Genomic DNA, 57,671 nt, shown 5'->3' with positions numbered 1-57,671 from the left:
ACATCAACATGGATGTCGCCGAGCAACAGGTGCAAGCCGCGATCAACGCCGCCACCAACCTGCTGCCCAAGGACCTGCCGGCACCGCCGGTGTACAACAAGGTCAACCCGGCGGACACCCCGGTGCTGACCCTGGCCATCACCTCCAAGACCATGTTGCTGCCCAAGCTCAATGACCTGGTCGACACGCGCATGGCGCAGAAAATTGCGCAGATCAGCGGCGTCGGCATGGTCAGCATCGCCGGTGGCCAGCGCCAGGCAGTACGGATCAAGGTCAACCCGGAAGCCCTGGCGGCCAACGGCCTGAACCTGTCGGACGTGCGCACACTGATCGCCGCATCCAACGTCAACCAGCCCAAGGGCAACTTCGACGGCCCAACGCGGGTGTCGATGCTCGACGCCAACGACCAGTTGGTCTCGCCCAAGGAATACGCCGAGCTGATCCTTGCCTACAACAACGGCGCGCCGTTGCGGCTCAAGGACGTGGCGCAGATTGTCGACGGCGCCGAGAACGAGCGCCTCGCGGCCTGGGCCAATGAAAACCAGGCGGTCTTGCTGAATATCCAGCGCCAGCCCGGGGCCAACGTCATCGAAGTGGTGGACCGGATCAAGGCATTGTTGCCGAGCATCACCGACAACCTGCCGGCCGGCCTCGACGTGACGGTGCTCACTGACCGGACCCAAACCATCCGTGCCTCGGTCCGTGACGTACAACACGAATTGCTGATCGCCATTGCCCTGGTGGTGATGGTGACGTTCCTGTTCCTGCGCCGTTTCAGCGCCACCATCATTCCGTCCATCGCCGTGCCACTGTCACTGGTGGGCACCTTTGGCGTGATGTACCTCGCCGGCTTCTCCATCAATAACCTGACGCTGATGGCCCTGACCATCGCCACCGGTTTTGTGGTGGACGACGCCATCGTGATGCTGGAGAACATTTCCCGCTATATCGAGGAAGGCGAGACGCCCATGGCGGCCGCGCTCAAGGGCGCCAAGCAGATCGGTTTCACCCTGATTTCCCTGACCCTGTCGCTGATCGCCGTATTGATCCCGTTGCTGTTCATGGCCGACGTGGTAGGGCGCTTGTTCCGTGAGTTCGCCATCACCTTGGCGGTGGCGATCCTGATTTCTCTGGTGGTGTCCCTGACCCTGACGCCGATGATGTGCGCGCGTTTGCTCAAGCGCGAACCCAAGGAAGAAGAGCAAGGCCGTTTCTACAAGGCAAGCGGCGCCTGGATCGACTGGCTGATCGAAGCCTACGGGCGCAAATTGCAGTGGGTGCTCAAACACCAGCCGCTGACCCTGCTGGTGGCCATCGCCACGTTGGGCCTGACTGTGGTGCTGTACCTGGTGGTGCCCAAGGGCTTCTTCCCGGTGCAGGACACCGGGGTGATCCAGGGCATCTCCGAAGCGCCCCAGTCGATCTCCTTTGCGGCCATGAGCCAGCGCCAGCAGGAACTGGCGAAGATCATCCTCGAAGACCCGTCGGTGGAGAGCCTGTCGTCCTACATCGGGGTGGACGGCGATAACGCCACCCTCAACAGCGGCCGCCTGCTGATCAACCTCAAGCCCCACGGCGAACGGGACCTCAGCGCGGCGCAGATCATCACGCGCCTGCAACCGCAACTGGACAAGCTGGTGGGTATACGCCTGTTCATGCAGCCGGTGCAGGACCTGACCATTGAAGACCGCGTCAGCCGCACCCAGTACCAGTTCAGCATGTCCTCACCGGACGCCGAGTTGCTGGCGCTGTGGAGCGAAAAGCTGGTGCACGCCCTCAGCCAGTTGCCGGAACTGTCCGACGTCGCCAGCGACCTGCAGGACAAAGGCTTGCAGGTGTACCTGGTGATCGACCGCGACGCCGCGTCGCGCCTTGGTGTGTCGGTGTCGACCATCACGGATGCGCTGTACGACGCCTTTGGCCAGCGACAGATTTCCACCATCTACACCCAGGCCAGCCAGTACCGTGTGGTGTTGCAGGCGCAATCCGGTGAAACCCTCGGCCCGGACGCCCTGAACCAGATCCACGTGAAAACCACCGACGGCGGCCAGGTGCGGCTGTCGAGCCTGGCCCATGTGGAACAGCGCCAGGCCCAGTTGGCAATTGCGCATATCGGCCAGTTCCCGGCGGTGATGATGTCGTTCAACCTGGCCCCCGGCGTTGCGCTGGGCAAGGGCGTGGAGCTGATCAACCAGGCTCAGAAAGACATTGGCATGCCCGTCGGCGTGCAGACTCAATTCCAGGGTGCAGCCCAGGCGTTCGAGGCTTCGCTGTCGAGTACCTTGCTGCTGATCCTGGCGGCGGTGGTCACCATGTACATCGTGCTGGGTGTGCTCTACGAGAGCTACATCCACCCGATCACCATTCTCTCGACCTTGCCCTCGGCAGCAGTGGGTGCCTTGCTGGCCTTGCTGCTCAGTGGCAATGACCTGGGGATGATCGCGATCATCGGCATCATCCTGTTGATCGGTATCGTGAAGAAGAACGCGATCATGATGATCGACTTTGCCCTCGACGCTGAGCGCAACCAGGGCCTGGACCCGCAAACCGCGATCTACCAGGCGGCATTGTTGCGTTTCCGGCCGATCCTTATGACCACCCTGGCGGCGCTGTTCGGTGCCGTGCCGTTGATGCTCGCCACCGGTTCCGGTGCGGAGCTGCGCCAGCCCCTGGGCCTGGTGATGGTCGGTGGGCTGCTGGTGAGCCAGGTGTTGACCCTGTTTACCACCCCGGTGATCTACCTGTATTTCGACCGCCTCGGCCGTCGCTGGCGCAAAGAACCGGTGCGCCTGGAGCCGGTTGAGCCATGAACCTGTCCGGACCTTTCATTCGCCGGCCGGTAGCGACCATGCTCCTGAGCCTGGCGATCATGCTGCTGGGCGGCGTCAGCTTCAACCTGCTGCCGGTGTCGCCATTGCCGCAGATCGACTTTCCGGTGATCGTGGTGTCGGCCAGCTTGCCGGGGGCCAGCCCCGAGGTGATGGCGTCGACGGTGGCCACGCCGCTGGAGCGCTCCTTCGGCGCGATTGCCGGCATTACCACCATGAGCAGCTCGTCGAGCCAGGGTTCGACCCGGGTGATTCTGGCGTTCGACTCCGATCGTGACATCAACGGCGCAGCGCGGGAAGTGCAGGCGGCCATCAACGCCTCGCGTAACCTGCTGCCCAGCGGCATGCGCAGCATGCCCACCTACAAGAAGATCAACCCGTCCCAGGCGCCCATCATGGTGCTGTCGCTGACGTCGGACGTGTTGCCCAAGGGCCAGTTGTATGACCTGGCCTCGACCATCCTGTCCCAGAGCCTGTCCCAGGTGCCGGGGGTGGGTGAAGTACAGATCGGCGGCAGCTCCTTGCCTGCCGTGCGGATCGAACTTGAACCCAAGGCCCTCGACCAGTACGGCGTGGCCCTGGACGATGTGCGCAATACCATCGCCAATGCCAACGTGCGCCGGCCCAAGGGTTCGCTGGAAGACAGCCAGCGCAACTGGCAGATCCAGGCCAACGACCAGTTGGAAAAGGCCAAGGACTACGAACCACTGCTGATCCGCTACCAGAACGGCGCGGCCTTGCGCCTGGGGGATGTGGCGAAGATCAGCGACGGCGTCGAGGACCGCTACAACAGCGGCTTCTTCAACAACGACTCGGCGGTGCTGCTGGTGATCAACCGCCAGTCCGGTGCCAACATCATCGAGACCGTGAAGCAGATCAAGGCGCAACTGCCGGCCTTGCAGGCGGTGTTGCCGTCCAGCGTCAAGCTGAACCTGGCCATGGACCGTTCGCCGGTGATCACCGCCACCTTGCACGAAGCCGAGATGACTTTGCTGATTGCCGTGGCCCTGGTGATCCTGGTTGTGTACCTGTTCCTCGGTAACTTCCGTGCCTCGCTGATTCCCACCCTGGCGGTGCCGGTGTCGCTGGTGGGCACGTTTGCGGTGATGTACCTGTTCGGCTTCTCCCTGAACAACCTGTCGCTGATGGCGCTGATCCTCGCCACCGGGCTGGTGGTGGACGATGCCATCGTGGTGCTGGAGAACATCTCCCGGCATATCGACGAAGGCGTGCCGCCGATGAAGGCGGCGTACCTCGGTGCGCAGGAAGTCGGGTTCACCTTGCTGTCGATGAACGTCTCGCTGGTGGCGGTGTTCCTCTCGATCCTGTTTATGGGCGGGATCGTCACCAGCCTGTTCCGCGAGTTTTCCATCACCCTGGCGGCGGCGATCATCGTCTCGCTGGTGGTGTCGCTGACCCTGACCCCGATGCTCTGCGCCCGCTGGCTCAAGCCGCATGTCAAAGGCCAGGAGACAGGTTTGCAGCGCTGGAGCCAGAAGATCAACGACCGCATGGTTGCCGGCTACGCCAGCAGCCTGGATTGGGTATTGCGCCACAAACGCCTGACGCTGCTCAGCCTGTTTGTGACCATTGGTGTCAACGTCGCGCTGTATGTGGTGGTGCCGAAAACCTTCATGCCCCAGCAGGACACCGGGCAACTGATCGGCTTTGTGCGCGGCGATGACGGGCTGTCATTCACCGTGATGCAGCCGAAGATGGAAATCTTCCGCAAGGCGGTCCTGCAGGATCCCGCCGTATTGAGCGTGGCGGGGTTTATTGGCGGCAACAGCGGCACCAACAACGCGGTGATGCTGGTGCGGCTCAAGCCTATCAGCGAACGCAAGATTTCCGCCCAGGCGGTGATTGAGCGCATGCGCAAGAATGTGCCACTGGTGCCCGGCGGGCGCCTGATGCTGATGGCTGACCAGGACCTGCAATTTGGTGGTGGTCGCGACCAGACCACCTCGCAGTATTCCTACATCCTGCAAAGCGGCGACCTCGCGGCCCTGCGTCTGTGGTACCCGAAAGTGGTCGCCGCGCTGCGTGAGCTGCCGGAACTGACCGCCATCGATGCCCGTGAAGGGCGCGGCGCGGCCCAAGTGACGTTGATTGTCGACCGCGACCAGGCCAAGCGCCTGGGCATTGATATGGACATGGTCACCGCCGTGCTCAACAACGCCTACAGCCAGCGGCAGATTTCCACCATCTACGACAGCCTCAACCAGTACCAGGTGGTGATGGAGGTCAATCCGAAGTACGCCCAGGACCCGATCACCCTGAATCAGGTGCAGGTGATCACCTCCACCGGTGCGCGCGTCCCGCTGTCGGCGATCGCTCACTATGAAAACAGCCTGGCGGATGACCGGGTCAGCCATGAAGGCCAGTTTGCCTCGGAAAATATTGCGTTCGATATGTCACCCGGAGTCACGGTGGAGCAGGGCACTGCCGCCATCGAGCGGGCGATTGCCAAGGTCGGCCTGCCCGAAGATGTGATCGCGAAGATGGCCGGTACTGCCGATGCTTTTGCCGCCACCCAGAAAGGCCAGCCGTTCATGATCCTCGGTGCGCTGGTGGCGGTGTACCTGGTACTGGGGATTCTGTACGAGAGCTACATTCACCCGCTGACGATTCTGTCGACCTTGCCGTCGGCCGGGGTGGGTGCCTTGCTCTCGATTTACCTGCTGGGGGGCGAGTTCAGCCTGATCTCGCTGCTGGGGCTGTTCCTGCTGATCGGGGTGGTGAAGAAAAACGCGATCCTGATGATCGACCTTGCGCTGCAACTGGAGCGCAAGGAGGGCATGACCCCGCTGGAATCGATCCGCGCCGCCTGCCTTGTGCGGCTGCGCCCGATCCTGATGACCACCCTGGCGGCGATTCTGGGTGCCGTGCCGTTGCTGCTCAGTAGTGCCGAAGGCGCGGAAATGCGCCAGCCCCTGGGCCTGACGATTATCGGCGGGCTGGTGTTCAGCCAGATCCTGACCCTATACACCACGCCTGTGGTTTACCTTTATCTCGACCGCCTGCGCCACCGTTTCAACGGCTGGCGCGGAGTGCGTACCGATGCTGCCCTGGACACTGCGCTATGACCGATTCAACGCGTTCCCCTGTAGGCGCGAGCTTGCTCGCGAAGGGCGTCAACGATAACGCTGGCATCCTGAATGAACCTGGTGTTCTCAGGCTTTTCGCGAGCAAGCTTGCTCCTGCAGTGGGCCTCGTGCTGATGCTCAGCGCCTGCGCCGTGGGCCCGGATTACAAACGCCCCGAATTGACCGAACCGGCTCAGTACAAGGAAGCCCAGGGCTGGCGCCAGGCCGCGCCCAGCGACTCGTTGGCCCGGGGCGCATGGTGGGAGTTGTACGGCGACAAACAACTCAATGAACTGGTAGAAAAACTCAACAACTCCAACCAGACCGTGGCCCAGGCCGAGGCGCGTTATCGCCAGGCGGCATCGCAGGTGCGCAGTGCCCGTGGGGCGTTCTTCCCCACGGTTGACCTGAGTGCCTCGAAAAGCCGGGCCAGCCAGGGTACCGGCAGCAGTAACGCCAGCCTCAGCAGCTCCAGCAGCGGTATCCGCGACACCCTGAACACCCAGTTGGGCGTGAGCTGGGAAGCCGATATCTGGGGCAAGCTGCGCCGGGGCCTGGAAGCCAATGAAGCCAGCGCCGAAGCCAGCGCAGCGGACCTTGCGGCAATGCGCCTGAGCCAGCAATCGGAGCTGGTGCAGGATTACCTGCAACTGCGGGTCATGGACGAACAGACCCGTTTGCTGCAAGCCACGGTGGACACCTACCAACGCTCCCTGCAAATGACCCAGAACCAGTACCGCGCCGGTGTCTCGGGCAAGGACGCCATCGCCCAGGCCCAGACCCAGCTGAAAAGCACCCAGGCCAGCATGATCGACCTGATCTGGCAGCGCGCGCAGCTGGAAAACGCAATTGCCGTGTTGACCGGTGTGCCGCCGGCCAACTTCAACCTGGCGGTGAGCAAGGACATTCCGGCGCTGCCGCAGATTCCGGTGAGCCTGCCGTCGCAACTGCTGGAACGCCGCCCGGATATTTCCCAGGCTGAGCGCTCGGTGATCGCGGCCAACGCGAATATCGGCGTGGCCAAGACCGCCTACTACCCGGACCTGACCCTGAGCCTGGCCGGCGGCTATTCCAGCAGCACCTACGCCGACTGGATCAGCCTGCCGAACCGCTTCTGGTCGGTGGGACCGAAACTGGCCATGACCCTGTTTGACGGCGGCCAGCGTTCGGCGGAAGTCGACCGCGCCGAAGCGTCCTACGACGAAACCGTGGCCAAGTATCGCCAGACCGTACTCGATGGTTTCCGCGAGGTTGAAAACTACATGGTCCAGCTCAAGGTCCTGGAAGACGAGGCGGTCGTCAGTAACGAGGCCCTCGAAGCTGCCCGGGAATCCCTGCGCCTGACCCAGAACCAGTACAAGGCCGGCCTGATCGCTTATCTTGATGTGGTCACCGTGCAAGCGACGGCCCTGAGCAACGAACGCACGGTGCTGACCCTGCTGCAAACCCGGCTGGTTGCCAGCGTGCAACTGATCGCCGCGCTGGGCGGTGGTTGGGATGGGCAGATGCAGCTGAGCGACAAGAAATAAACAACGATCCTGCAGGTGTACTGGCTTGTGTGTGCGGGCTTGCTCGCGAAAGCGGTGGGTCAGTCAACTGTGTATGAACTGACCCACCGCTTTCGCGAGCAAGTCCGTTCACACAAGGGTTTAGCGGTGTTTTTGAGCCAGTAGATTGGCGTCAAATTGTGAATGATGGCTATACGATAATATTTCAGGTGTACAAGATTTATTCTCGCTACAATCCCCGACTTTTCACCCGGGCATGGATGCCGTTTGGCCCATTTGGTCACGAGAAGTCCCATGCTCACCGGTAGTTATTCCCACGCCCTGGTCCTGATTTCCCTGTTCGTCGCGATCCTCGCGTCCTATACCGCGCTGGACATGACCGGGCGCATTGCCACGGCCAAAGGCCGCGCCGTCTACCTGTGGATTATCGGCGGTGCGCTGGCAATGGGCGTGGGCATCTGGTCGATGCACTTTATCGGTATGCTCGCCTTTCGCCTGCCTATCAGCCTGGGCTACGACATCGGCATCACCCTGCTGTCACTGCTGATCGCTGTCCTTTCCAGTGGCTTTGCCTTGTGGCTGGTGAGCCAGCCGCGTTTGCCAGCCTGGCAACTGGCATTTGGCGCGCTGATCATGGGCGCAGGCATCAGCGCGATGCATTACACCGGCATGGCCGCGATGCGCATGACGCCCGGCATTGACTATGACCCTACGCTGTTCACCGGCTCCTTGCTGATTGCCGTCGGAGCCTCGGCGGCCGCGTTGTGGATCGCCTTCAACCTGCGGCGCAACACGCCGTATGTGCGCCTGGCCCGGGGTGGCGCGGCGATGGTGATGGGCGTGGCCATTGTCGGCATGCACTACACCGGCATGGCCGCCGCGCGTTTCGCCGATGGCAGTTTTTGCGGCGCAGCCTTGACCGGCCTGAGCGGCAAGGGCCTGGATAACCTGGTGCTGGTGACCACCCTGGCGGTGTTGATCATCGCGCTGCTGACCTCGCTGGCCGATGCCCGCCTGGAAGCCCGTACCGCCGTGTTGGCGGACTCCCTGACCCAGGCCAACCAGGAACTCACCCACCTGGCCCTGCACGACATGCTCACCGGCTTGCCCAATCGCACCTTGCTCGCCGACCGGATTCAACAGGCGATACAGCGGGTGAACGAGGAGGGCGGTTGCTTCGCGCTGATGTTTATCGACCTCGACGGTTTCAAGCCGGTGAACGACGCCTTCGGTCACCACATGGGCGACCAGTTGTTGCAAGAGGTCGGCCTGCGCCTGCGGGAAGACTTGCGCAGCCAGGACACCTTGGCCCGCATCGGCGGTGACGAGTTTGTCTTGCTGGTGCAGTTGACCCAGCCCGACGACGCGCTGCGCCTGGCCGAGCGCCAGGTGGGCTTGATCAACCAGTCTTTCCGGGTAGCCGAGCACGAGTTGAAAATCTCCGCGAGCATCGGCATTGCGCTGTTCCCGGGCAACGGCGCCACGCCTCAGGAACTGCTGATGAACGCCGACGCGGCGATGTATCACGCCAAGGGCATGGGCAAGAACGGCTACAGCTTTTTCGATGTGTCGATGAACACCAATGCACGCAAACAACTGCAACTGCTGCAGGACTTGCGCAACGCGGTGGAGCATGAGCAGTTCCAGCTGTATTACCAGCCCAAGTTCGACGCTATCAGCGGCCGCCCGGTCGGCGCCGAAGCACTGTTGCGCTGGGAACACCCGCAACAAGGCTTGCTGCTGCCGGACAAGTTTATCGAGCTGGCGGAAAAGACCGGGCTGATCATCCCCATCGGCGAATGGGTGCTCAATGAAGCCTGCCGCCAGATGCAGGTGTGGTACGCCCAGGGCTATCACGACTGGCGCATCGCCGTGAACCTGTCGGCCTTGCAGTTCTGCCACGCCGGGCTGGTCAAGAGTGTCGCCAATGCCCTGGAGCGCCACCGGTTGCCAGCCAACAGCCTGACCCTGGAAATCACCGAGACCACTGCCATGAGCGACGCCGATGCGAGCATGACGGTGTTGCAGAAGCTCTCGGACATGGGCGTCGACCTGTCCATCGACGACTTTGGTACCGGCTATTCGAGCCTGATGTACCTCAAGCGCCTGCCGGCCAATGAGCTGAAAATCGACCGCGGGTTTGTACGCGACCTGGAGCACGACAGCGACGATGCCGCCATCGTCTCGGCCATCGTCGCCCTCGGCCAGGCCTTGGGCCTGCGGATCGTTGCCGAAGGGGTGGAGACCGATGTACAGCAGAGTTTCCTGACACGCCTGGGTTGTGATTCCCTGCAAGGTTATCTGCTGGGCCACCCGCTGCCGGCGGACAAGTTCATGATGGACATTGAAAAAGCCAGCGCCGAAGTGGTCGACACCCACGCCTTGAGTGGCGGCCAGACCTGTTAATTCTGACAGTAGCGACCGTGATACTGCGGGTATAGAGTCGATTCCAGGAAGCTGACCTGGGATCCATATGCCTGCGCTCATCACCGGTACTTTCACGCCGACAGGTTCGATGCTCGAACCCCGCTATTTCCACAACTGTGTGCGTATTGCCGACCAAGGTGTGTTGGTGATTGCGGGGGCAGGTCCCGGCGAGGCTTCAGGCTTGCGTTTCGATCAGCTGGCGCCTGGCACACCCGGTCGTTCATCTGCCACCCGCACCATGGCCAGCGTGGAGTTCTACCATCAGGCATCAGGGCAGTGGTCGACGGTTGCGCCGCTGCCCTTTTCTCGAGGTGCCAGTGGTGCGGTGGTGCTGCAGTCGGGCATCGTGCTGTTGACGGCCGGGAGCGAGGGTGGCCAGTCGATCAGCGACGCGCAGTTGTATAACGTTTCAACCAACCGCTGGACGCCAACGGGAGCCCTGCACACGCCTCGTTTCGGCCATACCGGCACGCTGCTCGCGTCAGGAAACGTCTTGGTGGTCGGCGGCAATAATCTGCAGTCAGGCGGCGGGCAGGTGCAAGACAGCGTTGAATGCTACGACCCGCTCACCGGCCATTGGCAGCGTAAAGCCTGGCTCCCTGTGGATGCCATGAATCACACCGCGACGTTGCTGTCGACGGGCGAGGTCCTGGTGGTCGGAGGCTATTCCGGCATGCAGAACGCCGCGCTGCCCCGGGCCTTTCTGTATGACCCTACCACCCACCGCTGGACTGAACGGCGGCCTTTGCCCGCGCCCCGTATGCAGCACACGGCTACTCTGTTGGCCGACGGCCGGGTGTTGATCTGCGGCGGTGCTGCCGAACCTTTTGGCCCGGCGCAAGACCTGGCCTTTATCTACGACCCGGTCCGGAACAGCTGGGACCGGACACTCATGTGTGTTCCGCGCAAAGAGCACAGCGCGACCCGTCTGGTGACCGGAGAAGTCCTGGTGGTGGGCGCCAGCAGCCTCTCCCAACCGGAACACGCGGCGACGGCTGAGCTGTACGACCCACGGTCCGCACAATGGTCGCTGACCGCGCCGCTCCAGCCCGGGCGTTTCGGGCATAGCGCATGCTGCCTTTCGACGGGGCAGGTGCTGATCGCGGGTGGTTCGAGGGCCACCCCGCATCCGGCGCCGCTGTCCAATGCCGAGCTTTTTACATTGGCGTGATCGACAGCGTCTCCCCGGGTTGACCTGAGCCCATGCAAAACCTGCCGGTCGCAGGTAGTATTGGATCCAACAGCTCACGTTGAATCAGGAGACCTTACACATGGACAAAGTCGTCATCATCACCGGTGGCAGCCGTGGGATCGGCGCCGCCACGGCGTTGCTGGCCGCTGCCCAGGGCTATCGTATCTGCATCAATTACCAGGCCGACGAAGACGCCGCCCACCGGGTACTTGAGCAAGTGCGCGCCCTCGGCGCACAGGCCATTGCGGTGCGGGCCGATGTCAGCATCGAAGACGAAGTGATCGGCCTGTTCCACCGTGTTGATACCGAGCTGGGCCGGGTGACGGCACTGGTGAACAACGCCGGTACCGTAGGGCACAAGTCGCGGGTCGATGAAATGTCCGAGTTCCGCATCCTGAAGACGCTCAAGACCAATGTGTTGGGGCCGATCCTCTGCGCCAAGCACGCGCTGCTGCGCATGTCGCCCAAACATGGCGGGCAGGGCGGCAGCATCGTCAACGTGTCGTCGGCCGCCGCGCGCCTGGGGGCGCCGGGGGAGTATGTGGATTACGCCGCGTCCAAGGGCGCATTGGACACCTTCACACTCGGGCTTTCCAAGGAGGTGGCGGGTGAGGGGATCCGGGTCAATGGCGTGCGTCCAGGTTTCATCTTCACCGAGTTCCACGCGCTGAGCGGCGACCCTGACCGAGTCAGCAAGCTGGAACCGGGGATTCCCATGGCCCGTGGCGGGCGTGCCGAAGAAGTCGCGGAAGGGATTATCTGGCTGCTGTCGGACAAGGCGTCCTATGCCACCGGAACCTTTATTGACCTGGCAGGTGGTCGATAACGTCATAGCGCCTGTGCGGGCGCCATCGCGGGCAAGCCCGGCTCCCACAGAGATACGCGATCCATTGTGGGAGCCGGGCTTGTCCGCGATGACGTCAGTTGTCTTCAAGCAGCCTGTCAAAACGAACGCACAATCTTCCCCAGCGTCTCCATGGCCTTCTCACACGACTCGTCCCACGGGCTGCCGTAATTCAAGCGAATGCAGTTCCTGAAGCGCTGTGTCGGCGAAAAGATCGGCCCCGGTGCGATGCTGATGCCCTGGGCCAGGGCCATCTGGAACAGCTTCAACGAGTCGGTCTGCTCCGGCAATTCCAGCCACAGGAAGTAACCGCCAGCGGGCTGGCTGACCCGTGTCTGCGCCGGAAAGTAACGGGCGATGGCCGCGAGCATGGCGCTCTGCTGCTCCTCCAGCGCATAGCGCAACTTGCGCAGGTGCCTATCGTAGCCGCCGTGTTGCAGGTAATCGGCAATCGCCGCCTGGGCCGGCATCGATGCACACAGCGACGTCATCAACTTCAACCGCTCGATCTTCTGCGCATAACGCCCGGCGGCCACCCAGCCTATGCGGTAACCCGGGGCCAGGCTTTTGGCGAACGAGCCGCAATGCATCACCAGGCCTTCGGTGTCGAACGCCTTGGCCGGTTTCGGCGCTTGTTGGCCGTAGTACAACTCGGCGTACACGTCGTCTTCGATCAGCGGCACCTGGTGGCTGCGCAGCAACTCCACCAGCTCCTGCTTCTTGGCCTCGGGCATGGTCGCGCCCATCGGGTTCTGGAAGCTGGTCATGCACCAGCAGGCCTTGATCGGGTAACGCTCCAGGCTTTGCGCCAGCACCTTGAGGTCAATGCCATCGCGCGGGTGCACGGGGATTTCCACCGCCTTGAGCTTCAGGCGTTCGAGGATTTGCAGGCTGGCATAAAACGCCGGGGCTTCGATGGCTACCAGGTCGCCCGGTTCGGTCACGGCTTGCAGGCACAGGTTAAGCGCCTCGAGCGCACCGTTGGTGATCAACAGTTCTTCCATTGGCAGCATCAGCCCGCCAACCATGTAGCGCAGGGCGATTTGCCGGCGCAGTTGCGGGTTGCCTGGCGACATGTCGGTGACCACCATGCGCGGGTCCATTTCCCGGCTGGCGCTGGCCAGGGAGCGGGCCAGGCGTGGCAAGGGGAACAGCGTCGGGCTGGGGAAGGCCGAGCCGAAGGGCACGGTTTGCGGGTCCTTGATGGAGTCGAGCACCGAGAACACCAGCTCGCTCACGTCCACTTCGGTGGATTCGTGCACATGAGCACTCACCACCGGCTCGGAGAACGGGCTCGGCGCATGGGTATTGACGAAGTACCCGGAGCGCGGCCGGGCGCGGATCAGCCCGCGACGTTCCAGCAGGTAGTAGGCCTGGAACACCGTGGACGGGCTGACCCCGTAGGTCTGGCTGGCATAGCGTACCGAAGGCACGCGCTGGCCGGGGCCGAGGACGCCGGAGCGAATCAGTTCTGCGATGTCGTCGGCGAATTTTTCGTAGCGTTTCATTGAGTCTCAGTGCTTTGAACAGATTTTGCTGGTTGAACACAGATCAAATGTGGGAGCTGGCAAGCCAGCTCCCACATTTGATCTCCAGTGTTGCTGAAAGCTCGGGTTCAGCGATTCAATGGCGCCACAAACCGGCTGTCCGCCGCGCTGTAGATCCACGGTTCATCCACGTCCGTGACCTTGAAGCGGATGGTCTGTGAACTGCTGGCCGGCTTGTCTGCCGTCATCGCCACCGACACCGGCACATCGGTAATTTCCCCCGGCGCCAGGCTGATGTCCGTCTTGCCCTGCAACTGGAAGCCATCGCCGTCTATCAGCTCCAGGCGGTAATCCTGGCGCTGCTGGGTCTTGTTGATGACCTTGAGGCTGTAGATGTTCTCGATCAAGCCTTCACTGTTTTCGCGAAACATCCCACGGTCTTTGGTCACGTCCAGCGACACCATCGGGCGCGCCACCAGGGCCACCACCAGCGCGCCGATCATCACCAGCAGCACGGCACTGTAGCCGATCAGCCGTGGCCTGAGCAGATGGGTCTTGCCACCTTGCAACTGATGCTCCGAGGTATAGCTGACCAGGCCGCGGGCATAGCCCATCTTGTCCATGATCGAATCACAGGCATCGATACACGCGGCGCAGCCGATGCATTCCATTTGCAGGCCGTCACGGATGTCGATGCCGGTGGGGCACACCTGCACGCACAGCTGGCAGTCAATGCAGTCGCCCAGGCCGACGTCCGCCGGTTGCACGTCACGTTTGCGTGGGCCACGGTTTTCGCCACGGGCCACGTCGTAGGAAATGGTCAGGGTGTCTTTGTCGAACATCACACTCTGGAACCGCGCATACGGGCACATGTGCATGCACACCGCTTCCCGCAGCCAGCCGGCGTTGATGTAGGTGGCGCCGGTGAAAAACAGCACCCAGAACAGGCTGACGCCGCCCATTTGCCAGGTCAGCAGTTCCACGGCCAGCGGCCGGATCGGCGTGAAATAGCCGACAAACGTCAGCCCGGTCAGCACGCTGATACCCAGCCATAGCGTGTGCTTGGCCGAGCGCCGTGCCAGCTTGTTCAAGCCCCAGGGCGCGGCTTGCAGCTTGATGCGCTGGTTTCGCTCGCCTTCAGTGACCTTTTCGCACCACATGAACAGCCAGGTAAACGAGCTTTGCGGGCAGGTATAGCCGCACCACACCCGCCCTGCGAACACGGTGATCGCAAACAGGCCGAATGCGCAGATGATCAACAGCGCCGACAGCAGGATGAAATCCTGGGGCCAGAAGGTCGCACCGAAGATGTGGAATTTACTTTCAGCCAAGTCCCACAGCACCGCTTGCCGGCCGCCCCAGTTCAGCCACACGGTGCCGAAAAACGCCAGGAACAGAAAGCCTGCGCCCACCACACGCAAGGTGCGAAACAGGCCGGTAAAACTGCGGGTATGAATCAGGTTGTCGCTGGATTTGGCCTTCATCTTCTTTGGATGTGCAGGCTCAAACACTTCTACGGTTCGGACGGGGATTCTATCGCTCATGGTCTTTCGCTCATCAGCCTCCATCAGGCAGATGAACTATGCCGGGCGCTCTGTTTGCATAACAGACTCAGCTATGGCGATAAAAAGCGGATCAGATGGCCCGGCGGTGACGCCCTGCGACAATGTGCTGCACCCTGTGGCGCGTGGGGTGCAGCGCTTTTCAGGCAGTGATGATCCAGGTCAATCAAATCACCGAATCACCGTCGGTGGCCTTCAAATGCTTACGGCCGTCGGTGGCGCCTGCTACGGTCAATGCGTCGGCTTCTGCTTCGGTGATGTAGATCCGCTCGCCGTTCAACTCAACGGCCGACATGGATTTGGCGCTGTCGGTAATCACGGTGACATCGGTGGCGGCTAGGCTTCTTTCTTCACCGCTTTCGTCGACCTTGAAGTAACAGGTCTGGTTTTCGATACGTACGGGCATGGTGCTGTCCTTTTCCTGGGGTACTCAAGGTTAGGCGTTGCCCGTGGATGAATGGTTCTGCGCAACTGACTGACGGTCGGCGCTGTCCATTTCGTATCTACCCATGAAAAGGACACGTCCATGGACGCGTGGTGGCATGAAGTCTGGCAAACCCTGCAAACGGAATTTGCCGACATCGGCGATGCCCGGCAACTGACACAAGTCACGGTGCGGTTGCTGATCGCGGCGATTCTCGGCGGCATCCTCGGTTTTGAGCGCGAACACAAAGGCAAGGCGGCCGGGGTGCGCACCCACATGTTAGTGGCCATAGGCGCCGCGCTGTTCGTGCTGGTGCCGAGCATGTCGGGCTCCCAGGCTGATGCCATGAGCCGCGTGCTGCAAGGCGTGATCGCGGGTATCGGGTTTCTGGGTGCCGGTACCATCCTCAAGGGCAAGGAAGATGAAGAAGGCCACGTCAAAGGCCTGACCACCGCGGCTGGCCTGTGGATGACCGCCGCCATTGGCGTGGCGGCGGGGATGGGGCGCGAGTCCACTGCCGTGCTCAGCACCTTGCTGGCGTTGGCGGTGTTCAATGTGATGCCAAGGATCGTGCGCCTGTTCGAGAAGGACTAGACGATGACGGGCGGCATCGTCGTCGGTGGCTCCTCCACCGGCGGTGGCTGTGTCCCTGGCGGTTCCTGCTCGGGAATCGGGTCGGGCTCTGTAGGTGGCAATGTCGGTTTATCGATGTTCGGGTCAGGCGTTTCAGCCGGGATCGGGATATTCATCGGTGTGGCCTCCTTTGTGCTTTGCTCTATCGGTGGACAATCGCCCGGTGGATTTGATTCCCCGCCCGATGGCGTTACATCCACCTGAACTTTTCAATCGCCAGCATGCTCGGAACCTATACGGCCCTGCTCAGGGAGAGCACTGCCGTTTCAGAATTTGGATCAAGCGCAAGAGCGTCCACTGGGCGTTAAGGGGAGATGCTCGATGACTGCTGAAACACTGACCCAAGACGATTCAACCTCCACATTACCGCTGTCCCAGGCACTGTTGCTGCCAAGGATTGCGATTGAAAGCACCACTCCGGTTATCGATGGCGGCGCGTTTGCGGTCAAGGCTGTAGTGGGCCAGCGGGTCCAGGTTGCCAGCAAGGTGTTCGCTGACGGCCACGACAAGCTGGCAGTGCTGATCCGCTGGCGCCCGCTGAGCGAAGAAAGCTGGCACAGCGTGGTGATGACCGATGTCGGCAACAACGGCTGGGAAGGGGCGTTCACCGTGACCGCCCAGGGGCCGCATGAGTATTGCATCGAGGCCTGGATCGACACGTTCGCCAGCTTCCGCTACGAATTAAGCAAGAAACACGAGGCCGGGGTACCGGTCAGCCTGGAGCTGCAGGAAGGCCGCAGCCAGGTCTTGCAAGCCGCCGAACGCAGTGACAACGAACTGCGCGACCGCCTGATGCTGCTGCACCACGAACTCTCCGGCCTGTTGGAAACCGAGCAAATCGCGCTGTTTCTGCACGAAGACAGTGCACATTTGATGACCCAGGCCGATCACCGCGCCTATTTGAGCATCAGCCCGGTATTCCCGATTGACGTGGAACGCGAAGCCGCGCAGTTCGCCAGCTGGTATGAGCTGTTTCCCCGCTCGATCACCGACGATCCGGCGCGCCACGGCACCTTTAACGACGTGCACTCACGTTTGTCGATGATCCATGACATGGGTTTTGACGTGCTGTACTTCCCGCCGATCCATCCCATCGGCCGCAGCCACCGCAAGGGCAAGAACAACTCCCTGACTGCCGGGCCCGATGATCCGGGTAGCCCGTATGCCATCGGCAGCGAAGAGGGTGGCCACGAGGCGATCCACTCGCAGCTCGGCACCCGTGAAGACTTCCGCAACCTGGTCAAGGCCGCCGCCGACCATGGCCTGGAAATCGCCCTGGATTTCGCGATCCAGTGTTCCCAGGACCACCCATGGCTCAAGCAGCATCCGGGCTGGTTCAACTGGCGGCCCGACGGCACGATCAAATACGCCGAGAACCCGCCGAAGAAATACCAGGACATCGTCAACGTCGACTTCTACGCGGCGGATGCGATTCCCAGCCTGTGGATCGAGTTGCGCGACATCGTGGTCGGTTGGGTGGAAGAGGGCGTGAAGACCTTTCGCGTCGACAATCCCCACACCAAGCCGCTGCCGTTCTGGCAATGGCTGATCAGCGATGTGCGCTCCAAGTACCCGGACGTGATCTTCCTGGCTGAAGCGTTCACCACCCCGGCGATGATGGCGCGGTTGGGCAAGGTCGGTTACTCCCAGAGCTACACCTACTTCACCTGGCGCAACACCAAGGCCGAGTTGAGTGAGTACCTGAGCCAATTGAACGAGTCGCCGTGGCGCGAGTGCTTCCGGCCGAACTTCTTCGTTAACACGCCGGACATCAACCCGGGCTTCCTGCATGAATCCGGCCGCGCGGGCTTCTTGATCCGCGCCGCGCTGGCCACCATGGGCTCGGGCCTGTGGGGCATGTATTCCGGTTTTGAACTGTGCGAAGCGGCCCCCGTGCCCGGCAAGGAAGAGTACCTCGACTCGGAAAAGTACGAGATCCGCCCGCGAGACTTCACAGCCCCCGGCAACATCATTGCCGAGATCGCCCAGCTCAACCGCATACGCCGGCAAAACCCGGCCTTGCAGACGCATCTGGGGCTGAAACTCTACAACGCGTGGAACGACAACATCCTGTACTTCGGCAAGCGCAGTGAGGACGGCAGCAACTTCATTCTGGTGGCCGTGAGTCTCGACCCGTTCAACGCCCAGGAGGCCAATTTCGAATTGCCGCTGTGGGAGATGGGCCTGCCGGACGACGCCCAGACCCAAGGCGAAGACTTGATGACCGGCCACCGCTGGACCTGGTACGGCAAGACCCAATGGATGCGCATCGAACCGTGGCATCAGCCGTTTGGCATCTGGCGCATTACCGTTTCCTGAAGCTGATCTCCAATCCAAAGGAGATCTAATGTGGGAGCTGGCTTGCCTGCGATAGCGGTGTGTCAGTGCAGATGATACTGGCTGTTCCACCGCTATCGCAGGCAAGCCCGCTCCCACATTGACCGAGTTCCTTCAGGCAGAATTTTTCGAATTTCCAGGAGTTTCCAATGGCGAAGAAACCCAAGGCTGCCACCTTTATCAAAGACCCGCTCTGGTACAAGGACGCGGTGATTTATCAGGTTCACGTCAAATCCTATTTCGACTCCAACAACGACGGCATCGGTGACTTTCCCGGGCTGATCGCCAAGCTTGACTACATCGCCGACCTCGGCGTGAACACCATCTGGCTGCTGCCGTTCTATCCCTCGCCACGCCGTGATGATGGCTACGACATCGCCGAGTACCGTGGCGTGCACAGCGACTACGGAACCATGGCCGACGCCAAGCGCTTTATCGCCGAAGCCCACAAACGCGGGTTGCGGGTCATCACCGAACTGGTGATCAACCACACGTCGGACCAGCACCCGTGGTTTCAGCGCGCTCGCAAGGCCAAGCCGGGTTCGGCAGCGCGGGACTTCTACGTGTGGTCCGATGACGACCAGAAATACGACGGCACCCGCATCATTTTCCTCGACACCGAAAAGTCCAACTGGACCTGGGACCCGGTCGCCGGCCAATACTTCTGGCACCGCTTCTATTCCCACCAGCCGGACCTCAACTTCGACAACCCGCAGGTCATGAAAGCCGTGCTGTCGGTGATGCGCTACTGGCTCGACATGGGCATCGACGGCCTGCGCCTGGATGCCATCCCGTACCTGATCGAACGCGACGGCACCAACAACGAAAACCTCCCGGAAACCCACGATCTGCTCAAGCAGATTCGCGCCGAGATCGACGCCAACTACCCCGACCGCATGCTCCTGGCCGAAGCCAACCAATGGCCGGAAGACACCCAGCTGTACTTCGGGGACAAAAAGGGCGATGACGGCGACGAATGCCACATGGCGTTCCACTTCCCGCTGATGCCGCGCATGTACATGGCGCTGGCCCAGGAAGACCGTTTTCCGATTACCGACATCCTGCGCCAGACCCCGGAGATCCCGGCCAATTGCCAATGGGCAATTTTCCTGCGCAACCACGATGAACTGACCCTGGAAATGGTCACCGACAAAGAGCGCGACTACCTCTGGAACTACTACGCCGCCGACCGCCGTGCGCGCATCAACCTGGGGATTCGCCGGCGCCTGGCGCCGTTGATGGAGCGTGACCGCCGCCGCATCGAGTTGCTCAACAGCCTGCTGCTGTCGATGCCTGGCACGCCGACCCTGTACTACGGCGATGAAATCGGCATGGGCGACAACATCTACCTCGGCGACCGCGACGGCGTGCGCACGCCGATGCAATGGTCCATCGACCGCAACGGCGGCTTCTCCCGCGCCGACCCGGCCAGCCTGGTATTGCCGCCGATCATGGACCCTCAATACGGCTACCAGTCGGTCAACGTCGAAACCCAGACCCAGGACCCGCACTCGTTGCTGAACTGGACCCGACGCATGCTCGCCGTGCGTAAACAGTCCAAGGCTTTCGGTCGCGGCAGCCTGAAAATGCTCTCGCCCACCAACCGCCGCATCCTGGCGTATACCCGCGAATTCGTGGGCGCCGATGGCAAGAATGAAATCATCCTCTGCGTGGCCAACGTTTCCCGCAGCGCCCAGGCCGCCGAACTCGATCTTTCAGCGTTTGCCGGCATGGTCCCGGTGGAGATGCTCGGCGGCAACGCCTTCCCGCCCATTGGCCAGCTGAATTTCCTGCTGACGCTGGCACCGTACGGCTTCTATTGGTTCGTGCTTGCGGCGGAAAACCAGATGCCGAGCTGGCATGTGGAGCCGGCGCAAAGCATCCCGGACTTCACCACCCTGGTGCTGAAGAAACGCATGGAAGAACTGCTCGAAGCACCGTGCCGCACCACCCTGGAACAAAATGCCTTGCCCGTGTGGCTGCCCAAGCGCCGCTGGTTTGCCAGCAAGGACACGGCAATCGATGCCGTGCACATCGCTTACGGCGTGCGCTTTGGCGACCCGCAGCATCCGGTGTTGCTCAGTGAAATCGAAGTCACCAGTGCCGGGCAGGTCAGCCGCTATCAGCTGCCGTTCGGCTTCCTCGGCGAAGACCAGTTCACCAGCGCCTTGCCGCAACAACTGGCGCTTGCCCGTGTGCGGCGAGTGCGTCAGGTGGGCTTGGTGACCGATGCCTTCAGCCTCGACACCTACATCCGCGGCGTGATCCAAGGCCTGCAGGCCAAAACCGTCCTCGACTCCACCGATGGCGAGATTCGCTTCGAGCCCACGGCGCAGTTGGCCAAACTGGAATTGAACGACGAGTCGGAAGTGCGCTACCTCGCCGCCGAACAGTCCAACAGCTCAGTGGTGGTGGGCGGCAGCCTGGTGCTCAAGTTGATTCGCAAAGTCAGCGCCGGGGTCCACCCGGAACTGGAAATGGGCGCCTACCTGACCGAAGCTGGCTACGAACATATCTCGCCGCTGCTGGGTTCGGTGATTCGCCATGACGCCGATGGCCAGGACAACCTGCTGATGATTGCCCAGGGTTATCTCAGCAACCAGGGCGACGCCTGGGGCTGGACCCAGAACAACCTGGAACGGGCGATTCGCGACGAACTGGCCGAAGCCATCTCCGAGCAGGAACAGCACTACAACGCCCTCGGTGAACTGGCGGATTTTGCCGGCTTGCTCGGCCAGCGCCTTGGTGAAATGCATCAAGTGCTGGCAGCACCGACCGCCAACAAGGCCTTCAAGCCCGAGGTTACGTCCCTCAAGGACAGCCAGGGCTGGGCCAAGCATGTGCGCGCACAAATTGACCGTGCGTTGCAGTTGCTTAAGCAGCATCAAACCAAGTTGAACCCTGCCGATCAGGCATTGGTCAGTGCTTTACTGGATCAGAAAAAGGCCATCGCCAGTTACGTTCAGGACCTGGCGAAAGCCACGGTGGGCGGGTTGCGCATTCGCGTGCATGGCGACCTGCACCTGGGCCAGGTACTGGTGGTGAAAGGTGATGCCTACCTGATCGACTTCGAGGGCGAACCGGCGCGGCCGCTGCATGAACGTCGCGGCAAACACAGCCCGTACAAGGATGTGAGCGGGGTGCTACGGTCGTTTGATTACGCGGCGGCCATGGCGGTGAATGTGCAGGGGGTCGATCAGTCGCCTGAGGCCAATGCGTCGCGGCAACGGGTCGCGGATCGCTACTTGCATGAAGCCAGGCAGGCATTTATCCAGGCCTATCACGCTGCCACGACTACACTGGCCCATGACTGGCAGGATGCCAAAGGCCAGGACGCAGCGCTGGCGTTGTTCAGCCTGGAGAAGGCCGCGTACGAAGTGGCCTACGAAGCAGAGAATCGCCCAAGCTGGTTACCAGTGCCGTTGCAAGGTTTGCACGGGCTGCTCAGCGGGCTGAAACCATTATCGAAAACTGCACGCGGTGGGGAGTCGTCATGAGTTTTACAAGCAAAGAACCGCTGCAGCCAAAGTTGAGTGTGATGCCAGCGTCCAAGGACATCGAGGCGTTGGTGCGCGCAGAGCACCATGACCCGTTCTCGATCCTTGGGCCCCACGATGACGAGCAGGGCGGCCAGTTCATTCGCGCCTTCCTGCCGGAAGCCTTGAGTGTCCAGGTGCTGGCCCGTGACAGCGGCGAGCACATCGGCAGCCTCGATGCGACCCAGGTGCCCGGCTTGTTTGTCGGCCATTTCGGCAGCCGCCAGGCATACCTGCTGAAAATCCAGTGGGCCGGTGGCGAGCAGGTCACCGAAGACCCTTACAGCTTCCAGCAACTGCTGTTGGGCGAAATGGACCTGTACCTGTTCGCCGAAGGCAATCACCGCGACCTGAGCAGTTGCCTCGGCGCACAAGTGACCAGCGTCGACGGCGTCGAGGGCGTGCGCTTTGCCGTATGGGCACCGAATGCCCGCCGCGTGTCGGTGGTGGGCGACTTCAACATCTGGGACGGGCGCCGCCATCCAATGCGCCTGCGCCATCCGTCCGGGGTCTGGGAAATCTTCATCCCGGGCCTGCAACCGGGCGCGGCTTACAAGTACGAAATTCTGGGTGCCCACGGGATCCTGCCGCTCAAGGCCGACCCCATGGCCCTGGCCACGCAGATGCCGCCGGATACCGCGTCCAAAGTCGCTCCGCCGCTGCAAGTCGACTGGCAGGACCATGACTGGATGCAATCGCGCGGCGAGCGGCAAAAACCCAGCGCGCCGCTGTCGATCTACGAGTTGCATGCGGGTTCCTGGCAGTGCGAACTGGACGAAGTCGGCGAAGTGTCGCGCCAGTACAGTTGGCGCGAGCTGACCGAGCGCTTGATTCCGTACGTGCAGCAGTTGGGCTTCACCCATATCGAACTGATGCCGATCATGGAGCACCCGTTTGGCGGTTCCTGGGGCTATCAGGCGCTGTCGCAATTTGCGCCCACGGCGCGTTTCGGCTCGCCGGAGGATTTCGCGTACTTCGTCAATGCCTGCCACCAGGCCGACATCGGCGTGATCCTCGATTGGGTGCCGGCGCATTTTCCCACCGACACCCATGGCCTGGCGCAATTCGACGGCACCGCGCTTTACGAATACGCCAACCCGCTGGAAGGCTTCCACCAGGATTGGGACACCCTGATCTACAACCTAGGGCGCACCGAAGTCCATGGCTTCATGCTGGCGTCGGCGCTGCACTGGCTCAAGCACTTCCATATCGACGGCCTGCGAGTGGATGCCGTGGCGTCGATGCTGTATCGCGACTATTCGCGCAAGGCCGGTGAATGGGTGCCGAACCGCCACGGAGGTCGTGAAAATCTCGAAGCCATCGACTTCCTGCGTCACCTCAACGACGTGGTCGCCCTGGAAGCCCCAGGCGCACTGGTGATCGCCGAGGAATCCACCGCATGGCCCGGCGTAAGCCAGCCGACCCAACAGGGCGGCCTGGGTTTCAACTACAAATGGAACATGGGCTGGATGCACGATTCGCTGCACTACATCCAGCAAGACCCGGTGTACCGCGCCCACCATCACAACGAGCTGAGTTTCGGCCTGGTGTATGCCTGGTCCGAGCGTTTTATCCTGCCGATTTCCCACGATGAAGTGGTGCACGGCAAACACTCGCTGATCGACAAGATGCCCGGGGACCGCTGGCAGAAGTTTGCCAACCTGCGGGCTTATCTGAGCTTCATGTGGATGCATCCGGGCAAGAAGCTGCTGTTCATGGGCTGCGAGTTCGGCCAATGGCGCGAGTGGAACCACGATCAGCAACTGGACTGGTACCTGCTGCAATACCCTGAACACCGGGGCGTGCAGAAACTGGTGGGTGACCTCAACCGCCTGTACCGCGAAGAACCCGCACTGCACGACCAGGACGACGCGCCACAGGGCTTCCAGTGGCTGATCGGCGACGACGCGATCAACAGCGTCTACGCCTGGCTGCGCTGGAGCAAGGACGGCAGGCCGGTGCTGGTGGTGGCCAACTTCACGCCGGTGCCACGCGAGGCCTACAAGGTCGGCGTGCCATTTGCCGGGCGCTGGAGCGAAGTGATCAACAGCGATGCCGACACTTATGCCGGTTCCAACTTTGGCAACGGTGGCGGGGCGTTTACGGAGGACGAGCCCAAGCATGGGCAGCCGTTGTCGCTGTCGCTGAACCTGCCGCCATTGGGCGTGCTGATCCTGCGACCGGAAGCCTGACACGCCTCTTGTAGGAGCGAGCTTGCTCGCGAAGACCGTTAACGATAACGCGGCTAATCTGGATGAGCGCGGTGTCTTGATGTTTTTCGCGAGCAAGCTCGCTCCTACAGTTTAGAAGTCGACCCTTATGCCAATCGTACCCTTGCGCCCATTCAGCTGATTGCTGTCCAGATTGCTGTTGTACCCCACCTCGCCATACACACTGACCGTGCTCGATACCTGCAGCGTCGTCCCGGTGCTGATGTCCAGCGTGGTGGACTTTTGTTCGGTGTTGATGTCCGTGCTGTCATTGAACGTGACGGTGTTATTCCCCGCGCTGGCGTGCCACACGTTGGTACGCACATAAGGCAGCAGGGGCATGCCGCTCACGCTGTAGCTGCCCTTGAGGCGAATACCAAGGCGGGTGACGATGTTAGTGTCGGCGCTGAATGAGACATCTGAAATCCCGTCATTCTGGCTGTCCAGATAGCTACGATCGACAATCACCTGGGCCTGCGGCTCAACCTCCCAGTGTTCAGACACCGCAAACGGCATTCCCACCTCCACGGACCCCAGTACGTTGTGGCCCTTGGTCGGCAGTTTGAGGCCCCGGTCGGATTCACTGTGGCCATCGAACCGTGTACCCATCAGCACGAAATCGATATAGGCGCGGTTGGCGCCGATGAGCGTCCAATACGCGCCCAAGCTGTCACCGCGCAGGGTGGTGTTGCCGGCGTCCTTGCCTTGAAAACCGCTATTGAATCCCGCCACATTGCCCGTCAGGCGGCTGTGGCCGACAAAGAATCCGAAGCGTTGGGTCAGGCCAGCGTCGTCGGTCCAGGCATACAGGTCAGTGCCAACCTGGAAACCGGATATCGAGCTGTCCAGTGATGGGCTGACGGTACCGGCGAATGATTGCCGCGTGCTGCTGCCATACACCCGGCCCCAACCTGCCGCTAAAGCGCCAGGTTGCCGTTGCAGGCTTTGGTCACCCATGCGTTCGTGGTAGGTGCCCAGCATGCCTTGGACCATCTGTTGTACGGCGGGAAACAGCACGGCGTACACCGGGACTTCCGGGCGATAGATCGGTATCGGTTCTTCGCCTGGGAAAATCCCCGGAAGGTCCGGCGTGCCATCGGCCGGGACGGGTGGGAGGATGCCCACTGGGTCGTCAGGATCCTCAGGGTCAACAGGGTTGGGCAGCGGCGGCGCCACCACTGCGGATCGCAGGAACCAGTTTTGCCCGGTGCCCGGCGTCACGCCACCTTTGAACAGGTAGTACTCGTAGGCGCCTGCGGAAACGGCACCACCGCGCAGGGTAAACGCCAGGTCGCTGCTCGTGGCACCGTTAAGCGCCTCAACCACCTGGATGCCGTTTTGCCGGGTCATGGCGCCGGGGCCGGCAAGGTTGGTGACCGTGACGGTGGTGCCGCCTTGCAGCGTGCCCTGGCTCACCACCAGCTTGTCACTGGCCGAACCGTCGGCGCCGAGCACCGATTGCAGCGCCAGTTCGCCGCCATTGCCGGTGTAGTTGCCGTTGACGGTCAGGCTATCGGTCGCGCTGGAGCTGCCGGTGGTCATGTCGATCAGGCCACCGTTGTTCAGGTTGGCTTGCTGCCCGGCCGTGAAGGGGCTGATGCTGCCCTGTGTTACCTGCAGGGCGGCGCTGCCAAAAATGTTCATCGTTCCGGTGGCCGTAGCGCTGTCACCGAGCTTGAAGTCGCCACCCAGGGTCAGGCGCGAATTGTTGTCCAGGTTGACCGTTTCCCAGTTGATATAGCGGGTTGGCGTGGCGGATTGGGTGTTGTCGAAGGTCAGGGTGTCATTACCCAAACCACCGTCCAGCTGCGGTGTAGAGGCCAGGGTGGTTTCTGTCAGGTTGTGCAGGAAACCCTTGTCAGCGCCTTCGCCCATGAGGATTTCCTTATGGATCAGGCCACCGCCTTCCCAACTGAACTCATCGTCGCCAAAACTGGCGAGGATCTGCCCATCTATCTCACCGCCGCTGACTTTGATGATGTCGTTGCCGCCGCTGACGCTGATATTGCCACCGACGGTTCCTCCGGAAACCAGGATGGTATCGTTTCCGAAGCCGGTGACCAGATTGCCAAAGATTTCTCCCCCCCTCAGGTCGAACAGGTTGTTGTCGAGCTTCATGTCGACCCGTCCGATGCTGCCACCGGTCATCAGCGCAATATCGCCGTCTTCAAACGCACCGATGATCTTTCCGCTGCTCATGGTGAACTCGTCATGACCGTCGCCCTGAGCCAATGAGGTGACGTTACCACCGCTCTGGAAGTACTGATCGACCCCATCACCCTGGGAGATTGCACCGGAACTGCCCCCGCTGATTTGCGCGATATCACGGCCTGAGCCTTGAGTCACTGTGCCGGAGATATTGCCATTGAACAGCTGGAAGATATTTCTTCCGTCGCCTTGGTTGATCGCGCCATTGATCGCGCCGGAATCCATCGTGACCCGATCATCACCCGCGCCATAGGTCACGTTACCGACGATGATGCCGGTGCCACCGACGGGGAACTCCAGGACGTTGCTTCCTTGTAAATCCGTCAGCGTGCCGGCACTGCCATCGCGGCAAAGGGTGTTGTCGTCGCCAGCGGTTATGACCAGCGTACAGGCAGCCTGCGCGGGGAGGGGCCAATTGAGCAACAGCGTCGTCACGCTGCAGACGCCCAGATACGTCACTGATGAAAACCGTGTGCTCATGATTCGCCCTCCCTGCAAGCCGGTATTCCAAGCTAGCCACACAGAGAGAGCGTTCGCTACTGTCAGAAGTTACAGGTATAGACGAGTGGGTGCGCCTACAAAAATACAATCTCATACGGCTCGCGCATGCGCTCCAGCAGCACTTGAGCCAGATTCGGCGCCAGGCCAATTTCCGGGTCGCCCGCCAATTGGCTGGCATAGGCGTGGGCAGCATGCAGCTTGCGGGCGACGCTCCAGGTGTCGAGCCGGACTTTGCGTGCGCGCTGCCAGGGGATTGCCGAGGTCTCTCGCGCGGGCCAATGCCAGGCCCAGATCGGCAGTTCATTCAGGTGCACGCCTTTGAGCGCACAGGCTTTGGCAGCGGCGCGGCCGACGGCGTCATGGTCGTCATTGCCGTCGTTGCGCCAGGTCGTGAACACCACGTCGCCGGGTTGCAGGTAGCGGGCGATGAACTGGCTCATCTGCTGTTCCCGCACCGCCAGGGCGTTGTCGGCAAAGCCGCCGCGAATCCATTTCAGGCTGTGCAGGGGCACCCCCAGGCGGCGCAGGGCTTCCACACTTTCCTGGGGCCGCACCACGCTCAAGCGTTTCGCCGGCCACACGCTGGACCCCGGGTGGCTGGCGCTGCCGTCGGTAATCGAGATTAGTTGCAGAGGATATTCAAGGGTGCTGAGCAATTGCAGCAGACCGCCACAGGCGATCACTTCGTCGCCGGGATGCGGAGCGATGACCACCACGCGAGCGCCGGCAGGTACCAGGGTTGCGGGATTGATGGCAGGGATTTGCGCGAGTTGCGGGGCGCTGTTCCAGATTTGCGCGGGGCCCCGGCGGTTGTCACTTAACAGTGCAGGCTTCATGAGTGTCACGTCCTTGTTCATCGGTGGTGCAGGCCGTACCCCGTTGACGGGACGGCTCTTGTGGGACGCGAGCGTCATCCAATGCACGCTCGCGGCGCTACGGCGTTCCAACCCTGGATTGCCGTGCAAGGAATAGTGATGATAGTTATGAATCGCCGCTTTAACACCGCCGAGTGTCGCAATTTTTTCAGGAGGCTTGCATCAGGCTCTTCAGGTAGTCACCGAAGCCGCCCTGTGCGCGGCAATCCAGGCGGGCGCTGGTAATCACCTGGGGCGAGTGACTCCAGGCAATGGAAGCCCCGCAGCGCTCCAGTTGGCGTACCAGCTCCACGTCTTCATGGCAGGGCAACGGCTCAAAACCGCCGGCCCGCACGTACGCACCCGCGCTGATCCCCAGGTTGGCACCGTGAATATGCCGATGCCCGTCCCGGGCCTCATAGGCCTGGTGATAGCGAATTTGCGCCGCCGGGTCGAAGTCTTCGCTCCAGGCATCCACCGTCACCGTGCCACACACCGCATCCACACCCAGGGCCAGTTGCGCCACCAGCCAATCGGGGGCGACGCGGCTGTCGGCGTCAGTGCAGGAAATCCAGCGCGCGCCATTGTTGAGCAAGTGCCGCGCACCCACGCCACGCACGTGGCCCACGTTACGCGCCTGCACTTCCAGGGTTTGTACCTGGTATTCGCGGGCGATCATCGCGCTGCGATCGCTGCAACTGTCGAGCACCGTAAGAATCTGCACCTCTTCACCCAGCAGACCTGGATGACTGGCCGCGACCATTGCGGCTTTCAGGCATTCAGGCAGCAGTTTTTCCTCGTTATGCACGGGTATCAGGATGCCGATCATCGCAGTCCCTCCAGGGTGGCGGCCGTAGTGCCGTCCCGGCTCCACAGGTCCAGTAGAAAATCGCTTTCGTGATGCTGCACCAGGTGTGGCATGTCGAGTCGCTGGGCAAGGCGCGCGTGTACCTGTTCGGCTGTCTGCGGGCAACCGTCGATGGGCGGGCGCCAATGGCAGGCGAGGATTTGTCCGTCAGGCGTCAGGCAGGCCAGGGCGCGATCGATCAGCCCGTCAAAGTCCTTCGGGTCCAGGTAGTAACACAGCTCGCTGAGCACGATCAGCTCGAAGGTCTCGCTGGGCCATTGCTCGGGCAGGCGGCTCTGCTGCACGGTGGCGTGGCTGAAGCCGCGCAGCCGCGCCTGTGCCAGGCTGACCGCCGCTTGCGCCGTGTCACAGCACAGCAGGCGGTCACAGCGCGGGGCCAGCTCGAAGCTCAGCTCCCCGTTGGCGCAGCCAGGCTCGAAAATCGAGGCGTAGCGGGGCCGGGTCAGCAGGGCCAGGGTCAGGGCCCGCTTGCGCCGCTCGTACCAGCGTTGGCGAAAGGCCCAAGGGTCGTCGTTGCCGGCAAACAGCTCATCGAAGTAGGGGGTGGCGACGCTCATACAAACACCACTTCAAAGGGCTGCAACAGGCGCTCCAGCACATAAGGTGCGAGCACCGGCGGCAGGCCGATCTGCGGGTCGCCCTCCAACTGGCTGGCGAACGCATGGATTGCATGCCGTTTACGGGCCACGGCTTCAGGTGTCAGGAGGATTTTGCGAGCGCGATCCCAAGGCACCTGGCTGTCTTCCGGGGTTGCCCAATGCCAGGTCCATACGGGCAGCTCCAGCAAGGTTGCGCCCACGGCCCGGGTCGCCTTGGCACTGGCGCGGCCCACGGCCTCGTGGTCGCAATGGCCGTCTTCGCGCCAGGTGGTGAAGACCACGTCGCCGGGCTTGAGGTAGCGTTCGATGAAGCGGCCCAGGTCTTCTTCGCCCGCGGCGACCTGGCTGTCGCTGAACCCGGCCCGCAACCATTTGAGGCTGTGCAATGGCAACCCCAGTCGGTGCAGGGCCTGCGCCGACTCTTGCGGGCGCACCACGCTCAGGCGTTCCACCGGCCAGCGGCGTGACCCGGGATGACTGGCGCTGCCGTCGGTGACGGAGATCAGCAGGATGGGCCGGTCCAGCGCGGCAAGGCCTTGCAACAGGCCGCCGCAGCCAAGGACTTCGTCGTCCGGATGCGGGGCGATGATCACGGCGCGGCTGCCCTCAGGCACCAGTTCGGCAATGTCCACGCAAGGCAGCTCGGCCAGTCGCGACGAGCTTTGCCACAGGTGCAAGGGAGTGCCCTGGCCGACGATTGGATTGATCTTCATAGTTCCCATCTCCCTGGGCGCTCTTCGGCGACCTGTTGACCAAGGGCGGCCAGGTCGCGCTCGGCGTGACTTTGCCGCAGGTACACCGGCAAGTCGGCCATCAACTGAGCAAAATGCGGGTCTTTGCAATACGGCCCGGCTCCCAGTGCTCGGCCGACATGGTGAATCACCTGGTCGACGGTTTCTTCAATGCAGGCCCGTGCCTGTTGTGCCAATAGCCGGGCATCGGCCTTGGGCTGCCGGTCGATGTGGTTGGCGCTGTCGCGCAGCACACAGGCCGCACTGTGCAAGGCGCTGTCGACGCTGCCAAGGTGAGCCAGGGCGTGGGGCTCCGGGCGTTTTGCGCACTGCTCGCGCAAAGCCTCAGCCAAGCGTTGTGCCGCGCCGTACCAGCAGGCGGCGATCCCGATGCCGCCTTGCCAGAAGCCCGGGCGGGCCAAGTAGTCTCCGGGCTTGCCGATCGCCAGGCCAACGGCGTCGCTGAACAGCACTTCAACACTGCCGGTCTCCGCCATGCCCACGGCGGCCCAGCCGTCATCGGTGACCGTCACGCCCGGCTGGTGCATTTCCACCGCAACCAGTTGCTGGCGATCCTCTTCGTCCCACGCCGTCAGTAACCCGTGGCTGACCACCGCGGCGCCCGAGCACCAAGCCTTGCGGCCCTCCAGCCGCACACGCTGGCCGTCACGCCGGATCCGCACCTTCGCGGTTGGCGGCTCGGCGGCCCACATGCCCCACGTACTGCCAACAGGCGGCATGGGGCTGTCGAGTTCAGCGATGATCGCCAGGGCGTCAGTGTGGCCTTCAAACAATTTGCACAGCCGCAGGTCATGGCCGGCGACTTGCGCCAGCCGGCTGAAGCGTTCCAGGGTTTGCCCGCTGCCCGGCAAGGGCAGTTGGTCCAGGCCTTCCTCCACCAAAGCCCTCAGCGCAGCGCCAAGGGCCTGGGTGTCCGGGTAATCCCGGTAGCCGCGAAGAAATTCATGCAAGGCCATGTCACACCTCGTCCTCATGCTGCAATTCAAACAGCAGCAGCGAACGCCCGGTGACGGCGTATTCGTGATCGAAATCGAAGCGCTCCTGGCCCCGCACCGCCGGCTCGTTGGTGTCAAGCATGCACGTCCAGAAGCCGCCATCCGGCACCGGTGGCAGGCGGAAATTGACCATGTCGTGGTGGGCGTTGACCACCAGCAACAAGGTGGCATCGGCCCCCGGGCGGCGAATCCCGGTTTCCTGGGCGCGGCCATCCATCAGCATGCCGAGGCAGCGGCCGTGGCTGTCTTGCCATTGCTCGATGGTCATTTCATCACCGCTCGGCGCGAGCCAAGTGACGTCCTTGACGCCGATGTCTTCGTTGTAGTCGCCCACCAGGAAGCGTCCGCGACGCAGGATCGGGTACGCCAGGCGCAGCTTGATCAGGCGCTTGACGAACTTGAGCAGGGCCTTGCCGTCTTCATCCAGTTCCCAGTTGATCCAGCCGATCTCGCTGTCCTGGCAGTAGGCGTTGTTATTGCCGTGCTGGGTGCGGGCGAACTCGTCACCGGCCACCAGCATTGGCGTGCCCTGGGCCAGCAGCAGGGTGGCGAAGAAATTGCGCATCTGGCGCAGGCGCAGTGCGTTGATTTCCGGGTCGTCGGTGGGGCCTTCGACACCGTGGTTCCACGACAGGTTGTTGTTGCTGCCGTCCTGGTTGTTCTCGTCGTTGGCTTCGTTGTGCTTGTCGTTGTAGGACACCAGGTCGTGCAGGGTGAAACCGTCGTGAGCGGTGATGAAGTTCACCGAGCTGTATGGCCGCCGACCCCGCTGGTTGAACATCTCGCCCGAGGCCGTCATGCGCCCGGCGAAGTCCGCCAGTTGGCCGTCGTCGCCTTTCCAGAACGAGCGCACGGTATCGCGGAAGCGGTCGTTCCATTCCACCCAGCCCGGCGGGAAGCCACCGACCTGATAACCACCTGGGCCGCAGTCCCACGGCTCGGCAATCATTTTCACCTGGCGCAGCACCGGGTCCTGGCGGCAGGCCACGAGGAAACTGTGGCGCTCGTCGAAACCGTCGCGGTAGCGGCCAAGGATGGTTGCCAGGTCGAAGCGGAAACCGTCGACGTGCATCTCGGTGGCCCAGTAGCGCAACGAGTCCGTGACCATCTGCAGCACACACGGGTGGCTCAGGTCGAGGGTGTTGCCGGTGCCGGAATCGTTGATGTAGAAGCGCTTGTCATCGGGCATCAGGCGGTAGTACGAGGCGTTGTCGATGCCGCGCATGGACAGGGTCGGGCCTTGCTCGTTGCCTTCGGCGGTGTGGTTGTAGACCACGTCCAGGATCACTTCCAGCTTGGCTTCATGCAGGTGCGCAACCATCTCCTTGAATTCGGCGATCTTGCCGCTGGCCAGGTAGCGCGGGTCTGGGGCAAAGAACGCAATGCTGTTGTAGCCCCAGTAGTTGGTCATGCCTTTTTGCAGCAGGTGCTGGTCGTTGACGAAGGCGTGCACCGGTAGCAGTTCCACCGACGACACACCCAACTGGCGAATGTGCTTGAGCACATCGTCAACCATCAGCCCGGCGCAGGTACCGCGCACTTCTTCAGGCACCGAAGGGTGGCGCATGGTGATGCCGCGCAAATGGGTTTCATAAATGATCGTGCGGTCCCACGGCGTGCGTACCGGCTGGTCATTGCCCCAGGTGTGGGCCGGGTCGATGACTTTGCACTTGGGCACGAAGGGCGCGCTGTCGCGTTCGTCGAAACTGAGGTCGGCGTCGGGGTGGCCGATGGTGTAGCCAAACAGTGCTTCCGACCATTTGAGTTCGCCCACCAACTGCTTGGCATAGGGGTCGATCAGCAGTTTGTTGTGGTTGAAGCGATGACCGTTGGCCGGGTCATACGGACCATACACGCGATAGCCGTAGATCAGCCCGGGATGGGCGTCGGGCAGGTAGCCGTGGAAGGTCTCGTCGGTGTATTCGGGGAGTTCGATACGCTCTAGCTCGACTTCGCCGCTGTCATCGAAAATGCACAGTTCGACTTTGGTGGCGTTGGCCGAGAACAGCGCAAAGTTAACCCCAAGACCGTCCCAGGTCGCGCCGAGGGGGAAGGGCAAACCTTCACGAATCCGCGACGGCTCGTTTTCCGGCGTCGATTTGGGCTTGTTGGGTTTGCTCATGGAAGTGCTCCTGCAAGTAGTTTTTCCAGGCCGAACGGGGCCTTTCTGGCGTGAAGCCAGTTAAATATCGTGGGTTGGATGGCCTCCTGCGGTGCGGGCGCACGCGCAGGAGGATCTTCGGGTCAGGGCGCCTTGGGCTTCTTCGCAGCAGGCTTCTTCGCCGCCGGCACTGCGCTTGGCTTGGCTGCCGGTTTGGGCGCTGCCGCTGCCGGCTTGGCTTTAGGCTTGGCCTTGGCGGCCGCCTTGGGCGCTTTGGATGGCGTCAACGCTTCGGCTTCCGCCAGCTTGCGCGCCATCTCCCAGTGTCGCGCGTCCTCGCCGTGGGGTTTGCCTTCCGACTCCCAGATCTGATGCGCCAGTTCGCGTATGCGTTTGTCTTCAGTACTCATCGCAATGCTCCTCACAGAAAATTTTCAGCTTTCTTGATCATCAGGATTGATAAAGACATTGACCGGGAAATCCCCCAGGGCAGCGCTGATCATGAGCTCCTTGTTTGGTGTGACTGCGCCTGTTCGGAAAAGTCCCTTCCAATTTTGGGTTGGTGCGGCGAACGGTAAACGGACCCGGGTATCGCCCCAAATCTGCGCGTTGATCAGCGGATGCACACCGTTTTCAAGCAGCCGATGAGGCCAGCGCGGCACCACCACCAGCAGCTGTTTACCCTGGTATTCGCGGTAGAAAGCGACCACCCGTTCGGCGTGCTCGCCCACCACTTCCAGAGGTTCGTAAGTGCCCTGGCGAAACAGCTGCGGGTACGTCTTGCGCAGCGCCAGGACCTGGCCGATCAATGCCTGTTTTATACGCCCGTCATGCCAGTTGAACATCAGCTCGCCGATGTCCGGCGGCGTGTGCAACCCCTTTTCTCGCGCGTGAAAATCCACCGGCCGGCGGTTATCAGGGTCTACCAGAGTGAAGTCCCAGAACTCATCGCCCTGATACAGATCCGGCACGCCCGGCACGGTGAGGCGAAGCAAGGATTGCGCCAGCCCGTTGACCGCGCCTGCCGGGGCGATGGCCTGGGCGGCTGCGCCGATGGCGTCGCGCAGGGCCTTGCCGGAGTCTTCCAGCAGCAGCCGTGACAGGAACGCTTCGACACCTTGTTCATACAGCTCGTTAGGCGCGCTCCAGCTGCTTTGCAGCTTGGCCTCGCGCAGGGCTTTTTGTTGCCACTGCCAGAGGCGCTGATGATAGTCCGCCAGGCCCTCGGCATCATCGCGATGCAGGTCCAGCGGCCAACTGCCGAGCAGCACCTGATAGAGGATCAACTCATCACCGGCTGATGGAGTGTTGGCATCGCTGCGCAAACGGGCGGCGTGGGTGCGCCATTGCTCCACCTGCTCGGCATACCACTCGGCGCATTCGCTGAGCACCGCCAGGCGTGCACGGGTGTCTTCGCCGCGCTTGTGATCGTGGGTCGCGGTGGCCAGCAGGTTGTCGGGGAAGGTGCGCAGGCGCTGCTGGTTGACGGCGTGGAAATCCGCCAGCGGTGCGCTGAATTGTTCGGTGCTGAAGCCCACGTCATTGCGCGACAGCAACACGCCCGAGCGATAGAACGCGGTGTCTTCCACGGCCTTGGCGGCCGCCGGTGAGGTCAGTTGCTGGAAGCGCACGCAGGCATGCTTGAGCATCTTGCGTTCGCGGCCCAATGGGCGGTCGCGCCAGGGTTGGCCGCCGAGCCATTTTTCCAGGTAGTCGAGCACCGGCCAGTCGCCTTCGCTCAAGGTGCTGCGGGCACCTGCCAGGGCTTGCAGGAAAAATACGTCGTCCAGTTCGCTGCGGCCCCGGGCGCTGATGTAGGTGCGGTACACCGGGAAGTGCACGATCAGTTCCTGCAATGCCCGGCGAATTGCACCCAGGGTCAGGTCGCGGCTCATCACATCGTCCCGGGCCACTTGCAGCAGGGCCTGGGCCACGCTTTCAAAGTCGCCGGCCAGGGAGCCGTTGAGGATCTGCTGGCGGGCCAGCCAGGCTTCTTCGATAAACGAAGAGGGGCGTTCGGTGTGGCGCGTCCACAACTCGGCCAGGGGCTCGAAGCCATCCGGGTCGTGTTGCAGCAACGACAGCTGGTTCATGAATTCGTAGCCGGTGGTGCCGTCCACTTGCCAGTCTTCGCGCAGGGTTTCGCCTTCGCCGAGGATCTTCTCGACGAAGATCGGCAAGTGCCGCCCACCTGCCAGGGAATCCACCCGGCGGCGCAGTTTGCGGCAATAACCGCGAGGGTCTGCGAGGCCGTCGATATGGTCGATACGCAGGCCATCGATCAGGCCTTCGCTGATCAGCTGGAAGATCTTGCCATGGGTGGCCTCGAACACCGCGCTGCGTTCAACCCGCAGGCCGCCCAGCTCGTTGACGTCAAAGAAGCGCCGCCAGTTGATATCGTCCGCCGCCGTGCGCCAACTGGCCAGGCGATAGCTTTGTTGTTCCAGCAGGTTGTGCAGGCGGGCAAAGCCTTCAGGCTGGCGCGCGTCGTAGAGGCTGAGGTTGCCTTCGATTGCCTTCAGGGTTTGCGGATCGCGGGCAGCTTCGACCAACTCCTGTTTCAGCGCGGCGGCCTGGGGGTAGGCGTCTGGCTGGTAGGCCAGGCCGCTGAAGCGGTCGGCCAGCGTCTTGATCGGCAGCAGTTCGCCGTAATCTCGTGGGCAAATCGGGAAGCGATGTTCGTAGTGCTCGACGTAGAAGCTGCCGTGCTGCGGGTCGAAACGCAGGGGCAGGGCGCCGGTTTGCAGGGCTTCGCCGTAGTCGCTGCCAAGGAACGGCATCAGCAGTTGACCCTTGAGCAGCAGGTCTGGCGAGTGCCATTGAATGTCGAAGAACTCGCTGTAGGGACTAAGGCGGCCCCATTCCAGCAGGTCAAGCCACCAGCGGTTATCGGCACCGCCGACGGCCATGTGGTTGGAGACGATGTCGAGGATCAGCCCCATCTCGTGCTCGCGCAGCGCTGCTACCAGCCGGCGCAGCGCCGGTTCGCCGCCCAGTTCGGGATTGACGGTGGTGGGATCGACCACGTCATAGCCGTGCATGGAGCCGGCACGGGCGCTCAACAGCGGTGAAGCATAGAGGTGGCTGATGCCCAGTTCGGCAAAGTACGGCACCAACGGCACCGCGTCGTCGAGGGTGAAGCCCTTATGAAATTGCAGGCGCTGGGTGGCCCGTAGCGTCAATGGCTTCATCGGTCACGCTCGTGGGCCTGGATGCGCGCTACGGCCAGCAGCTCAAGGCGGCGGGCGGCGTTTTCATCGTCGAGTAGGGTGGTTGCATCGCCCGCCAGGCGGCGCCGCCAATTCGGATGGGTGTCGGTGGTGCCGGGCAGGTTGGCTTGCTCCTCAACCCCCAGGGCATCCTCCAGCGGCAGCAATACCAACGGTGCCCGGGTGTGGCCCAGGTAGCGCACGCTGGCGTCGATGACATGATCGGTTTCGTTGCGCACTTCATCGGTGAAGTTCTGCGGGTCCTGGCTCAAGGCCTGGCGCAGCGCCTGGCGTTCCCGCAGGCGGTGGTCGCTCCATTGTTCGACGGTGGGAGCATCGATCAGCCCCAACTGGATATTCCAGTCGATATCGCGGCTGTGCCACCAGCCGTTGAGGGTCGGTAAATCGTGGGTGCTGGTGGTGGCCAGCGCGTTGTCCGGCCAATCCAGAATCGGCTTGAACTGGCCGTCGTGGTCTTGCTCGAACAACAGCACGCGCATGCCAAGGATCGAGCGGGCGATCAGTTTTTCCCGCAGGCCGTCGGGTACGGTGCCGAGGTCTTCACCGAGGACGATCGCCTGATGGCGGCTCGACTCCAGCGCCAATAAGCGCAGCATGTCGTCCACCGGGTAATACAGGTACGCACCTTCACGCGGTGAGGCATCCATCGGGATCACCCACAAGCGTTGCAGGCCCATCACATGGTCGATGCGCAAGCCGCCGGCATGGGCGAAGTTTGCCCGCAGCATTTCGATAAAGGCGCGAAAGCCATTGCGTTTGAGGCCTTCGGGAGAGAACGCAGAAATGCCCCAACCCTGGCCTGCGCGGTTGAGGATGTCCGGTGGCGCACCCACGGTGAGTTCCGCCAACAGTTCGTCCTGACGGCTCCAGGCCTGGCTGCCGCCGCCGTCAGCGCCTACGGCCAGGTCGGCGATCAGACCGACGCCCATGCCGCTGCCGCGCGCCGCTTGTTGCGCGCGCTCCAGGCAACGGGCGATCAACCATTGGCTGAAGGCGTAGAAGCCGATTTCATCCCTATTGGCTTCGGCAAATTGCACCAGCGCCGGGCTTTGCGGGCTCTGCCAGTCTTCGGGCCAGTGACGCCAGTCGAGACTCTCGCCGCTGGCCGCACGTTCGGCCTGCACGGCTTCGAAGCGACAGTGGTTTTCCAGGGCTTCACCGCCAGCCTGGCGGAAGCTCAGGAAGTCGGCGTGTTGCGGGTGGTCGCCCCGGCGGAAGTCTTCATACAGGGTGCGCAACAGGCGCTGCTTGGCTTTGGCAGCGGCCGGCCAATCGATCAGCGATTGCTGCTCAAGGTCATGCAGCTCGTCGGCCAGGTCGCTGGCTTCGATGGCGATTTGCACCGCGCGCTCACCGAGGATGCAGCCGGGGGAGGCGTACAAGCTATTGAGGAACAGGCGGCTGGACGGGGAATACGGGCTGAAGCGTTCGGTGTCGGCGCTGAACATCGCGTGCATCGGGCTGATGGCCAGGGCATCGGCGCCGCGTTCGGCAGCAGAGCGGGCCAGTTGCTCCAGGGCCTGAGTGTCGCCAAAGCCTCCGTCGCCACTGCGTCGCAGGGAATACAGTTGGGCGCTCAGGCCCCAGGCGCGGGCGGTTTCGGTGTCGACCGCTTCAGCGACGGTGTAGCAATGAGTCGGTGCCACGGCCAGGGTGAAATGCTGGTCGGCGATATGCACCTGTTGGTAGCCCACCGGGATCGATCCGGACAACACCGCATTATCGTCCAGGCGCAGGTCCAGCACGCTGTCGTCTTCGAGGTGAATCTGGCACGGCGTACCGGGGGAGAAGTAGCGCGCCAGGTCGAGGCCCGCGCCGCTGTCGACGGTCATCAGGGGCGGCAGGTGCTTGTCTTGCTGCACGCGCTCCAGGTCTTGCAGGCTGGCTTCGATCTCGGCGTCGCTGTCGGCCGGGTGGCCCAGGCCTTTGAGCACGGCGCGCAGGGCGTCGGCTTTGACATGTTGCGGGCGGCCATTCGCGTCGATCCAATCGACGGCCAGGCCCGCTCGGCTGGCGAGTATTTCCAATTGCGCGTCGCTCAAGGGTGCTCTCCAACAGGGGAATGGGTGAGGCTGACGCGGGCGCTGAAGGGGGCCAATTGTTTGGCCCCGCTGGCCTGCGTCACAAATAGGAGGTGCTCGGCGGCCGGGTAGTTCAGAGAATCGGCGCTCAGGTTGAGGTCGATCTGCAGCAGGCTGCCATTGCCCAGGCGCCAGCGCGCCGTGACCGCGCCTACCGCCAGCACTTGCGCGCCCAGAGCGACGCTGCCCGGCAGGTGCGGCACGATATGCTGGTGGCGCAGGCTCAGTAGCTGGCGGTAGAGCTGCGAGTCGCCGCAGTCGGCGAGGGCGGGCGCCGAGCGGCGGAAGGTTTGCAGGGAGTTGGGGTCGGGAATCCGTTCGCGGCGTTCGGGGTCGCTGAACGCAGCAAAGTCGGCAAACTCGTTGCGCCGGCCTTCGCGTACCGCCTCGGCCAGCTCGCCGTGGTGGTCGGTGAAGAACAGGAACGGTTCCTCGGCGTTGACTTCGTCGCCCATGAACATCAGCGGGATCATCGGTGACATCAGCAACAAGGTCGTCGCGGCGCTCAGGGCCTGAGGCGAACACAGTTGATGCAGGCGTTCGCCCAGAGCGCGGTTGCCGATCTGGTCGTGGTTCTGCAGGAACAGCACAAAGGCGCTGGGCGGCAGGTGGCCGCTGGGTTCGCCCCGTGCGTGGCCATGGCGCGTGGTGTGGCCCTGGTAGATAAAACCTTCACTCAGGCAGCGGGCCAGTTTGCCGGTGGGGTCTTCGGCGAAGTCGGTGTAGTAAGCGTCGGTTTCGCCGGTGAGCAGCACGTGCAGCGCGTTGTGGCCGTCATCGTTCCACTGCGCATCGAAGCCGCGCTCCAGCAGGCTGGCCTGGTTGAATTCGTTTTCCAGTACCAGCCACACATGGCGGCCGGTGTCGACTTGCTGGCGTACTTTTTGCGCCAGTTCCTCAAGAAATTCGGGATCGTTGATGGCGTGCACGGCGTCCAGGCGCAGGCCGTCGAAGCGGTATTCCAGCAGCCACATCAGCGCGTTGTCGATGAAGAAGTCGCGGACCTCACGTCGATCAAAATCGATGCCGGCGCCCCAGGGTGTGTGCACGTCTTCGCGAAAGAAGCCTTTGGCGTAGGTGCCGAGGTAGTTGCCGTCGGGGCCGAAGTGGTTGTAGACCACATCGAGAATCACCGCGAGGCCATGGTGGTGCGCGCTGTCGATCAACTGTTTCAGTTGCTCGGGCGAACCGTAGGAAGATTGGGGGGCGTAGGGCAGGACGCCGTCGTAGCCCCAGTTGCGTTCGCCGGGGAATTGCGCGATGGGCATCAGCTCAATGGCGGTGACGCCCAGTTCGGCGAGGCGCGGCAGTTGTTTTTCGACCTCGGCGTAGCCCCCCAGTACGCCCACGTGCAACTCGTAGATCACCGCTTCGTGCCAGGGCCGGCCTTGCCAGTGGCTTTGGCGCCACTGATAGGCCAGGGGGTCGACCACCACGCTGAAGCCGTGAACGTCCGTGGCCTGTGCCCGGGAAGCCGGGTCGGGAACGTCCTGTTCGCCGTCGATGTTGTAGCGGTAGCGTGTGCCCGGTGGGCATTGCAGCTGCACCACAAACCAGCCATCGGCCTGGGGCAGCATCGCGACCGATTTACCTTCTTCAAATTCAACGCTGACATAAAACGCGTCTGGCGCCCACAAGGCGAAACGGGTGTGTTTCGCATCCAGCATGATCGCGCCGTGGGGCCAGGTTTCCAGAGTCCTTGACGGCATCTATGAAGACCTCTTTTTTACTGTTTCCCCGATCTTCCCAGCGCTTTCGCTACCAGTTGCTCATAAAGTTCGGCATAGGGTTCCACTGCCTGGCACCAGTTGAACGGTGCGGCCATAGCCCGGCAACGCATGGCGTTGAGCAAGCCTGGGAAGGCGAAAACCTTGAATGCGCGGCTCAGGGCCGCTTTATAGCTTTCGACAGTGGATTCGTTGAACAAGAAACCGGTGACGCCATCTTCGATGGTGTCGGCCAGGCCGCCAGTGTTGCGGGCAACCGGCAACGAGCCGAAGCGCTGGGCGTACATTTGGCTCAGGCCGCAGGGTTCGTAACGGGATGGCATCAGCAGGAAGTCACTGCCGGCGAACATGCGCCGAGCGTCGGTCTCGTTGAAACCGATGCGCACGCCGATCTGGCCGGGAAAGCGCAGCGCCAGGGCGCGCATTGCTTGCTCTTCTTCCGGCTCGCCGCGACCGATGATCGCGATCTGGCCGCCGTTTTCGACAATAAAACTGGAGACCGCTTCGGTCAGGTCCAGGCCTTTCTGGTAGACCAGTCGCGACACCACGGCGAACAGCGGGCCGGTGGAGTCGTCCAGGCCGAACAGGTTGCGTACATGGGCGGCGTTCTGTGCCTTGCCTTCCCAGTCACCGATGTTGAAGGGGTGAGTCAGGTGCGGGTCGGTAGACGATTCCCAGCTTTCATCAATGCCGTTGGGAATACCGCTGAGCAAGCCTTGCTGGGTCTTGCTGGCGAGGAAGCCATCCAGACCGCAGCCGAATTCTGGGGTGGTAATTTCCTGGGCGTACGTGGCGCTGACCGTGGTGATATGGCTGGAATACGCCATGCCGGCCTTAAGGAACGAGAGCTTGCCGTAGAACTCCATGCCTTCCTGTTGCAAGGCGTGTTCGGGAATCCCCAGCTCCGGGCACGAGGCCAGGCTGACCACGCCTTGGTAGGCGAGGTTATGAATGGTGAACAGCGTAGGGGTACGTGACCCACGCCAGTGCATATAGGCCGGCGCCAGGCCTGCGGGCCAGTCATGGGCGTGCACCAGGTCCGGGCACCAGTGGATTTGCGCCAGGTTGGCGGCAATATCGGCGGCGGCCAGGCCCAGGCGGGCGAAGCGGATATGGTTATCGGGCCAGTCACGGCCGTTATTGGCGCCGTAGGGCGTGCCTTCGCGTTCATACAGTTCGGGGCAGATCAGCACGTAGATGACCAGGCCATCCTTGAGGTCCATGCGCCCGATCTTGCACGGCGGCAGCGCAGCGTGGCCGCCCAGCTCACCGATGATATGGATGGGGTTGTCGCTTTCCAGCACCTGCGGGTAGCCGGGGATCAGCACGCGCACATCGTGCAGGTGCGCCATGGCGCGGGGCAGGGCGGCGGACACATCACCCAGGCCGCCGGTTTTCACCAGGTCAGCCAGTTCCGAGGTGACAAACAGCACTTTCTTGCGATTGGGATTACGACTTTGAACCGGCCGCAGCGTGTTGGGAAGGTCAACCAAAGAGGTCGGCCCGCCAACCGGCTGACTAAAACGCTCTCCCTGAGTATCTACAGCGGCACTGATCATAGTTCTCTCCCATGTGTTGGTCGGCTGATGGCATATGGCAATCAGCAAAGGTTGACCGCATCCTGCGGCCAGGCGCACAAGCGCTACACAGACTGGCAAGCCTTATGCCAGTTGTGCTGGAGTCTTAAATTGAGTGGATGGACGGGCGTTCGGTGTGAACCGTCAGCGCTCGCCTTACCTTAAACCTGACCTACGGCAGAGTTGGAAAGTTTCGATTTTTTGCGGGGTTTTTGTTTTGGATCGGACCCATCGGTCATGAGTCTAGGACAGATCCTAGAGCCCGTGGGGTCTGTGGGAGATTTTTGTAGGACAAAATTTTTTTCATGTGCGGGAAGTACCGTTCTCCTCTGGTGAGACGGCCCTTTGTGGCGAGGGGGCTTGTCCCCCGTTGGGCTGCGCAGCAGCCCTGGAAGGGGCATCGCGTGCTTCAGGCAGACCTCAGTGCCTGATTTAGGGCCGCTACGCAGCCCAACGGGGGACAAGCCCCCTCGCCACAGAAGTGCATCTGCGCGATTTTGGTGCGTTAGCTCAATGCGCGAAGGGGCGCTCCTTTGGCCCATGACTGAATATCTTCGATCATTTGCTGGTAGAACTGGCGGTAGTTCTGCTCGCTGACGTATCCAACATGGGGCGTGGCCAATACGCTGGGTAACTGGCGGAACGGATGCCCGGCCGGCAGAGGCTCCTGGCCGTACACATCCAGTGCCGCTCCCGCCAGGCGGCCACTGGCCAGCGCATCAATCAAAGCTGCTTCGTCGACAATCGGTCCGCGGGCGGTGTTCACCAGATGCGCTGTAGGTTTCATCCAGCCCAACGCCTCGGCGTTTACCAGACCGCGGCTGCGGTCGCTGAGCACCAGGTGAATCGACAACACATCCGCCAGTTCAAACAGCTCGCGCTTGCTGACCCAGGTCACGCCGGATTCGGCGGCGCGTTCCGGTGTGAGGTTTTCGCTCCAGGCAATCACGCGCATGCCGAACGCCTGACCAAACCTGGCGACCTTCTGGCCAATGCTGCCCAGGCCGAGAATCCCCAGGGTCTTGCCGTACAGATCACCGCCCAGGCCCACCTGCCAACCGCCGGCGCGCAGGGAATTGGCTTCGGCCAGCAGGTTGCGGGTGGAGGCCATGACCAGCGCCCAGGTCAGTTCCGGGGCGGCGTGCTTGTAGCTGTCGGTGCCGCAGACTTGAATGCCCAAGGCCTTGGCCGCAGGAATGTCGAGGGCGGCGTTGCGCATGCCGCCGGTCACCAGCAACTTCAGCTTAGGCAAACCTTCCAAGAGGGCCTGATCGAAAGTGGTGCGTTCGCGCATCACGCAGATCACCTCGAAGCCCTGTAAACGCTCGATCAAGGTGGCGGTGTCCGCCGGGTAGTCGTGGACGAAGTGCACCTGGCCGACCGACGCCAGGACTGACCAGTCCACTACGCCACTGGCAACATTCTGCCAATCATCAATCACTGCGATCTGTACCGACATGCACGCGAGCCTCGAAAAAGGTTGGATTAGAGGGCGTTCAGCCCTTGCAGCAGCGCCTTGTGAAACTGTGCCGGTTCTTCCATTTGCGGGGCATGGCCCAGGCCCGGGAATTCCACCAGGGTGGAGTGGGGAATCAGCTTGGCCACTTGCTTGCCCAACACCGCGTAGTTGCCGATCTTCGCCTTGACCGCCGGTGGCGCCAGGTCTTTGCCAATGGCGGTGTTGTCGGACGTGCCGATCAGCAGCAGGGTGGGCATCTGCAGGTCCTTGAACTCGTAGTACACCGGCTGGGTGAAGATCATGTCGTAAATCAGCGCTGAGTTCCATGCCACTTGGGTGTGGCCGGGGCCTTTATTCATCCCGGCGAGCATATCGACCCAGCGGTCGTATTCAGGCTTCCAGCGGCCGACGTAGTAGGTGTCGAGCTCATACTTGCGGATGCCTTCGGCGGTCAGTTTCAACTCGCGCTCGTACCATTGGTCAACGCTGCGATAGGGCACGCCAATGGCCTTCCAGTCTTCCAGGCCGATAGGGTTTACCAGCGCAAGCTGTTCGGTTTGCTGCGGATAGAGCAGGGCGTAGCGCGTGGCAAGCATGCCGCCGGTTGAATGGCCGAGGAGCGTTACCTTTTGAATGCCGAGTTTTTCCAGGAGCTGGTGGGTGTTGATCGCCAGCTGCTGGAAGCTGTACTGGTAATTGTCCGGCTTGCTGGACGTGCAAAACCCGACCTGGTCCGGGGCGATCACTCGGTAGCCGGCGTCGCTCAGAGCCTTGATCGAATCCTCCCAGGTGGCGCCGCAGAAGTTTTTGCCGTGCATCAGCACGATGCTGCGCCCGTTGGCCTTGCCTTTGGCCGGCACGTCCATGTAGCCCATCTGCAGGGATTTGCCCTGGGACTGGAAGGTGAAGTGTTCCACCGGGTAAGGGTATTTGAAACCTTGCAGTTCGGGGCCGTAGGTCGGGCCCTCGGTGGCGGCGAATGCGGGAAGGGCGCTGCCGAGCAGCAGGCTGGCGACGCAGAGTGAGCGGATTTTGGACATGGGTACAGGCTCCGGGAACAGTGCCCGGATGCTGTGGCGAGGGGATTAACGGGAGATTAAATCCAGTGCAGGGTGAGCATGGCCAATACCCCGTAGCGCGCCCCTTTGGCCAGGCTCACCAGCAGCAGGAAACGCCAGAACGGCTCGCGCATCACCCCGGCCACCAGGGTCAGGGGGTCGCCGATGATGGGCACCCAACTGAGCAACAATGACCAATGGCCCCAGCGTTGATAGTGGGTACGGGCCTTTTCCAGATGCTTCGGACTCACCGGGAACCAGCGCCGCTCCTTGAACCGCTCAACCGAGCGCCCGAGCAACCAATTCACCACCGAGCCCAAGACGTTGCCAACCGTTGCAACCGCAAGCAGCAGCCAGAGACTGTAGTGCCCGCTGATCAACAGGCCCACCAGCACCGCCTCTGATTGCATCGGCAACAGCGTGGCGGCGCCGAAGGCGGCGAAAAACAGTCCCAGGTAACCGGCAAGCATCAATCAGCGTGCCGGATAGTCAGCCACTACCACGTCTTTGCCTTCGCGAGTCAGGCCGATCACCTGGTAGGCATCGCTGCTGCCGTCCATTTCCATGCCCGGCGAGCCCAAAGGCATGCCCGGTGCAGCAATGCCCAGCAAGTCGTCGCGCTTGCGCAGGGCCAATACCTGATCGGCAGGTACATGGCCTTCTACGAATTTGCCGTCGATCACGCCGGTATGGCACGACGCCAGGCGCGGCGCCACGCCCAGGCGTTGCTTGACCTCGCTCATGTTGGTTTCCACATGGTCGTTGACCTTGAAGCCGTTGCTTTCCAGATGGGCAATCCACTTCTTGCAGCACCCGCAGTTGGCATCGCGGTGCACATCAATCGGGATCAGCTCGGCAGCCTGGGCCAGGGGGCTCATGAGCAGGGCCGACAGCACGGCCAGTCGCAGGGTAGTTTTCATCATCATCTCGTCAGATAAAGGGCAACAGCCGGGCATTCTCCGCGCTTTTTACAAAAGGGTTTTCCGGGAGTGTTACGAGGTTTTACGAAACACCGGCAGCACCAGAATAACGGCCTGGTGCTGTCGGAAAACTGAGAGGGAGATGACGGTTTTGTCAGGAAGACGGGGATTCCAGGCGCTGCTTGAGCTGGTCAAGGGCTTGGTTGGACAGGGCGATCATGCGTTCATGCAAGGTGGGCAGTTGCAGTTCGGTTTCATAGGTAAGCACACGGGTAAACAAGGTGCCGTCGCCTTTGGCCTGCAAGAAATAGTGAATGCAGCCGTCCACTGCCAGCGAAGTAAATGCGGTCTTGAACTCCCTCGGTCGCAGCGCAACCTGCACGCGATAGCTCATGGGTACCCGCACACCCAGCAGGTCGATGGTCTCGGTAAAACGATGGCCACTGGGCAAGGAGCCCGTGGTGCCGGTGTCGGCGCCCAAGGATGTCGGATGCCATTCATGCCAGCGATCCGGTTGGGTGACATAGTCGTAAACGGTTTCGATAGGGGCCTGGATATAGCGTTCCTGACTGATCCGCTCCAGACGGATCGGGTGCTCAACTGCGTGCATGACACACCTCCTGTGTGGCGGAGCGAACTGTCAGAATAGTCTGGCTCCCGCGCATTGCACGGGAGCTTTCAGGCTATTTTTTTAACGCACCTTGAAGCGTCCCATCAATGCAATAACCCGGCCATTCGCATCCAGCAGGCTCTGGGTGTTGTGCTCCGTGGCGTGGCCGCTTTGCACCAGTTCTTCGACCATGTGGCGGATGTGCACCATGCTGCGGTTGATTTCCTCGGTCACCGCGCTTTGCTGTTCGGCGGCGGTGGCGATCTGGGTGCTGAGGTTGTTGATATGGCTGACGGAGCCGGCCATCTCGTCCAGCCCCGTGTTGACCCGCGCCGTGGCGTCAGCGGCAGACTGGCAACTGGCCTGGGTGGCTTCCATGGCCGTCACCGATGAACTCACGCCGGTGGTCAGGCGTGCCAGCATCTCATTGATCTGCGAGGTACTGGCCTGGGTACGGGCGGCGAGGGCGCGGACTTCGTCGGCCACCACCGCAAAACCCCGGCCTTGTTCGCCGGCCCGGGCGGCTTCGATGGCCGCATTGAGTGCCAGCAGGTTGGTCTGGCCGGCGATGGCGCCGATCACGCCGAGGGTTTCAGTGATGCGCGCGGCGTCCTGGCGCATGTTTTCCACGGTGTGGGTGGCGCTGGAAACTTCGCCGATCAGCGCGCTGACGCTGCGGGAAGCTTCCCCGACCACTACCCGTGAACGGTCGGCATGCTCGTTGGCACGCTGAGTGAACGCGGCGGTTTCGGCGGCGTTCTCGGCTACGGTATCGGCGGTGGAGCTCATCTCGGTGATGGCGGTGACGGTCTGGTCGGTTTCCGAGGCATGGCGCACCAGGATCTGGTTGGTCTGGGCCGAGGTCTGCTGCAATTGCGCCAGGCTCGACGACATGGCGCCGGTGGCCAGGGTCACTTCGCCGATCATGTTTTGCAGGTAGACGATAAAGCGGTTCACCGAATGGCCAATCGCGCCCAGTTCGTCCTCGGCACGGATGGTGATGCGCCGGGTCAGGTCGGCGTCGCCGTTGGACAGCGCGTCGATATTGGTCTTCAGCGCGGTCATCCGGTGTACCAGTTGGCGGATGGCATACACCTGCAACAGCACCAGCAGCAGAATCATCGGGATTTGCAGCATCGCCAGCGTACCCAACACATCATCCCGCTGGGCGGTGATCAGAGAAGTCGGCAGCGCAGTAGCGAGGAACCACGGGGTGCCCTCGATCGGGCGCATGAAGAAGGTGCTGGCCACGCCCTGGTTGTCGAACTCACTGCGTTGCAGGGTTTGATCACGATGGGCCAGGCCGGCGCTGACCTGGGCGGCAAAGGCCGAGGTGCCGGCCAGTTCGCTGATGTTTTTCAACACCACCGGGCCGCTGATGCGTGTGCTGTTGCTGATGATCTTGCCGTCGGCTTCGACAATCAGCATTTGCCCGCCGAGGTCTTTTTCCTTGCTGGCCACCAGGTCGTTGAAGAAGCCCAGGGTCACGTCGATGGTGGCGACGCCGTAAGCTGCACCATCGCGCTGGATGGCCATGGCGCAGTTGGTGCGTGGCTCCTGGCTGGCGTCATCCTTGTAGGCCGCCGCCCAGGCGCACTGGCCGCGGGGCGAAGCGAGGCCGCCTTTGTACCAGCTCTGATCGTAGTAGTTGGGGGCTGCGTCGCTGTTCCAGAACGTATTCACTGCCAGCTTGCCCGAGGCATCGCGGTGCCAGAAGGTGCTGTGCTTGTTGCGTCCCGGCGTGCGCTGGTTGGGCAGGGGCCAGATGCCGCCGCCGAACACTTTCAATTCGCCGTACTGGTCCACCAGGCCGGGCAGCACCTTGTCGATGGCATCGCTGTCCAGCAGCGGGATGGTTTGGGTGATGCTGCGTTGCTGGGCCTGAACCTTGTTCAGCTCGCCCTGGATCTGCTCGGCCACTTCGGCAATGCGATTGAGGGCCACCTGTTCTTCGGTGTGGCGCAGCTTGGGGGCCACCAACTGTCCGATGCCCACGACCGTCAATACGAATAACAACAGGACGAACAGCACCAAAAACAGGGTGTAACGGGCTTGGATAGAGCGCAATGAGGGCATGGGGTCGTCCTTACGAAGCGTTTATTGTGCGACGCGGCTTTGTTAGAGCTTCGAAGGGCTATCGGCTTGGGAAGGGCGAGCTTTAGGTACTATGGTGCAAGAAAGTGCAATGAATAAAAAAGCCTGCACAAGGCTTCTATTTTGGGGGCCTGCGGTGTTTGATACGGGCCAGAGTTTCTAATGGATTCAACCGTAAAACATGGACGAAATCATCTACCAGGTCGTCAAGTGGCTGGGCATCCAGCATCACACGGTCAGAGGCACCACCTATAACTTCATGGCGTTTGTTTACCTGGCGTTGGCAATTGGCAGCGTCGTGGTTGCCAAGGAACTGGCCGCCAAGCGCAAAGCCCTGAAGGCACGAACCACCCAAGCGTTAACTGCGGCGCCATTGACCGCCACCTCGTTCGCCGAGGAAGGTGGCCAACCGGTCAAGAGCACTGGCACCCTGCGCCAGGACGCCGACGGCTATTCCGTCAGCGTCACGCGAAACAGCGTTGAGTCCCACAGCGAGCCATTGCGCTCGCTGGATGAGGTTGATACCTGGCTCAGGACTCACACTCCATTCATCCTGTCGGACTTTCGCCAGCGCAATTGAGTGGGGCTATTTGTCCAGCATCTGCATAACCGCTTCCGGGTAACGCAGCCCTGCCGTCGCATTGGCCGGGAAGATCGCCTCCAGCGCCGCCAGCTCGGCCGGGCTGAGCTTGACCTCCAATGCCGCGACGTTCTCTTCCAGGTACTTGCGTTGCTTGGTCCCCGGGATCGGGATCAGGTAATCCCCTTGCGCCAGCACCCAGGCCAACGCCAGTTGCCCGGCGGTCACGCCCTTGTCGGTGGCCAGGGCTTGTACCTGGTCCACCAGCAGCAGGTTCTTCGCAAAGTTCTCACCCTGGAAGCGCGGGCTGAACCGACGATAGTCATCCGCCGCAAAATCATCCGGGCTTTTCAGCGCGCCGGTGAGGAAGCCCCGGCCCAGTGGGCTGTAAGGCACAAATGCGATCCCCAGGCGCTGGCAAGCGGCGAGGCAACCGTTGTCTTCCTGGTCACGGCTCCATAGCGAATATTCGCTTTGCAGGGCGCTGATGGGATGCACTTTATGGGCGCGCTCGAGGGTGGCCGCCGACGCTTCACTCAAGCCCAGGTAACGCACTTTGCCTAGCTTGACCAACTCGGCCATGGCGCCGACGGTTTCTTCAATCGCCACTTCAGGGTCGATGCGGTGCTGGTAGTAGAGGTCCAGGGTTTCCACGCCGAGGCGTTTCAGGGTGCCGTCGATGGCGTCGCGAATGTACTCGGGACGGCCATTTACTCCACGCAACGCCGGGTTCGCCGGGTCACGCACGATGCCGAACTTGCTGGCCAGGAAGACCTGGTCGCGCTTGCCGGCGATAGCTTTACCGATCAGCGCTTCGTTGGTGTGGGGGCCGTACATGTCGGCGGTGTCCAGCAGGTTGATTCCAAGCTCCAGGGCGCGGTGCAAGGTAGCGGTGGCTTCGGCGGTATCGGTGCCGGTGGTGTAGAAATCGGTCATGCCCATGCAGCCGAGGCCGATGGCGGAAACCTGGGGGCCGTTTTTGCCGAGTTGACGTGTGTGCATGGGTCCAGCTCCTGTGTGGGGAAGGGCTCCATTGTTGCCCTCGACAAAAGCGGGATAAACCGGCTAAAACCACTATCACTATTATGAAATTCTAAATAATCCCTGAAGGAAACCGGCCCGTGGACCGTTTTAATGCGATGCGAGTGTTCGTGCGGATTGTCGAGCTGGGCGGGTTTGCCAAGGCGGCCGACAGCCTGCAACTGCCGCGCGCCTCGGTCACGATCCTGATCAAACAACTGGAGGCACACCTTGGGGTGCAACTGTTGCAGCGCACCACGCGCCAGGTCAGCCCGACCCTGGACGGTGCCGCCTACTACCAGCGTTGCGTGAGCCTGCTGGCGGACCTTGAGGAAACCGAGGCGGTGTTCTCCACCAGCCGCCGCAACCCGCGCGGCACGTTGCGTATCGATATGCCGTCCGGGATCGGGCGCTTCCTGGTGATTCCGGCAATGCCCGAGTTCACCACGCGTTACCCGCAGATTGACTTGGAAATCGGCCTCAACGACCGCCCGGTGGACCTGATCCGCGAAGGCGTGGACTGCGTGTTGCGCGGCGGCCTGGCGCTGGACGAGTCGCTGGTGGCCCGGCCGCTGGCGATGATGGATCAGGTGACCTGCGCCAGTCCCGGTTACCTGCAGCAGTTCGGCATGCCATCGACGCTGGAGGCGCTGGCCGGCCATCAAGTGGTGGAGTATTTCTCCAGCACCAGCGGCAAACGGTATGGTCTGGAATTTCAGATCGGCAACGACATCCGTCTGGTCGATCTGCCCAAGCAAGTCTCGGTCAACAGCGCCGACGGTTACCTGGCCGCCTGTGAAGCGGGTTACGGCCTGGTGCAGACGCCGTATTACCACGCCGTTCGCCAGTTGGAAGCGGGCACGCTGGTGGAGGTGCTGGCGCATCAGCCGCCGCCGAAGTTGCCGCTGACCGCGTTGTACCCGCCGCATCGCCAGCTGTCGCAACGGGTGCGGGTATTTGTCGATTGGCTGGTGGAGCTTTGCGCCCGGCCGGGCAACGGGTTGCAGCGTCAGCCTTGAGCCTTGCGGTAGGCGCCGGGCTGGATGCCGGTGACTTTATGAAAGGCGCGGGTAAAGGCTGCGACGGATTGATAACCCACGGCGAGGGACACGTCCGCCACTGTCTGGTCCTGCTTGAACAGCTGGCAGGCGTGGCGCACGCGCATCATCAGCAGCACTTGCCCCGGCGACTGGCCGCACAGTTCATTAAAGCGCTTGAAGAACGCCGAGCGCGACAAGCCGGTGCAGGCCGCCATGCTTTCCAGGGTCCAGGGATCGGCGGGGCGTGCAATCAACTGTTCCAGCAGATTGGCAAACGCCGGTTGCCGGGCCAGCGCCGCGAGCCCGCCGAGGTCGGTGTTGTCCAGCACCTGTTGGCGCAGCACGTACAGAAACAGCAAGTGGCACAGGCGCTCCAGCAAGGCGGGTGAGGGCGCCGGCGTGCGCTCGCATTCCTGCAGGATCAATTCGAACAGGTTGCGCGCAGCAGTCAGCGAAGGGTCACCGGCCCGCAGGACGATCCAGGCGGGCAGGGTGTCGACAATCATCGCCGACAGCCCGGACTGGAAATGAAAGAACCCGCACACCAGGCCCACGCCGTCACTCGCCTGGCTGTCCAGCGGGACCATTGGCGTGCGCGGGCATTCCTGGGCGCCGGTGGCGGTGCCATCGCTGGACAAGCGGTACGCGAGATCCCGCAGCAGGAATACCGCATCGCCGTTGTTCAGCGGATAAGGGGTCGAATCGCCCTCGATGTGCATCCAGCACTGCCCTTGCACCACCAGATGAAAACTCGCACTCGCCAGGCCATGGGTGCTGGCGTGCCAGTCGCCGCAGTAACGCCCGACGTGAAACAGGCTGGTGTTGAGTTCGAGGCTATCTAATAACCAATCGACGAGGGAGCTGGACGAATTCATCTAACGGAAAGACTCTAGAGCAAGTAATCGCTACTTTAGACTATTGAGCAGATTTTTTATAACCAACAGACTGGGTACACGAATCCATGAGGAGACCACTCCATGTCCCGCGTACCGATGCTAACCCTGGAAACCGCCCCTGAAGCGGCCAAGCCCTTTCTGGAAAATGCCCTGAAGGGTTCCGGGTTCATCCCCAATCTGTTGGCGGTGTTGGCCAATGCCCCGGCAGCACTGGAAACCTACATCACTGTCTCCGGCCTGAACGCCAAATCCGACCTGAGCCTGGCCGACCGCGAAGTGGTGCAACTGATTGCTGCCACGAACCACGGTTGCGATTTCTGCGTCGCCGGGCACACTGCCGTAGCGCGCAACAAAGCCAAGCTGCCGGAAGACGTGATCGACGCCCTGCGCCAACGCGGTGAATTGCCCAACGAGCGTTATGAGACACTGGCCGCGTTCACCCGTGAAGTGATCGCCACCCGCGGTGATGTCAGCGACGCCCGCTACGCCGCGTTCCGTGAGGCAGGCTACACCGACGGTCATGCGCTAGAGGTTATTCTGGGCGTCAGCCTGGCCACCCTGTGCAATTTCGCCAACGTGTTTGCGCGCACGCCGCTCAACCCGGAACTGGCGCAATACCGTTGGGAAAAACCGGCAAGCTGAAGGCGCGCAAGCGTTCGCGATGGTAAACATGCTGTAACAAGGAGAAACATGAATGCTTGACCCAATCTTGAGCCGTTGGCTCGATGTTCAAGCGCAGGCCCTGGATGTGGGCAGTTGCGATCCGCAGGAAGTGCTGCCACGGCTGGCAGAGGCCAATGTATTACGTATCGGTGTGCCCAAGGACCTCGGCGGCCTGGGCGGCGATGTCACGGGCGCCATAGAGGCGATTGCCGATGTGGCCAGCCATTCCCTGGCGTCGGCGTTTGTGTGCTGGGGCCAACGCTCGTTTATCGAGTATCTGCTGCAAAGCCCTAATCAGCGCTTGCGTGAGCAACTGCTGCCGGACCTGCTGAGCGGCAAGCTGGCCGGGGCGACCGGGCTGTCCAATGCGATGAAATTCTTGTCGGGTATCGAGTCGCTGCAAATCAGCGCCGAGCCGACGGATGACGGCTGGAACCTCAACGGCCGCCTGCACTGGGTGACCAACCTGCGCAAGAACGGGTTTGTGGTGGCCGCCGCCATCGAGCATGCCCAGGGCGGCGCGCCGTTTATCCTGGCGATCCCCGATTCGGTGTCCGGCCTGCAACGTTCCCGTGACCTGGAACTGTTGGGTCTGCAATCGAGCAATACCGCAGCCCTGGGCTTTGAAGCGGTGGAACTGAGCCGCGATTGGTTGCTGCATGACGATGCACGCAAGTTCCTGCCGGCCGTGCGTCCGGCGTTTCTCGGTTTGCAATGTGGCATGTCCATCGGCCTGGCGCGGCGCTCGCTGGCGGAGGTGGCGAATCACATGGGCTCCAGCCGCACCGTATTGCGTGAAGAGTTGGAAGTGCTGCGTACCTCGCTGGAGCAGGCGGTCAATGACCTCAAGAAAGGTTTGCTGAGCGGTCGCTTTGGTACCGAGCCGGTACCGTTATTCCGCCTGCGCATTGCCCTTGCGGAAATTGCTGCCAGCGCTGTGCAACTGGAGCTGCAAGCCAGCGGCGGCAAGGCCTACCTGACCGCCCACGGCAGCGGCTTTGCCCGGCGCTGGCGCGAGTCGGCATTTGTACCGATCGTGACCCCGAGCCTGGTGCAGTTGCGCACCGAGTTGAACCGTCAGGCGAATCTATGAGCCAGGCGGTATTGCACGCCCGGGGGATTTGCCTGGGGTATGCGGGCAATTCGGTGCTGGAAGGTTTCGACCTGCAATTGCAGCCCGGCGAAGTGGTGTCGATCCTCGGCCCCAGCGGTGTTGGCAAGTCCAGCCTGCTGCGGGTGCTCGCCGGTTTGCAGGCGCCTCAGGGCGGCAGTATCAGCCTGCTGGGCGAGCCGTTGAATGGCCCGCATCCGCGGGTGGCGGTGGCGTTCCAGGACCCCAGCCTGTTGCCGTGGTTGAGCCTGGAAAAGAACGTCGCCTTCGGCCTGGATTTTGCCCGCCAACCGCACCTCAGCCCGCAAGAGCGACGCAGCCGGATTGACCACGCGATCAACGCGGTGGGCCTGGAACACGCCCGTCAGCAGTTTCCGGCAGCGCTGTCCGGCGGCATGGCCCAGCGCACTGCGCTGGCCCGCTGCCTGGCCCGCCAGCCGCAGGTATTGCTGCTGGACGAACCCTTCGGCGCCCTGGATGAAGTGACCCGTGCCGACATGCAGCACCTGCTGCTCAAGGTCAATCGCGAGCAAGGTTCGGCGGCGGTGCTGATCACTCACGACATCGACGAAGCGCTGCTGTTGTCCGACCGGATTCTGCTACTGGGTAACCGCCCGGCGCGGACCCTCGGCGAATGGCGGATCGACCTGCCGCAACCGCGGGAAGAACAGGTGGAAGCCATCGGCACGCTGCGCATCGAGATTCTCAAAACCCTACGGCAGGCGAGCCGCAACGACCCCCAACCCACTGAACTGCTGGAGCCCTGCCATGTGTCTGGATGACCTCACTCACTCGCGCCGTGATTTTCTCAAACTCTCGGCCGTGCTCAGTGCCGCCGGTGCCTTGCCGCTGCTGAGCAGCTTGCAGGCCCGCGCGGCCAGTGAGCCGGACGCACCCGTACGCATCGGCTACCTGCCGATCACCGACGCCACGCCGCTGCTCGTGGCCCATAACAACGGCCTGTTCGAAGCCGAAGGCATCAAGGCCGAGCGCCCGGTGCTGCTGCGCAGTTGGGCCCAGGTGATCGAGGCGTTTATTTCCGGCCAGGTCAACGTGATTCACCTGTTGTCGCCGATGACGGTTTGGGCGCGTTATGGCAGCAAGGTCCCGGCCAAGGTCGTGGCCTGGAACCACGTGGGCGGCTCGGGTTTGACCGTGTCCCCAGGCATTACCGATGTGAAGCAATTGGGCGGCAAGTCGGTGGCGATTCCGTTCTGGTACTCGATCCACAACGTGGTGGTGCAGCAGCTGTTCCGTGACAACGGCCTGACCCCGGTGGCCCGTGCCGCCGGCAGTGCGATTGCGGCCAACGAGGTCAACCTGATCGTGTTGCCGCCTTCGGACATGCCGCCGGCCCTGGCCAGCAAACGCATCGACGGCTACATCGTCGCCGAGCCGTTCAACGCCCTGGCGGAAAACCTCAACGTGGGCCGCGTGCAGCGCTTTACCGGCGACGTGTGGCGCAACCATGCGTGCTGCGTGGTGTTCATGCATGAGCACGACCTGACCAACCGCCCGGAATGGTCGCAGAAGGTCGTCAATGCAATCGTCAAGGCCCAGGTCTGGACCCGCGACAACCGTGAAGAGGCGGTGAAGCTGCTGTCCAAGGATGGCGAGAACCGCTACACGCCGCATGCCGAACCGGTACTGCGTAAAGTCCTGGCGCCGGCTGCCAGCGACCGCGCGGCATACCTGGCCGACGGCGCGATCCAGCACGCCAACTGGGACGAGCACCGCATCGACTTCCAACCCTATCCATTCCCCAGCTACACCGAGGAACTGGTGCGCCGCCTGAAAGACACGCTGATCGAGGGCGACAAGAAATTCCTCGCCGACCTGGATCCGGCGTTTGTCGCCAAAGACCTGGTGGACGACCGCTTCGTGCGCAACGCCATCGCAGCGGTGGGCGGCATGAAGATTTTCGGCTTGCCGGAAGGCTTCGAGCGGCACGAGGAGATTGGCGTTTGAACAACGGCAAAACCTTGGGGTTGCCGGGCTGGTTGCTTGGCTTGAGCGGGCTGGCAGGGTTGTTGTTGCTCTGGTGGCTGGGAGTGAAAGTGTTTGGCAGTGCGGACGGTTTGTCTGCGCGGTTTTCGCTGTCGGCGACCCTCGCCAGCCTGTGGGAATTGCTCGGACGCAGTGAGCTGTACCTGAACATTGCCGTGAGCCTCAAGCGGATCTTCGTCGGGCTGTTCCTGGCGCTGCTGATTGGTGTGCCGTTGGGCTTGCTGGTGGGCAGTTCGCGCAAGCTGGAGGCGGCGACCACGCCGGCTTTCCAGTTTTTGCGGATGATCTCGCCGCTGTCGTGGATGCCCATCGTGGTGATGTTGATGGGCGTGGGCGACCAGCCGATCTACTTCCTGCTGGCGTTCGCGGCGGTGTGGCCGATTCTGCTGAACACCGCGGCGGGTGTGCGTCAGCTTGATCCGCGCTGGTTGCAACTGAGCAAGAGCTTGAGCGCCACACGCTGGGAAACCTTGCGCCGGGTGATTATTCCCGGGGTGATGGGGCACGTGCTGACCGGCGTGCGCCTGGCCATCGGGATCCTGTGGATTGTGCTGGTGCCGTGCGAGATGCTCGGGGTCAGCGCGGGGCTGGGTTATTACATCCTCGACACCCGCGATCGGCTGGCCTATTCCGAGCTGATGGCGATGGTGCTGCTGATCGGCCTGTTGGGGTTTGCCCTGGATGCGTTTGCGCGGTGGCTGCATCAGCGTTGGGTGCATGGAGGGTAACAACCTCATGCAAAGGCTCGGAGGCTTTCCGGGCCTTTGCGATTGGCTCAGGGTTTCACATAGATGTGCAGGTCGCCGGGAAGGTCGCCGGGCTGTAACGGTTTGTTCGGGTCTGGCACATGGGTATGTGCTTTAAGCCCGATGCTGTGGTAAGGCATGTTCTTGTTGTCAAACACCCCGATACCGATGCTTTCCGTGAGCTCCGCCAAGCCGGGAACACCTTCGGAGGTGTTCATGTGCGCGTGCCCCACCAATGCGACCCACTTTTCGGTGCCTGAGTTCGCCTGGATAGTTTCAGCAGCGTAGTAGTTGAACTCCTTGAGTCGCTTCTCGGAGTTGATCCCGGTCTGGGTGCGATCACGGGATTTATCGTATTTGTGTCGCGTCAGATAGTAATGATCGAGGGGCAGGAGTTCTATTCCATTGGCCTCAAGTTTGTTCTTGAGTTGCTCAAGTGACGGATGTGTGCGACGAGTCCCGCTGCTTCCGAGCATTCCGATTCCATCATCAATGGGGCCATGGAGCATGTCGATATACCCTTCCAAGTAGACTTTTTTGACACCTTGGTCCTTTAACGTACTGACGTTGTCGAACAGAGCTTTAAAGCTGGCCATCTGCTTGTGAGATTCTCCAAATACCAGCCCGCTTGATGTTTTAAGTGCCTCCTTGATCAGGTCGCCTACCGCGAGAGGTATCGGCACTTCGGGTATAACAGGGCGAGGCGGTATGCCGTCGATATCGATAGCCTTATAGTAATCCTTCATTTCCTGCTGAAACTTGTCCATGGTTGCCTGGCGGGTATCTGTTTTGAAGTGGTCTGCTTCCAGTTTTCCTTTCATGGCTTCCGCATAAGTGCCTTCCGGTAATGGTTTCCTGACTTTACGCGGGGGGATGATTACGTTTATCGGGTTGAATCGGTGAGCGCCCCGGCTCAGCGGCGCGTAAGGGTTCGGAGATGGAGGCATTAGCGTGTCACTGGATTCGAACGGTTGCAGGGGGCTGCCATACGGTTGCTGTTTCTGTGCATTGAGGGCGTACCATTTGCCGTTAACCTGCACAGCGCTCCCTTCGACAGTCTGCGTGCCCACCTTGAAGGTGCCGGTAGCGGCGGCTTCAAACCGGTCACCGGGGACAATAAGGGCTGTGTTATTGGTCGTGCCCTTTAGTGTTCTCATGCTCTGGCTGGCAGCGTTTGCTCCCTGGAGGCTGAGTTTTCCAGCGCCTATCGCCAAATCGCCAAGGCCGCTCAGCGGATTGAGTTCCGAGAGGGCGGCAGCCCCGAAAATCTTGCTGACCTTAAGCGCTTTGCTCACTGCGCCGCCGGCCGTACCCAGCGTCTTTCCGGCCTTCGCAACGGCGCCCACGCCTGCTGTGAGCAAGCCCAACGCATCAAATGCCAAGTCAGAGAACCCGTCTTTATAGTGGCCGTTACTTAAGTTGACGATGGCTGACCTGAGGGGAATAAGGTCGAGGAAAAAATTGCCGATGGTGCCAGCGACGGCCTCTCTATGCTCATCCGGGGTACTTCCGGCGGCCTGCTGTCTTATCGCATCGAGGTCGAGCCCCTCGACGATCGAATCCGCGAGGTATTCTGCCCGCAAATTCTTGAACAGGTTGGGATTAAACCCCTCGAGTGGGTTCTCCTGCTTTATATAATCGCGCTTGGAACCGAAGGTGGAGAACTCTTCTATTCGGGTGACTTCGTCGGCAATCTTTTGGTCCCCGCGCGTGATGATGGAGTTGCCGACTTTTCTGATGGTGCCTTTTTCAGTATCGAACTCGTAGGTGGACAGGTTTTCCTGGTTTTTTGTGGTGACGAGTATTTTTTTGCTGGTATGGAAGAGCGTTTCTCCAGCGAGTGGAACCCAGCTGACTCTGTAGGATTTTTCTTTGTAGAAGTTCAGCTTCCCCAGCCGCA

Annotated in this window: 42 protein-coding genes (2 of these 42 only partly in view); 17 read left to right on the top strand and 25 right to left on the bottom strand. The window is 62.0% G+C overall.

Features of this window, described 5'->3' with window-relative positions:
- From HBJ59_RS24355 to HBJ59_RS24330, 6 genes are all read left to right on the top strand, one after another.
- Window positions 1-2,810, top strand: the 3' portion of a protein-coding gene (locus HBJ59_RS24355) for an MdtB/MuxB family multidrug efflux RND transporter permease subunit (protein ID WP_167665000.1). It extends 292 nt beyond the left edge of the window; 2,810 of the gene's 3,102 nt are visible here — the last part of the coding sequence; its start codon lies off the left edge, out of view; its stop codon occupies window positions 2,808-2,810.
- On the top strand, window positions 2,807-5,914 hold the full coding sequence (locus HBJ59_RS24350; protein WP_167664999.1) for an efflux RND transporter permease subunit: 3,108 nt from the start codon (window positions 2,807-2,809) through the stop codon (window positions 5,912-5,914). The genes HBJ59_RS24355 and HBJ59_RS24350 overlap by 4 nt, the downstream gene beginning before the upstream one ends.
- On the top strand, window positions 5,911-7,443 hold the full coding sequence (locus tag HBJ59_RS24345) for an efflux transporter outer membrane subunit (protein ID WP_306109872.1): 1,533 nt from the start codon (window positions 5,911-5,913) through the stop codon (window positions 7,441-7,443). The genes HBJ59_RS24350 and HBJ59_RS24345 overlap by 4 nt, the downstream gene beginning before the upstream one ends.
- A 273-nt stretch (window positions 7,444-7,716) precedes the next feature.
- Complete coding sequence (locus tag HBJ59_RS24340) at window positions 7,717-9,828, top strand: bifunctional diguanylate cyclase/phosphodiesterase (RefSeq protein WP_167664998.1); 2,112 nt, start codon at window positions 7,717-7,719, stop codon at window positions 9,826-9,828.
- A gap of 67 nt (window positions 9,829-9,895) precedes the next feature.
- Complete coding sequence (locus tag HBJ59_RS24335; protein WP_167664997.1) at window positions 9,896-11,020, top strand: kelch repeat-containing protein; 1,125 nt, start codon at window positions 9,896-9,898, stop codon at window positions 11,018-11,020.
- 100 nt (window positions 11,021-11,120) lie between these two features.
- A complete protein-coding gene (locus HBJ59_RS24330; RefSeq protein ID WP_076013874.1) occupies window positions 11,121-11,867 on the top strand; it encodes an SDR family oxidoreductase in 747 nt (248 codons plus the stop codon).
- A 116-nt stretch (window positions 11,868-11,983) separates the two neighbouring features.
- Here HBJ59_RS24330 and mapR read toward each other — a convergent pair whose 3' ends face one another.
- From mapR to HBJ59_RS24315, 3 genes are all read right to left on the bottom strand, one after another.
- Window positions 11,984-13,393 (bottom strand): GntR family transcriptional regulator MpaR, encoded by a 1,410-nt coding sequence (gene mapR, locus HBJ59_RS24325; protein WP_076013875.1) that lies wholly within the window; start codon window positions 13,391-13,393, stop codon window positions 11,984-11,986.
- 107 nt (window positions 13,394-13,500) lie between these two features.
- The gene (ccoG, locus tag HBJ59_RS24320; protein ID WP_076013876.1) at window positions 13,501-14,916 is read right to left on the bottom strand and encodes a cytochrome c oxidase accessory protein CcoG; all 1,416 of its coding nucleotides are present in this window, start codon (window positions 14,914-14,916) and stop codon (window positions 13,501-13,503) included.
- A gap of 184 nt (window positions 14,917-15,100) precedes the next feature.
- A complete protein-coding gene (locus HBJ59_RS24315; protein WP_167664996.1) occupies window positions 15,101-15,340 on the bottom strand; it encodes a DUF3203 family protein in 240 nt (79 codons plus the stop codon).
- A 120-nt stretch (window positions 15,341-15,460) separates the two neighbouring features.
- On the opposite strand from HBJ59_RS24315, the gene HBJ59_RS24310 reads away from it, so the two are divergent.
- Window positions 15,461-15,952 carry an MgtC/SapB family protein gene (locus HBJ59_RS24310; RefSeq protein ID WP_076013878.1) on the top strand — a complete coding sequence of 164 codons (492 nt, stop codon included), beginning with the start codon at window positions 15,461-15,463 and terminating at the stop codon, window positions 15,950-15,952.
- Here HBJ59_RS24310 and HBJ59_RS24305 read toward each other — a convergent pair.
- Window positions 15,949-16,107, bottom strand: a complete 159-nt coding sequence (locus HBJ59_RS24305; protein ID WP_167664995.1) for a hypothetical protein — start codon at window positions 16,105-16,107, stop codon at window positions 15,949-15,951. The genes HBJ59_RS24310 and HBJ59_RS24305 overlap by 4 nt on opposite strands.
- Window positions 16,108-16,312: 205 nt before the next feature.
- Between HBJ59_RS24305 and HBJ59_RS24300 the strand changes: the two genes are divergently transcribed.
- The 3 genes from HBJ59_RS24300 to glgB all read left to right on the top strand — a co-directional run bounded on the left by HBJ59_RS24300 (window position 16,313) and on the right by glgB (window position 24,056).
- A complete protein-coding gene (locus tag HBJ59_RS24300) occupies window positions 16,313-18,310 on the top strand; it encodes an alpha-1,4-glucan--maltose-1-phosphate maltosyltransferase (RefSeq protein WP_167664994.1) in 1,998 nt (665 codons plus the stop codon).
- A gap of 167 nt (window positions 18,311-18,477) precedes the next feature.
- Window positions 18,478-21,825: a maltose alpha-D-glucosyltransferase gene (treS, locus tag HBJ59_RS24295; protein ID WP_167664993.1), complete on the top strand. Its 3,348-nt coding sequence runs from the start codon at window positions 18,478-18,480 to the stop codon at window positions 21,823-21,825.
- Window positions 21,822-24,056: a 1,4-alpha-glucan branching protein GlgB gene (glgB, locus tag HBJ59_RS24290; RefSeq protein ID WP_076013881.1), complete on the top strand. Its 2,235-nt coding sequence runs from the start codon at window positions 21,822-21,824 to the stop codon at window positions 24,054-24,056. Before treS ends, glgB begins: the two co-directional genes overlap by 4 nt.
- A 111-nt stretch (window positions 24,057-24,167) precedes the next feature.
- Here glgB and HBJ59_RS24285 read toward each other — a convergent pair whose 3' ends face one another.
- The 18 genes from HBJ59_RS24285 to HBJ59_RS24200 form a co-directional block, all read right to left on the bottom strand.
- Window positions 24,168-26,762: an autotransporter outer membrane beta-barrel domain-containing protein gene (locus HBJ59_RS24285; protein ID WP_167664992.1), complete on the bottom strand. Its 2,595-nt coding sequence runs from the start codon at window positions 26,760-26,762 to the stop codon at window positions 24,168-24,170.
- Window positions 26,763-26,857: 95 nt separating this feature from the next.
- Window positions 26,858-27,619 (bottom strand): PIG-L deacetylase family protein, encoded by a 762-nt coding sequence (locus tag HBJ59_RS24280; RefSeq protein ID WP_076013883.1) that lies wholly within the window; start codon window positions 27,617-27,619, stop codon window positions 26,858-26,860.
- A gap of 187 nt (window positions 27,620-27,806) precedes the next feature.
- Entirely contained in the window at window positions 27,807-28,466 is a 660-nt protein-coding gene (locus HBJ59_RS24275; protein WP_167664991.1) for a glycosyltransferase family 2 protein, read from the bottom strand.
- Window positions 28,463-29,062: an SAM-dependent methyltransferase gene (locus HBJ59_RS24270; protein ID WP_167664990.1), complete on the bottom strand. Its 600-nt coding sequence runs from the start codon at window positions 29,060-29,062 to the stop codon at window positions 28,463-28,465. The genes HBJ59_RS24275 and HBJ59_RS24270 overlap by 4 nt, the downstream gene beginning before the upstream one ends.
- A complete protein-coding gene (locus HBJ59_RS24265) occupies window positions 29,059-29,817 on the bottom strand; it encodes a PIG-L deacetylase family protein (RefSeq protein WP_167664989.1) in 759 nt (252 codons plus the stop codon). Before HBJ59_RS24265 ends, HBJ59_RS24270 begins: the two co-directional genes overlap by 4 nt.
- Window positions 29,814-30,812, bottom strand: coding sequence for an acyl-CoA dehydrogenase family protein (locus HBJ59_RS24260; protein ID WP_167664988.1), 999 nt, complete (start codon window positions 30,810-30,812; stop codon window positions 29,814-29,816). The genes HBJ59_RS24265 and HBJ59_RS24260 overlap by 4 nt, the downstream gene beginning before the upstream one ends.
- Before the next feature lies 1 nt (window position 30,813).
- Window positions 30,814-32,973: a glycogen debranching protein GlgX gene (glgX, locus tag HBJ59_RS24255; protein WP_076013888.1), complete on the bottom strand. Its 2,160-nt coding sequence runs from the start codon at window positions 32,971-32,973 to the stop codon at window positions 30,814-30,816.
- 122 nt (window positions 32,974-33,095) lie between these two features.
- Window positions 33,096-33,362: a DUF2934 domain-containing protein gene (locus HBJ59_RS24250; protein WP_003207537.1), complete on the bottom strand. Its 267-nt coding sequence runs from the start codon at window positions 33,360-33,362 to the stop codon at window positions 33,096-33,098.
- A gap of 24 nt (window positions 33,363-33,386) precedes the next feature.
- The gene (locus tag HBJ59_RS24245) at window positions 33,387-36,143 is read right to left on the bottom strand and encodes a malto-oligosyltrehalose synthase (RefSeq protein WP_167664987.1); all 2,757 of its coding nucleotides are present in this window, start codon (window positions 36,141-36,143) and stop codon (window positions 33,387-33,389) included.
- Entirely contained in the window at window positions 36,140-38,224 is a 2,085-nt protein-coding gene (gene malQ / locus HBJ59_RS24240; RefSeq protein WP_167664986.1) for a 4-alpha-glucanotransferase, read from the bottom strand. Before malQ ends, HBJ59_RS24245 begins: the two co-directional genes overlap by 4 nt.
- On the bottom strand, window positions 38,221-39,972 hold the full coding sequence (gene treZ / locus HBJ59_RS24235) for a malto-oligosyltrehalose trehalohydrolase (protein WP_167664985.1): 1,752 nt from the start codon (window positions 39,970-39,972) through the stop codon (window positions 38,221-38,223). The genes malQ and treZ overlap by 4 nt, the downstream gene beginning before the upstream one ends.
- A 17-nt stretch (window positions 39,973-39,989) precedes the next feature.
- On the bottom strand, window positions 39,990-41,549 hold the full coding sequence (gene glgA / locus HBJ59_RS24230) for a glycogen synthase GlgA (RefSeq protein ID WP_076013892.1): 1,560 nt from the start codon (window positions 41,547-41,549) through the stop codon (window positions 39,990-39,992).
- Between the two features lie 523 nt (window positions 41,550-42,072).
- Entirely contained in the window at window positions 42,073-43,026 is a 954-nt protein-coding gene (locus HBJ59_RS24225) for a D-2-hydroxyacid dehydrogenase family protein (protein ID WP_167664984.1), read from the bottom strand.
- 26 nt (window positions 43,027-43,052) lie between these two features.
- Window positions 43,053-44,066, bottom strand: coding sequence for an alpha/beta fold hydrolase (locus tag HBJ59_RS24220; RefSeq protein ID WP_167664983.1), 1,014 nt, complete (start codon window positions 44,064-44,066; stop codon window positions 43,053-43,055).
- A gap of 56 nt (window positions 44,067-44,122) precedes the next feature.
- Window positions 44,123-44,554: a YqaA family protein gene (locus tag HBJ59_RS24215; RefSeq protein WP_167664982.1), complete on the bottom strand. Its 432-nt coding sequence runs from the start codon at window positions 44,552-44,554 to the stop codon at window positions 44,123-44,125.
- Between the two features lie 3 nt (window positions 44,555-44,557).
- Window positions 44,558-45,004: a DUF411 domain-containing protein gene (locus tag HBJ59_RS24210; RefSeq protein ID WP_076013991.1), complete on the bottom strand. Its 447-nt coding sequence runs from the start codon at window positions 45,002-45,004 to the stop codon at window positions 44,558-44,560.
- Between the two features lie 154 nt (window positions 45,005-45,158).
- On the bottom strand, window positions 45,159-45,614 hold the full coding sequence (locus HBJ59_RS24205) for an SRPBCC family protein (RefSeq protein WP_167664981.1): 456 nt from the start codon (window positions 45,612-45,614) through the stop codon (window positions 45,159-45,161).
- Window positions 45,615-45,695: 81 nt separating this feature from the next.
- Complete coding sequence (locus tag HBJ59_RS24200) at window positions 45,696-47,690, bottom strand: methyl-accepting chemotaxis protein (protein WP_076013897.1); 1,995 nt, start codon at window positions 47,688-47,690, stop codon at window positions 45,696-45,698.
- Window positions 47,691-47,889: 199 nt separating this feature from the next.
- Here HBJ59_RS24200 and HBJ59_RS24195 point away from each other — a divergent pair, with 199 nt between their 5' ends.
- Window positions 47,890-48,288: a hypothetical protein gene (locus HBJ59_RS24195; RefSeq protein ID WP_167664980.1), complete on the top strand. Its 399-nt coding sequence runs from the start codon at window positions 47,890-47,892 to the stop codon at window positions 48,286-48,288.
- Window positions 48,289-48,294: 6 nt separating this feature from the next.
- Here the strand turns inward: HBJ59_RS24195 and HBJ59_RS24190 are convergent, their stop codons facing one another.
- Window positions 48,295-49,290: an aldo/keto reductase gene (locus HBJ59_RS24190; RefSeq protein ID WP_167664979.1), complete on the bottom strand. Its 996-nt coding sequence runs from the start codon at window positions 49,288-49,290 to the stop codon at window positions 48,295-48,297.
- 119 nt (window positions 49,291-49,409) lie between these two features.
- On the opposite strand from HBJ59_RS24190, the gene HBJ59_RS24185 reads away from it, so the two are divergent.
- On the top strand, window positions 49,410-50,327 hold the full coding sequence (locus tag HBJ59_RS24185) for a LysR family transcriptional regulator (protein ID WP_167664978.1): 918 nt from the start codon (window positions 49,410-49,412) through the stop codon (window positions 50,325-50,327).
- On the opposite strand, the gene HBJ59_RS24180 is transcribed toward HBJ59_RS24185, so the two are convergent.
- Window positions 50,318-51,223: an AraC family transcriptional regulator gene (locus tag HBJ59_RS24180; RefSeq protein WP_167664977.1), complete on the bottom strand. Its 906-nt coding sequence runs from the start codon at window positions 51,221-51,223 to the stop codon at window positions 50,318-50,320. The two genes, HBJ59_RS24185 and HBJ59_RS24180, sit on opposite strands and share 10 nt — an antisense overlap.
- Before the next feature lie 102 nt (window positions 51,224-51,325).
- On the opposite strand from HBJ59_RS24180, the gene HBJ59_RS24175 reads away from it, so the two are divergent.
- The 5 genes from HBJ59_RS24175 to HBJ59_RS24155 are packed head-to-tail and all read left to right on the top strand — an operon-like array spanning window position 51,326 to window position 55,753.
- Window positions 51,326-51,886 (top strand): carboxymuconolactone decarboxylase family protein, encoded by a 561-nt coding sequence (locus HBJ59_RS24175; protein WP_167664976.1) that lies wholly within the window; start codon window positions 51,326-51,328, stop codon window positions 51,884-51,886.
- Window positions 51,887-51,938: 52 nt separating this feature from the next.
- Entirely contained in the window at window positions 51,939-53,000 is a 1,062-nt protein-coding gene (locus HBJ59_RS24170; protein WP_167664975.1) for an acyl-CoA dehydrogenase family protein, read from the top strand.
- The gene (locus tag HBJ59_RS24165; RefSeq protein WP_167664974.1) at window positions 52,997-53,800 is read left to right on the top strand and encodes an ABC transporter ATP-binding protein; all 804 of its coding nucleotides are present in this window, start codon (window positions 52,997-52,999) and stop codon (window positions 53,798-53,800) included. The genes HBJ59_RS24170 and HBJ59_RS24165 overlap by 4 nt, the downstream gene beginning before the upstream one ends.
- Entirely contained in the window at window positions 53,787-54,986 is a 1,200-nt protein-coding gene (locus tag HBJ59_RS24160) for an ABC transporter substrate-binding protein (protein ID WP_167664973.1), read from the top strand. The genes HBJ59_RS24165 and HBJ59_RS24160 overlap by 14 nt, the downstream gene beginning before the upstream one ends.
- Before the next feature lie 14 nt (window positions 54,987-55,000).
- Window positions 55,001-55,753 (top strand): ABC transporter permease, encoded by a 753-nt coding sequence (locus tag HBJ59_RS24155; RefSeq protein WP_172834573.1) that lies wholly within the window; start codon window positions 55,001-55,003, stop codon window positions 55,751-55,753.
- A 47-nt stretch (window positions 55,754-55,800) separates the two neighbouring features.
- Here HBJ59_RS24155 and HBJ59_RS24150 read toward each other — a convergent pair whose 3' ends face one another.
- Window positions 55,801-57,671 carry the 3' portion of a membrane-targeted effector domain-containing toxin gene (locus HBJ59_RS24150; RefSeq protein WP_256670886.1) on the bottom strand. It continues 1,447 nt past the right edge of the window, so the window shows 1,871 of its 3,318 coding nt (coding positions 1,448-3,318); its start codon lies beyond the right edge, outside the window; it ends in the stop codon at window positions 55,801-55,803.

This window comes from Pseudomonas sp. AN3A02 (assembly GCF_011765255.1).
GTDB lineage: Bacteria > Pseudomonadota > Gammaproteobacteria > Pseudomonadales > Pseudomonadaceae > Aquipseudomonas.
Note: the sequence above shows the minus strand (reverse complement) of the source record. Positions and strands in the feature narration are given on the sequence as shown.

Bases quoted from the DNA above. Each gene is read 5' to 3' on its own strand.
- HBJ59_RS24350 (WP_167664999.1), top strand. From the start codon at position 2,807: ATGAACCTGTCCGGACCTTTCATTCGCCGGCCGGTAGCGACCATGCTC.
- HBJ59_RS24345 (WP_306109872.1), top strand. From the start codon at position 5,911: ATGACCGATTCAACGCGTTCCCCTGTAGGCGCGAGCTTGCTCGCGAAG.
- HBJ59_RS24340 (WP_167664998.1), top strand. From the start codon at position 7,717: ATGCTCACCGGTAGTTATTCCCACGCCCTGGTCCTGATTTCCCTGTTC.
- HBJ59_RS24335 (WP_167664997.1), top strand. From the start codon at position 9,896: ATGCCTGCGCTCATCACCGGTACTTTCACGCCGACAGGTTCGATGCTC.
- HBJ59_RS24330 (WP_076013874.1), top strand. From the start codon at position 11,121: ATGGACAAAGTCGTCATCATCACCGGTGGCAGCCGTGGGATCGGCGCC.
- mapR (WP_076013875.1), bottom strand. From the start codon at position 13,393: ATGAAACGCTACGAAAAATTCGCCGACGACATCGCAGAACTGATTCGC.
- ccoG (WP_076013876.1), bottom strand. From the start codon at position 14,916: ATGAGCGATAGAATCCCCGTCCGAACCGTAGAAGTGTTTGAGCCTGCA.
- HBJ59_RS24315 (WP_167664996.1), bottom strand. From the start codon at position 15,340: ATGCCCGTACGTATCGAAAACCAGACCTGTTACTTCAAGGTCGACGAA.
- HBJ59_RS24310 (WP_076013878.1), top strand. From the start codon at position 15,461: ATGGACGCGTGGTGGCATGAAGTCTGGCAAACCCTGCAAACGGAATTT.
- HBJ59_RS24305 (WP_167664995.1), bottom strand. From the start codon at position 16,107: ATGAATATCCCGATCCCGGCTGAAACGCCTGACCCGAACATCGATAAA.
- HBJ59_RS24300 (WP_167664994.1), top strand. From the start codon at position 16,313: ATGACTGCTGAAACACTGACCCAAGACGATTCAACCTCCACATTACCG.
- treS (WP_167664993.1), top strand. From the start codon at position 18,478: ATGGCGAAGAAACCCAAGGCTGCCACCTTTATCAAAGACCCGCTCTGG.
- glgB (WP_076013881.1), top strand. From the start codon at position 21,822: ATGAGTTTTACAAGCAAAGAACCGCTGCAGCCAAAGTTGAGTGTGATG.
- HBJ59_RS24285 (WP_167664992.1), bottom strand. From the start codon at position 26,762: ATGAGCACACGGTTTTCATCAGTGACGTATCTGGGCGTCTGCAGCGTG.
- HBJ59_RS24280 (WP_076013883.1), bottom strand. From the start codon at position 27,619: ATGAAGCCTGCACTGTTAAGTGACAACCGCCGGGGCCCCGCGCAAATC.
- HBJ59_RS24275 (WP_167664991.1), bottom strand. From the start codon at position 28,466: ATGATCGGCATCCTGATACCCGTGCATAACGAGGAAAAACTGCTGCCT.
- HBJ59_RS24270 (WP_167664990.1), bottom strand. From the start codon at position 29,062: ATGAGCGTCGCCACCCCCTACTTCGATGAGCTGTTTGCCGGCAACGAC.
- HBJ59_RS24265 (WP_167664989.1), bottom strand. From the start codon at position 29,817: ATGAAGATCAATCCAATCGTCGGCCAGGGCACTCCCTTGCACCTGTGG.
- HBJ59_RS24260 (WP_167664988.1), bottom strand. From the start codon at position 30,812: ATGGCCTTGCATGAATTTCTTCGCGGCTACCGGGATTACCCGGACACC.
- glgX (WP_076013888.1), bottom strand. From the start codon at position 32,973: ATGAGCAAACCCAACAAGCCCAAATCGACGCCGGAAAACGAGCCGTCG.
- HBJ59_RS24250 (WP_003207537.1), bottom strand. From the start codon at position 33,362: ATGAGTACTGAAGACAAACGCATACGCGAACTGGCGCATCAGATCTGG.
- HBJ59_RS24245 (WP_167664987.1), bottom strand. From the start codon at position 36,143: ATGAAGCCATTGACGCTACGGGCCACCCAGCGCCTGCAATTTCATAAG.
- treZ (WP_167664985.1), bottom strand. From the start codon at position 39,972: ATGCCGTCAAGGACTCTGGAAACCTGGCCCCACGGCGCGATCATGCTG.
- glgA (WP_076013892.1), bottom strand. From the start codon at position 41,549: ATGATCAGTGCCGCTGTAGATACTCAGGGAGAGCGTTTTAGTCAGCCG.
- HBJ59_RS24225 (WP_167664984.1), bottom strand. From the start codon at position 43,026: ATGTCGGTACAGATCGCAGTGATTGATGATTGGCAGAATGTTGCCAGT.
- HBJ59_RS24220 (WP_167664983.1), bottom strand. From the start codon at position 44,066: ATGTCCAAAATCCGCTCACTCTGCGTCGCCAGCCTGCTGCTCGGCAGC.
- HBJ59_RS24215 (WP_167664982.1), bottom strand. From the start codon at position 44,554: ATGCTTGCCGGTTACCTGGGACTGTTTTTCGCCGCCTTCGGCGCCGCC.
- HBJ59_RS24210 (WP_076013991.1), bottom strand. From the start codon at position 45,004: ATGAAAACTACCCTGCGACTGGCCGTGCTGTCGGCCCTGCTCATGAGC.
- HBJ59_RS24205 (WP_167664981.1), bottom strand. From the start codon at position 45,614: ATGCACGCAGTTGAGCACCCGATCCGTCTGGAGCGGATCAGTCAGGAA.
- HBJ59_RS24200 (WP_076013897.1), bottom strand. From the start codon at position 47,690: ATGCCCTCATTGCGCTCTATCCAAGCCCGTTACACCCTGTTTTTGGTG.
- HBJ59_RS24195 (WP_167664980.1), top strand. From the start codon at position 47,890: ATGGACGAAATCATCTACCAGGTCGTCAAGTGGCTGGGCATCCAGCAT.
- HBJ59_RS24190 (WP_167664979.1), bottom strand. From the start codon at position 49,290: ATGCACACACGTCAACTCGGCAAAAACGGCCCCCAGGTTTCCGCCATC.
- HBJ59_RS24180 (WP_167664977.1), bottom strand. From the start codon at position 51,223: ATGAATTCGTCCAGCTCCCTCGTCGATTGGTTATTAGATAGCCTCGAA.
- HBJ59_RS24175 (WP_167664976.1), top strand. From the start codon at position 51,326: ATGTCCCGCGTACCGATGCTAACCCTGGAAACCGCCCCTGAAGCGGCC.
- HBJ59_RS24170 (WP_167664975.1), top strand. From the start codon at position 51,939: ATGCTTGACCCAATCTTGAGCCGTTGGCTCGATGTTCAAGCGCAGGCC.
- HBJ59_RS24165 (WP_167664974.1), top strand. From the start codon at position 52,997: ATGAGCCAGGCGGTATTGCACGCCCGGGGGATTTGCCTGGGGTATGCG.
- HBJ59_RS24160 (WP_167664973.1), top strand. From the start codon at position 53,787: ATGTGTCTGGATGACCTCACTCACTCGCGCCGTGATTTTCTCAAACTC.